Source organism: Streptomyces sp. SID13031, from assembly GCF_010548305.1.
GTDB lineage: Bacteria > Actinomycetota > Actinomycetes > Propionibacteriales > Kribbellaceae > Kribbella.
Window position 1 is genome coordinate 227,122 of sequence record NZ_JAAGLV010000006.1, and the last position, 56,289, is coordinate 283,410.

Below are 56,289 nucleotides of genomic sequence, written 5' to 3' on the forward strand. Positions count from 1 at the left end.
CCAGTCGCGCTCCGGGTCGGGCACCAGCACCAGCCGGTCGAGGTCGACGCCGAGACTGCGCGCCGCCTCCGCCCCGAACGACGGCATCCCGACCACTCCGCACCAGGCACCCTCGGCGGACGGTCCGGCCATCATCGCCATCACCAGTGACGTCGACCCGCGCACCGAGTACACCGAGCCACCTCGCAGTACGGCTCCGGACAGAAGGCCGGAGATGGCCGGCAGAGTGGGCAGCTCCCGGTCGACGGTGGCCGTGTCCAGCGCTTGCTGGACCCGCGTCTCGGTCGTCCGCGGCGCCAGCACGGTCGGCATCACCGTCTCGTCCGTCGCCTGCCGGAGCCGGGCGGCCTTCTGCTCCTGGGCGCGGGCTAGTAGCGTTCGCGCCTGATCGAGCGCGGTCACCCGGCTCCGCTCAGCCGGACGCGCAGGCAGCTCAGTCGCAGAAGTCCCCGTCACCCCTCCATGTTCGAACACCTGTTCGACTTCTGTCAATCGACCCACCGCGAGCTGTGGACAACCCGTCCGGAACCCGGGCTCCTCCCTGGACTCAGGACCTGCGCGCTGATCACGGTGGCGGATCTCCAGTGAAAGGACCGGGTGTGGAGGATCTTCTGGCCGAGGTCGAGCAGCATCATCAGGACTTCGCCCGCTGGCTGGGCAGCGCGGCCGAGCCAGGTTTGCTCGACACGCTCCGGCACGCCCATCGACCCGAGTTCACCCTGGTCGCGATCGACGGCAGCAAGCTCGCGCTGCCGGCCTTGATGGAGGCGCTGGCCGGCTCGCGGAACGCAGTACCGGGCCTGAAGATCGGGATCGAGGATTTCGAGCTGCTGATCCGGACCGCCGAGGTCACCGTCTGCCGCTTCCTCGAGGTGCACTCGATCGGCTCGAGCCGGCGCACCACCGCAGTACTGGTCGCCGACCCGTCAGCCCGGCACGGCGCCCGCTGGCTCAGCGTCCAGGAAACAGCGGTGCTCCAGGAAACAGCCGTGCTCTGAGGCCTCGCCATGTCGGTGGGATCTGAGAAGGTAGAGGCATGCCGAGATCGATTGCCACCAATACCCAGGTCGACACCGACGCGCTGCTCGAGTTCGTCCGCCCGCGCCATCACATGCTCCTGCTCACCCGCCGCACGGACGGTTCGCCGCAGGCTTCGCCGGTGTCCGGTGGCGTCGACGGCGAGGGCCGGATCGTCATCTCGTCGTACCCGGAACGGGCCAAGAGCAACAACGTCAAGCGGGACGCGCAGACCAGCGTGCTGGTGCTGTCCGACGACTGGAACGGCCCGTGGGTGCAGATCGACGGCACCGGCGAGGTGATCGACCTGCCGGACGCGGTGGAGCCTCTGGTCGACTACTACCGCGCGATCTCCGGCGAGCATCCCGACTGGGACGAGTACCGCGAGGCGATGCGCAAGCAGGGCAAGTGCCTGATCCGGATCACCCCCGAGCGCTGGGGCCCGGTCGCCACCGGCGGCTTCCCAGCGCACCTCGCCTGAACCAAGACCAAAGAACCCAAGGCCAAGGCCAAGGCCAAAGCCAAAGCCAGCTAATCCTTGCTGTACCGGCGGGCCATCGTCTCCGTGATGCGCTGCATGGCGCCTTCCAGATGCTGCCGCAGAGCCGCCTCGGCACCGGGCTCGTCATGAGCCAAGCAGGCGTCCAGGATCGCCTGGTGCTCGCGCCGCGTCTGCTCGATCCGAGCCTTCGTCTGCCGCGAGCCGAACCGGTACCGCTCGCTGTTCTGCCACACCGGCTCGATCGCCCGCGGCAGCCACCGGGACCCGCCGGCGCGATAGATCGCGAAATGAAACTCCGTATGGGCCTGCCGCGAAGCGATGATGTCGCCCGCCTTCGACAGCCGCACGTGCTCGGCCAGCGCCGCCCGGGCCAGCGCCGCGTCGGTATCGCTGAAGCGCGTCGCCGCGGCCCGGACCGCGAGGGTCTCCAGCGAGATCCGCGTCTCGTGGGTGTCGCGCAGGTCCTCCATCGACAGCTCGCGGACCCAGGCACCCTTGTGCGGCACGATCTCGACCAGCCCGAGCGCCTGCATCCGGCGCAACCCCTCGCGGATCGGCATCTGGCTCATGTCGAGTCGCTTGGCCAGCTCCTCCAGCCGCAACGCCGTACCGCTCGGGAGCTCACCGGACAAGATGAGCTCGTGCAACTCGGCGGCGGCTTCCTCCGCGAGTGTGCGCCGGCCGCTCGGTCCCCCGGGCGTGAGCTCGAGTCGTCGGGTCATGGGGTGTGGGCTGCCTCTCTCCATCACTGCACGCGCATCTGGGAGGTAACCGTAGCTGGCCGTCGGCGATCTGCGGCACATCTTGCGCGGATTGCCCCTGGCCACTTCACAAGAACATCCCCAGGTCGAGCAGCACCCGTCGGTCGGCCGGTCCACTGGCCAGCAGATCCAGGGCGTCCTCCACCAGCGGCGCCGCGACGATCTCGAGCTCAGGCCATACCTTCGACGGCGCGATGTCGGTCAGCACCTGGGTGACGGTCCCGGGCTCGATCGTCGTCCGCTGCATGTTCACCGGCAGCACCCGCAGGTCCCGGCCGATCAGCTGATGCAGGTCGAGCGTGGCGAACTCGCCGGCCGTGTACCCGAGCGCCACGAGCCGTCCGCCCGGGGTGATGTGGCTCATCACCCCACTGGTGACCGGCCCGCCGACGGTGTCGATCGCCGCGTTGCACCAGGGCAGCTCGCGGCCGACCTGCCCCAGCTCATCGACGCGCACGATCTGGTCCACCAGCCCGGCCAGCCGCTCGACCGACTCATCGTTGCGAGCCAGCCCGATCACCTTCATCGCCCCGGCAGCCCGTGCGACGGCGGCGCACAGCCGGCCGACCAACCCGGTCGCTCCCGTGACGACGACAGTCTCGTTCTCCATGATCTGGCCGACCCGCCGTACTGCGGTGTGCGCGGTCAGCGCAGGAGCCAGCATCGCCACAGCAGCAGCCGGGTCCAGCCCAGCAGGCAACAGGTGCACCGACGCATTCGGCACTACGGCCAGCTGGCCCCAGGTGCCCGGCCGGGAGACCCCGACTCCTCCACCACGGATCACCACCGGAGTACCGGCCTGGTAGAGGTCGGAGCTGACAACCACCCCAGCGCCTTCACACCCCGGTACGTACGGCGGCTCCTGTTGCTGGGCCAGCTTGCCGGCGAGCACTGTCCGGTCGAGCTGCGTGACAGAGGCGTACTGCATCTCCACCAGCGTCTCGCCCTCCCCGGCGACCAGCTCCACCTCCTCGACCTTCAGCTGCTGGCCGGGTCCGTAGCTGCGCAGCACGAAAGCTTTTCGCGCACTCATCCGGCCACCCCCCTCGTCCGCATATCCGCCCCTTGGATTTGATATCTGATCACAGCTAGGTCCTGACGAAAAGGCCTTCTCACGCTGAAACGGCCCCCTTCTTCAACGGCCGGGTGAGCTGTTCGCACACCGTTGATCGAGCTGCTGCCCGGCCTCGGTCCACCTGATCGCCCATCGGGAAAGGCCAGTCACTGCCGGCCAGCACCCGATCGGCCCCGAAGGTCGCCCCCAGCAACACCCGTACCGCGTCGTCGTGCACCAGGTCGTCCACATAGAACCGCTGCAGGGCCTCGGCCACCGACAGCGAGAGTGGTTCGATTCCTGGCCGTGCCGTGTCGATCCCGCGCTGCCAACGGCCGGCCAGAGCCGCCGTGACACCGCCGCCGTGGCACAGGCAGAACCTGATACCAGGGAATCGGCCGACAACATCCCCGAACACCAGCTCGGCCACGGCGAGCCCTGTTTCATAAGGGTTCCCCAGCAGGTTCGACAGGTAGTACCTGCCGAGCCGCTCGTCGTGGCTGTGGCTCGGGTGAATCAAGGTGAAGGCCTCCAGCGAGTGGAGCACCTCCCAGACATCGTCCAGCCCGGCATAGCCCGCAGTACCGAGAGCGAAGCCGCTGAAGACGCCCTCAGCCGCCAGCGCGGAAGCAACCGAAGCGGCTGAAGGATCCCCCAAGGGCAACTGCCCCAGCACGCGCAGCTGCGGCGTCGCCAGCTCACGGAGCCCCTGGTTGACCAGTGCTGCCCACTCGGCGCCCTGGTCGTAGCGGAACAGCGCAGGCGGTACGGAGACCACAGCACCGTCCAGCTCCTGCTCGTCGATCCACCTCAGCAGTGCTGCCGGGTCTGCAAGGCGCTTCAGCGGTAGCCGCTCGCCGTCGACCAGCAGGAAGCCGTCTTCAACCGCCAGCCCAAAGGCACGCCGAGAAGCCGCCGTGAGCACAGTCGGCGGTATCAGATGAGTGTGGACGTCCCAGCCGGCCATCAGCGAGCGTCCTCGTCGTTGTCGTAGAAGGACGGCCGCACCGGATAGTGCGGACCGTCGTACACCTCGAGGAGGACAGAGGTCTCCTCTGCCATCGTCGGGCCGTGTGAGACGCCCTTGGGGTTCCAGTAGAAGCTGCCCTTGGTCAGCGTCGTCCCGGTCGGCAGGTACACGTACCGGCCGGACAGGCAGAACATGAACTGGTTCGACGCGTGCTGATGCGGCTCGGGGATCCCGGAGCCCTGCTCGAAGCGAACCAGCGCGATGGAGGCTTCAGAGACCTCATCCCGCCAGAGCATCTTGTGCGACAGCCCGGCCAGCGACTTCTCGACCCACTCCAGGTCATCCGTCTGCAGCAGCACCTCACTCAACTGCTCGTCGAAGGAACTCATCAGAGACCCTCCCGCGGCACAGGCCGGCCGGTGATCCCGGTGTAGAGCTCCTCGGCCACACCATCCGCCATCGGAGCCACTGCAGCGATATGCCCATCAGGACGAACCAGTACGACCGTCTCAGCCGGTACGCCGTACCGGTTGGTCGCGATGCTGCCCGGATCGAACAGCGAGCGGTCCCGCAGCCCAGAGTCCAGCGGCGCATCCCACCGGGACACCGCGTAGTGCTTCAACGCAGGCGAGTCGTTCAAAGGCACAGAAGGCCGACGCCGTACGTCGGTGAAGTACAGCGCGACGAACGACTCCCGGCACAACCCGTGGATCGTCTCCCGACCGCGTGGACCCTGCAGCGCAAGGTCAGGAGCCCTGTCACCGGCCCGGACGGCAGGCGGCTCAGCACTGGTCATCACCATCGACCAGTCGCCTTCACCATCAACATCGAGCCGTACTCCGAGCAGTGTGCGCGTGTACGCCGTCGCCCAGTCGCTCCCGGCGGCGGTGACAGCCCCACGCTGGTGGGACATGTACTTGCGAGCCGCCTCGGCCATCTCACCCGAGCCGTTGATCGCAACGGGCCGCTGCTCCTGCTCGTACCCGTCCAGGAGCGACGGTTCGGCCCAGCCGCGTAGTACCCAGGCAAGTCGCCAGGGCAGGTTCGATGCGTCCAGGGCACCCGTGTTGAGGCCCAGTGCCCACATCGGCGTGATCAGGTGCGCCGCGTCGCCCATCAGGAACACCTTGCGCTCCGCGGACCAGTGGTCGGCGACCCGGTGGTGCACGTTGTAGACGACCGAGCCGAGCAGCTCGATCCGGTCCACCTCGCCGATGAACTGCTTGACCTTCACCAGCATGTCTTCCTCGCCGGGCTGGTCCGCACCCTCGGCCAGCGGGAAGAGGAAGCGCCAGCAGTTGGGCTGACGGATCAGCACCATCCACTCGGACCGGTCCGAGAAGTAGGCGAGGTACGGGTAGTCGCGGGCGTTCGAGACGTCCAGGTCGACCACCACGTCGATCAGCATGTAGCGCTCGGGCAGGGTCTCCCCCGACACCGTGGCACCCAGCGCGTCCCGCACCTTGCTCCGGCCGCCGTCGCAGGCGAGCAGGTGCGACGCCTCGATCCGCTGCACGCCGTCCGGGGTGTCGACCGTGAGTACCACCCGGTCGTCGAGCATCTCGAAGGACTCCAACCGGTGCTGGGTCAGCACCGACCCGCCCGCACGCTCCAAAGCCTTGGCGAGGATCGGCTCCATCGTCTGCTGCGGCAGGTTGATCACGAACGGGAACTGGGTGTCGTTGACCAGCTCGGCCAGCTGCACCGAGGCGCGCGGCGTGTTGGTGGCCCGGTCGATGTCGCCGATCTCGTCGATCCGCAATGCGGCGCCCAGGATGGGCTCGACGGCGCCGTACCGGTCCCAGATCTCCAGCGTCCGGGTCAGCGTCGTACCGGCCTTGGTGTCCGAGGAGAGCACCGCGTCCTCCTCGAGCAGCACGAACGGCACGCCGTAGTGCGCCAGGCCGAGGGCCGTCGTCAGGCCGATCGGCCCGGCGCCGACGACGGCCACGGGCAACTGTTGGTCAGCGGACCACTCTGGGGACACTCAGGACTCCTTGAAGGTGTCGAGCCGGGCGAAGGCGCGCTCGCGGGTCAGCTGCGAGCCGGTCATCGCGGCCGCGTCGGACAACAGGAAGAGCAACGGGCCGACCACATCCTCGGCATCGCCGATCCCAGTCGTGTCACGCCAGTGCTCCAGATCCGCACCGATGTTCGCAGAGCGGAACTGCTCGGTGTCGATCACCCCCGGCGCGACCACGTTCACCCGGACCCTGTACTCGGCGACCTCAGCGGCCAGCGTCCGGGCGAAGGCACCCAGCGCCGCTTTGCTCGACGCGTACGCCGCCGCGCCCGCGAACCCCGTCGACGCCATCCCCGAGGTGAAGACGATGACCGACCCGGTACGCCGCTCGACCATGTGCGGGACGACCGCCTGGCAGACCCAGACGACGCCGTCCAGATTGACCTGGAGCGTCCGGGTCCACTGCTCTGGCTCCGTGTCCAGTACAACAGCGCGCGGCTGTACTGCGGCGCCGGCGACCAGCCCGTCGATCCGGCCGTGCCGCTCGAGCACTCCATCCACTGCCTTCACCACTGCTGACCGGTCCGACACGTCCACCTCGACGTACTCGATCCCAGCCACGCTCAGGCCTGGCGATACGTCGAAGACGACCGCAGTACCGCCGCAGCCGGCCACTGCCGCCGCCAGTGCCGCGCCGATGCCGTGCGCACCACCTGTGATGACGACGACCTCGCCGGTCGCGTCGAAGCTCACCTTCATGACGTCACCTCGCGCTGGGGGTTCTGCTTCGAGGTCATCGTCTCGGTGATCCGCTGTACTGCGCCAGCCAGGTGGTTGCGCAGAGCCTGCTCGGCAGCGTCGGCGTCACGGGCGACACACGCGTCCAGGATCGCCTGGTGCTCCTGCCGGTTCTGCTCGATCTGGAACGCCGTCTGCCGGCTACCGAACCGGTAGCGCTCACTGTTCTGCCACACCGGCTCGATAGCCCGTGCGAGCCACTGCGACCCGCCCGCCCGGTACAGCGCGAAGTGGAAGTCAGCATGCGCCTGGCGGGCTCCAATGGAGTCCTCGGACCGAGACAGCTGCAGTAGCTCGGCCAACGCGATACGAGCCTTCTCTGCGTCCTCTTCGCCGAAGTGCTCAGCAGCAGCCCGTACTGCGAGGCTCTCCAGCGCTAGCCGGGTCTCGTGGGTGTCATGCAGATCCTCCAGCGACAACTCCCGGACCCAGGCGCCCTTGTGCGGGATGATGTCGACCAGTCCGAGCGCCTCCAACCGACGCAGGCCCTCGCGGACAGGCATCTGGCTCATGTCCAGACGGTTGGCCAGCTCGACCAACCGGAGCGGAGTACCGCTGGGAAGCTCGCCGGACAGGATGAGCTGGTGCAACTCAGCCGCGGCCGTCTCGGCCAGCGTGCGGCGACCACCACGGCCGCCACCGGGCAACAACTCCAGCCGGCTGCTCATGCGAGGTCCCGGTAGACCAGCGTGTTGCGGAGCTCACCGATCTTGTCCGAACGGGTCACCACTACATCGCCCTCGGCCAGGAACACCTGCGGCTCCCGCGCGTTGCCGATCCCAGCGGGCGTCCCGGTCAGCAGCAGGTCGCCAGGGCGCAACGTCATTCCGAACGACAGCTCGCTGACCAGCGTCGCCACGTCGTACGCCATCTGCTTGGTCGAGGCGTCCTGCATCACTTCACCGTTCAGCAGGCACTGCAGGTGTACGTCCTGCGGGTCGCCGAACTCGTCGGCCGTCACGATCCACGGACCGAGCGGCATGGTCTGGTCGATGCTCTTGCCCTTGAGCCACTGACCGCCATGCCGGCGCTGCAGGTCGCGCTGCGAGACGTCGTTGGCCAGCGTGTAGCCCCAGACGTGGTCGAGTGCCTCGGCGACCGGGATGCTGCGCCCGGTCCTGCCGATCACAAGCGCGAGCTCCGCCTCGTAGTCCCACTTGGCCGAGATCGCCGGGTCGTACGCGATCTCGTCGTACGGGCCGATCACGACATCGGGACCCTTGGTGAAGAAGGTCGGGTGCTCGGGCCGGTCGATGTCCTGCCCCTCGCGCTTGCCCCTGCTCTCCTCGAAGTGGTCCCAGTAGTTCCAGCCGGTGCAAAGCACGTCGCGACGGAACCGCCGCAACGGCGCGCGCAACGTCACCGATGCCAGGGGCAACCTTTCGCCCGTGGCCAGCTCGTTGCGCGCGGCAACCAATGCGTCCGGACCCGCCTCGATCACCGAGACCAGGTCGGCCGCCTTCAACAGGACGACTTCCTCGCCGTCCAGTAGGCCGGGCCACTCACGCCCGGCATGTTCGATCGTCACGAACCGCATCTCAGGTCCACTCAACGCCGCGCATTTGAATCACCCCTCCCTGGCTGCGTGTGCCACTCACGGGATCACCGCGATCGCGCTGATCTCGATCAGGTAGTCAGGGTGGGCCAGCTTGCTGACCTCGACCATCGTCGAGGCGGGCAGCGGCTCGTGGAAGTACTGCGCGCGGATCTCGTGGATCTTGCCGAAGTCCTCCATGTTGCGGACATAGACATCCACCCGGCAGACGTCGGCCAGCGTGCCGCCGGCCTCGACGACCGCGGCCTGGACGTTCTCGCAGACCTGCCGGGTCTGCTCCCGCACATCGCCGACGCCGACGATGGTGCCGTCCGGCGTCCGCGCGGTCATCCCGGACACGAACACCAGCCGTCCGGTCGCTTCGATCGTGGTCGCCTGCGAGAACACCCCGTTCGGGCTCCGCAGTGCCGCGCTGGTCAGTTGCGTCTTCGCCATCAGCTCAGCACCCCTCCCGTCGGGACGACGGCGCCGACCGCTCGCGCGGCCTCCAGCAGCCCGTCAAGACCCGACCTCTCGATCAGTACGCCGCTCCGCCGCTGCTGCGCGGCGCGTTCGGCCTCGATCTCGCCCGGCAGATAGAGCCGGTCCACCCCGGGTGCCGTCGCACTGTCGCGCACCCGCGAGGCCAGCGCGGACGACCGTGCACGGAACCCGTCGACGCCACCGAGCAGCTCCGGGTCGATCGCGATGAACAGGTGCGCACAGTCGTTCGGCCGATCCGGCTCGCGGTACAGCGGCCGCACCTGGTCACCCCAACCACCACCACTCAGTACTCCGGTCAGCACGTCGATCATCAACGCCAGCCCGAACCCCTTGTGCCCGGCAGCAGGCAGCAACATTCCTAGTACCGCAGCCTCAGGATCCGTCGTCGGTACGCCGGACTGGTCCGTGGCCCAACTGTCGGGGATCGGCCGGCCTGCCGAAGCAGCCAGTCGAATCTTGCCCAGGGCAACGGCCGACAACGCCATGTCCAGCACGATCCCCGGGCCGGCCCCGGTCGGTACCGCGATCGCCAGCGGGTTGTTGCCGACGAGCCGCTCGGCCCCACCGGGAGCCGGCATCAGCGGTGTCGTGTTCGACATCGCGATGCCCACGCAACCGGCCTGCGCCGCCTGCATCGCCCAGCGGCTGGCAGCACCGAAGTGGTGCGCGTTGCGGACCGAGACCAGGCCGATCCCGTACCGGCCGGCGCGCTCGATCGCGTGCCCCATCGCCTGCGGGCTGGACAGCTGCCCCATCCCACCGCGCGCGTCGACGACGAGCGCCGCGCCGGCGTCGTGCAGGACGTCGAGCTCGCGTTCCCGGGTGACACCGCCGGCGTTCAGGCGTTCGACGTACATCGGGACGAGCATCACGCCGTGCGAGCTGACTCCGCGCAGGTCGGCCTCGACCAGTGCGGTCGCGATCCGGGTCGCGTCAGTCGGCTCGAAACCGAGGGCGCTGAAGACGGCGGAGACGGTCGCTTCCAGCCAGGCGGGCCGGACGAGCACGCGGCGATCGGCGTCGGAGGCCTGGGTGGTCACTGGGCGCTCACCGGGTCTCCCGGGCCCACGGCAACAACAGGTGCTCCAGCGCCACGAGCACGTAGAACAAGACGATGGCGACGATGCTGAGCAGCGTCATCGCGGCGAAGGCGAGCGCGGTGTCGGCATTGGCGCCCGAGCTGGTGATCACATACCCCAGACCGGAGGTGGCGCCGACGAACTCGGCGATCACCGAGCCGATCACGGCCAGCGAGATCGCCACCTTCAGCCCGGTGAAGATCTGTGGCATCGCGTAGCGCAGCCGCAGCTTGAAGAACTCCTGCGTCTTGCTCGCGTTCAGCGACCGGAGCAGCTCGACGAACTCGGCCGGCGTGGACTTCATCCCGGTGGCGGTCGAGATCACCACCGGGAAGAAGCAGACCAGGACCACCATCATCACCTTCGGCCCCTGACCGAACCCGAACCAGACCACCAGCAGCGGCGCGATGGCGATCTTCGGGATCGCGTTCACGGCCAGCAGCAACGGGTAGAGCAGCCGCTCGACGATCACCGACCGGACGATCAGCAGCGCGACCGGAACGCCGATGACGATCGACAGCAGGAAGCCCTCGACGGTCTCCACCAGCGAGATCCAGGTGTGCTCCAGCAGGTAGCCGGGCTGGTCGAGGAACGAGGCGATCACGTCACCCGGGTCCGGCAGCAGGTACGACTGGACGTCGAAGACGATGGTCGCCAGCCACCACAGCGCCAGCGCCAGGATCAGCCCGACGAGCGGCAGGAGCACTGCCGCAGTACGGGATTGCGTCAGCCAGGAGCGTTTCGTCATCGCCTGGCCTCGGGCAGGTCGACGGGTCGCTCCTGCTCGGACAGCAGGCTGTGCAGGTGCGCGCTGATCTCGGCCACCTCGGTCAGGTGGGCGTTCTGGCCCAGACTGCGGGGCCGCGGGATCTCGATCTCGACGATCTCGCGCAGCCGTCCGGGCCGGGGGGTCAGCACGACCACCCGGTCGGCCAGCACCACGGCCTCCTCGATCGAGTGGGTGACGAAGACGATCGTGGTCGCCAGGTCCATCTGGATCCGCTGCAGCTCTGCCGACAGCTCGGTCCGGGTGAGCGCGTCGAGCGCCGAGAACGGCTCGTCCATCAGCATCACCTTGGGGCTGCGGATCAGCGACCGGCACAGCGACACGCGCTGCTGCATCCCGCCGGACAGCTCGTGCGGGAGCCGGCTCTCGAACCCCTTGAGCCCGACCAGCTCCAGCAACTCGTGCGCACGATCGCGGTACTGCGCCTTGCCCCGCTCGGCATCGCCGCCGGAGATCTCCACCGGCAGCATCACGTTCGAGACGACCGACCGCCACGGCAGCAGGGCTGGTCGCTGGAACATGAAGGAGACGTCGCGGCGTGGCCCGGTGACGGCCTCACCGGCCACCTGGACCCCACCGGACGTCGGCGGCAAGAGTCCCGCGATCAGCCGGAGCAGCGTGGACTTGCCACAACCGGACCGGCCGATCAACGTGACGAACTCGTTCTCCTGGACGTGCAGGTCGATCTCCTCGAGCGCCCGGACCTCTCCCCCGCGGCCTTCGAAAACCTGCCCAACACCGTCCAGCCGGATCATGTCAGCCCTTGGGAGCCAGGTCGGTGTTGACCACGTCTGCCGGCGTGATCGACCCCTTCGGGATCACCTTGTACTTGACCAGATCGGTGATGATGCGGTTGACCCGATCGGTCTCGACCCCACCGGGCATCCCGGCATAGCCGTCCGGCTTCACGTAGGGCTTCATCAGTTCCAGTTCCTTCGTCGCCACCTCGACGTTGGTGTCCGGAACGTACTTCTTCAGGATCTGGGCTGCCGCCGCCGGGTCGGCCAGCGCGTCGTCCATGCCCTTGAGCAGCGCCGTGGTGAACTTCTGCACCTGGGCGGAGTGGTCCTTGACCAGATCGTCGCGAGCGATGATCGCGTTCCCGTAGAGGTCCTGCACCTTCTCGCCGTACGGCAGGACGACGGCCTTGCGCTTCTTCTCCTTGTCGGCCGCCTCGACCAGCGGTACGCCGACCACGAACTGGCCGATCCCATCGACCTTGTCGGCGGCGAGCAGCTTCGGCAGGCCCGGCGGCGGCGAGGGAACGAACTCGACGGACTTCGGGTCGATACCGACCTGCTGGGCGTACAGCGGGAAGGTCACCCAGTTGGTCGAACCGGGCTGGTCGCCGATCCGGGTCTTCTCGCCGTTGGCCTTGACCAGCGACTTCGGATCGCCGTTCTTGATCTGGCCGCCGTCGAGCGCGACGATCGCCGCCATCGAACGCTGCTGGATCATCCCGACCGTGGTGACCGGCAGCTTCTGGTTGGCCAGCGTGATCATCAGCGCGGTGAAGTCGCCGATGCCGTAGTCGGCCTGACCACCGGCGACGATCTTCATCACGTCGACGGTGCCCTTGCCCGGCGTGATCTTCACGTCCAGACCGGCGTCCTTGAAGTAGCCCTTCTCCAGGGCGACATAGGCATAGGCCTCGCGGCCGAAGGTGCCGAAAGAGGTCAGATAGCTGACCTTCTCCAGTTTCACGTCCCCGTTCGTGCCGGTCTTGCTGTCGTCGTTGCACGCGCTCATCCCGGTGGTCAGTGCGAGCACTGCGACCAGGGCGACGGCCGGACGTCTGAACCTCATGCTGGACTTCTCCTCTCCGATATTTGATCAAACATCAAATATGGAAGGGTGGTCAATCGGCCCTCGGGGACTTCACAGTGTCTTTACGTGCTCTGACCAACACTGTCCGGATCCCCTCAGAACCCGACTGCCGCCCGTCCAGGAGCCGATTCCCCATGCCGCTCCGTCACCGGACCAGCACCCCGCCCCGACCACAGACCGTACCTGTCCGGACAGCAGATCGCGACGTCCGTCCGGTCCCAACCTGCCCACTCCAGAACAAATTTGTGTAAACCCGGCCGGACTGTGATCTCCATCATGCAAGCGCTCTCTCAGGGCGGGAACCGAGTCCGGTCCGTGAACGTATCGCCCGTCGTTCCAGGGAGGGACGGCCATCACCCGGTAGAGGGAGCCGCCCGGCTTGGCCGCCTGCGAGGATGAGTGGGTGGCGAACGTCCTGGTCCGCGGGTCGACCTATCTGCGCTGGGTCTACCTGTTGCTCGGCGCTGCCCTGGTGCTCGCCTTCATCCTGGTCGACAGCGGTCTCGCCTCGCTGCTCGACGGCCTGCACTTGCCGAAGGTGCTGTACGCCGTCCTCGTCATCCTGATCGGGGTCGTCCCGCCACTCGTGCTGGGCACGCTGCCCGCCGTTCGCGAGGTGGAGGGCATCGCGGCCGAGTCGCTGCTCGGGGTCCGCTTCGAGGAACGGCCGCTCGGCCCGTCCCGCACCTGGCCACAACGCCGCCGGACGACCATCTGGTTTTGCCTGCACCTGGCTGCCGGTGGGTTCGTCGGTGTGCTGTCCACGATCGTCTTCGGCCTCGGCGCCGTGCTGATCGCGGCCCCGTTCCGCTCCCCCGGCTCGCACCAGCTCATTCCCGGCGTGACATACCGGATCACCGGCCGGTGGACCGACTTCTGGATGCCGTTGGCAACCATCGCGGCGATCGTCGCGCTGATCCTGCTGTCCGCGGGGATCGGGGCACTGCTCGCGTACGCCGCCCCGCGGCTGCTCGGGCCGACGCCGGCCGAGCGGATCGAGCTGCTCGAACGCCGGACTGCGACCCTTGCCGAGCGCAACAGATTGGCCCGCGAACTGCACGACAGCGTCGGCCACACGCTCAGCCTGGTCACCATCCAGGCCGCCGCCGCCCGCCGGGTGCTCGCCACCGATCCCGCCTTCGCCGAGAAGGCGCTGGCCGCGATGGAGACCTCGGCCCGGGCGGCCCTCGCGGATCTCGACCACGTTCTCGGTCTGCTCCGCGATGATCGGCGGACCGGCTCGCAGACCGCTCCGCAGGCGACCCTCGGCAACCTCACCCGGCTCGTCGAGGCAACCAGGGCCGGCGGCATCACGGTCGGCGTACGGCGTACCGGAGATCTCGAGCAGTTGCCCGCGGCGGTCTCGCGGGAGGCGTACCGGATCGTCCAGGAAGGCCTCACGAACGCGATCCGGCACGCGGGCCGCCCGGCCGGCGAGCTCAGCGTCGATCTGCTGATCAGCCTCGACAAGTCCGGTCTGCTGCTGGAGCTGACCAACCCGGTCAGTGCGGGCGCGGCCGACCACTCGGGCGGCGGCCGGGGGCTGGCCGGTATCCGTGAAAGGGTCGCCGTACTGCGCGGCACTGTCGAGGCCGGCCTGGTCGCGGATCGCTGGCGACTCGCGGTGAGGCTGCCGGTGGCCGTCACAACGAAGGCCTGACCGGGCGGCGGGTGGCGCAGAGATGGAGGATGACAGTGGAGATTTCGGTAGTGGTGGTGGACGACGAGCCGCTGATCCGGAGCGGACTGCGCGCGATCATCAACGCGGAGCCCGACCTGACCGTCGTAGGCGAGGCCGGTGACGGCGCCGAGGTGCTCGGGGTGGTCCGCCGGACGCGGCCCGACGTCGTCCTGATGGACGTCCGGATGCCCGCTGTCGACGGCATCCAGGCGACCCGCCTACTGCTCGACGGCCTCGACCCCGCACCACGGGTGCTGGTCGTGACGACCTTCGAGAACGACGACTACGTGTACGACGCGCTGCGCGCCGGGGCATCCGGTTTCCTGCTGAAGCGCACTCCCCCGGACGACATCATCGCGGCGATCCGGACGGTCGCCGGGAGCGAGTCGCTGCTGTTCCCGGAGGCGATCCGGGCGCTGGCGCTCGCTCATGTCGCCGACCAGGATCAGCCGACCGGGCTGCACGAGTTCCAGCTGACCGACCGCGAGCAGGAGGTACTGCGGCTGATGGCGCGCGGCCTGTCGAACGCTGAGATCGCCACCGAGCTCATCCTCGGCGTGCAGACGATCAAGACGCACGTCGCGAACCTGCTGGCCAAGCTGGGCGCCCGGGACCGGACCCAAGCCGTGATCCAGGCGTACGAGTCGGGATTCGTCCCGCTTCGCTGAGTGCTTACGTGTCGGCGGGGTCGACGTTCTCGTCGGCGAGCACGCAGGCATTGTGCAGTGGGTCGATCTGGTCGGCCTGGACCGCGATCCGCTGGAGCAGCATCCGGAAGATCATCCGCTCGCCGTCGTCCAGGCTGCCCATCACGCTGTCCTCACGCTCGGCCAGCCGGCGCTCCAGGTCGCAGAGCGTCTTCTTGCCCAGGTCGGTCGGGACGATCAGCCGGGCCCGCCGGTCGGTCGGATCGGCCTGGCGCTGCACCAGACCGGTCTTCTCCAGGTCGTCCAGCAGGTAGGTCATCACCGTCCGGTCGACACCCAGCTGGGCCGCCAGGTCGAGCTGGCGCTTCGGGCCCTCGCTGACCGTGGTGGCGAGCACCTGGTAACCCCGCGGGCCGCCCGGGACGTCATTCAGCGCATCGGCGGCCGCCTTCGCGTACCGCCGGAACACGACGCCCAGAGCCCAGCCGAGGTCTGCCTCGACCGAGGTCCCGCGGGCTACCCGGGCATTCACCTCGGGCGACGAACTGGTCATGAAAGCCATCGTACGTGGTCTGCGCCACTCAGAATACGATCTGACTTGAATATGTTCTGCTTGGAAGACTATCTTGGGAGCAGCTCAGATTGAGCGCCCCACCAGTTTTTCGAGAGGAACGACATGACCACCCTCCTTCGCGTCGATGCCAGCATCCGGGTCGACGGATCTGTCAGCCGTGCGCTCGCCGACAGCGCCGAGGCGGCCTGGCAGGCGGAGCACCCGGACGGCGTCGTGGTCCGGCGCGACCTCGGTCGGCACCCGATCCCGTCGAACGTCTGGCCGGCCGTGATCAGCGCCAAGATGGGTTTGGACAGCCCCTCCGATGCAGACCGCGCCGACACCGCGGACGCGCTCGCGCTGGCCGCCGACGTCGTGGCCGAGCTGAAGAACGCCGACGCGGTGCTGCTCGCGGTACCGCTCTACAACTTCGGGATCTCCCAGCACGTGAAGACCTGGATCGACCTGCTGCTCTCCGAGCGCGACCTGGCAACCGGACCGGGTCCGGTCCAGGGCCGGCCGATCATCTTCACCCTGGCCCGCGGCGGCGGCTACGGCGCCGGCGCTCCGCGCGAGGGCTGGGACCACGCCACGCCGTACCTGGAGCGCATCTTCGGCGACGTCTTCGGCATGAACATCCGCAAGGCCGTCGCGGAACTCACCCTGGCATCGGTCACTCCGGCGATGGCCGAGCTGATCCCCGCTGCCAAGGTCTCCGAGGAAGAGGCCCATGTGAGCGCCAAGGAGCACGGCGTCACCGTCGCCAAGGAGCTCTTGGGCGCCGCTGCTGCCTGAGCTCTCGGCACTAGGGCGTGTCTCTCTAGTCGCTGTCTTCTGCAGGTGCCGTGCTCGAGCCGGCGCTCTGCCAGACAGACAGAGTCACTGAAAGCGTCACCGGTGTGGGGTCGGCCAGTACTGCGATCCGCTCCGCCAGCTCAACCTTGTCCGTATGCCGCGCGCTCGGCGTCATCGCCACCAGCAGCTCGACCGCCGGGTGATCGAGCCGCATCGCGACCTCGACGACTTCGCTGCCGAGCTTCTCGAACGAACCACCGAGCGACTCGCTCAGCCGCCGCTCCTTCTCCTCATCCACCCGAACAAGGCCCAGTACGCCGACCAGCTCGGCCAAGTGCGCCTGGTTGGGGGTCACCACGAGCAGTGATCCGCCGGGGGCAAGGATCCGGGCCATCTCGGTGGCATTGCGCGGCGCGAACACATTGAGCACCAGGTGCGCGGCCTGATCCCGCACCGGCAACTCCTGCCACGCATCGCAGACCACTGCGCCGATCCGCTCCGGATCCACCTTGGCTGCCCGGCGGGCGGCGTACCGAGAGACGTCCAGTGCCAGCCCGCGCCGCCCGGCCTGCGCCTCAACCACACCGGCCAGGTAGTACCCGGTACCTGCCCCGACCTCGACCACGAGCTTCCCGTCGGCCGCTGCGCCTCTGGCGCGCCCTTCGACCGCTGCGCCCGTGGCCGCCGTACTGGTCCGCGCGCCACTGGGCTCCAGCTCCGCGGCGGCGGCAATCAGCGCTTGGCGGACCGGCGCGTAGAAGGTTCCGGCAAGGAACTGGTCGCGGGCGTCGACCATCTCCGCGGAATCGCCTTCGATACCGGTCGAGGCCGAGGGCAACAAGTTGAGGTAGCCCTGTTTGGCGAGGTCGAAGGCGTGCCGTTGCGGGCAGTACGCAGTACGGCCGGTCAGGGTCAGCGCGTCGCCGCAGACCGGGCAGCGCAGTACGGAGACCAGGTCGGGATGCACACCCGGGAGACTAGGCCATGACCTGCAGCTGACTCTTAGGCCGAGGCGGCCGACCAGCCCAGTACGGGGGTGCTAGCCGTTGATGTCGCGGCTGGTGAAGCGGGCCCAGGCGGCTGCGTAGAAGACGCCCAGGTAGGCGGCTTGCAGCAGGAGGTTGCGGATGATCGCGTCCCAGTACGGTGGATCCCGGAGCAGGTCGGCGAACGAGGGCCAGCCGTACATCAGCAGCCACGGGTGGATCTCGTCGATCTGCGGGATCGCGCCGAGGATGCCGAACACGATGAACGCGCCGAACGTCGCCGCCATCGCGGCGAGCGGGGTCGAGGTCAGCGACGACACGAACAGTCCGACCCCGGCGAGCCCGAGCAGCGACAACGCGACCAGGATCGCAATCCCGAACGCCCGCAACAGCCCGTCGGCCAGCGACACCGTCGTCCCCGACAGCAGAACGACATCGCCGACCGGGAACAGCACCACGCCGGCGATCAGCCCGGCCAGCCAGATCGTCATCGTCGCGGTCAGGCAGAACACCACCAGCGCGACCATCTTCGCCGCGAGCAGCCGCGATCGCCCGGCCGGCGCCGTCAGCATGTTGCGCAGGGTGCCGAGACTCGCCTCGCCCGCGAGCGACTCTCCTGCCACGACCGTCACAGCGGTAGGCAGGAAGAACGGCAGCGACAATCCGAGACTCGCGACCACCAGGAAGAACCCGTTGCCGGCGATCTGACCGATGAACCCCTCGCCGCCCTCGGTCCCGGACAGCTTGATCGCGACCCCCACCAGCACCGGTACGCCGGCCAGCACGGCAAGCGTCACCCACGTGCGCGCGCGCCCGAAGACCAAGTGCAACTCGGAGGCGAACAGCGCAATCGTGTGCCGCCCGGCGGTCGGTCGCCGGGCGTTCTGGTTGTTCACCTTGGCCAGGTCGCGGCGGTCCGCGGTTTCACTCAGCGACATCGAATCCCTCCCCGGTCAACGCGACGAAGGCATCCTCGAGGCTGGGGTGCTCGAGTCCGAATCCATGGATCCGGACGTCCGCGGCAACCAGCGCAGCGGCGAGCTTGTCGATCGGCAGCTCCCCCGGATCGCCATCGACGGTCACATCCAGCCGCCGTACGTCGGTGAGCCCGAGGCCGGTCAACGTCGTCGCGGCTTGCTCGAGGTCCGGCGTACGGACGACCAACCGCGGTCGAAGCTCGGAACGCAGCTCGGCCATCGTCGACTGGCGCACGATCCGGCCCCGGCTCATCACCGCGGCGTGCGTGCACACCTGCTCGACCTCGGCGAGCAGGTGGGTGGAGGTGAAGATCGTCGTACCGTCGTCAGCCAGCTCGCGGATCAGCGAACGCACCTCGCGGGTGCCCTGCGGATCGAGCCCGTTGGTCGGCTCGTCGAGCACCAGGAGATCGCGGCGTTGCATGAGTGCGACGGCGATCGCCAGGCGCTGGCGCATCCCGAGCGAGTACGCGCGGACCTTCTTGCCTGCGGCGTTCGACAGCCCGACCCGCTCGAGCGCCTGCCCGGCGCGCAGCTTGCGCGTCCGCGGGTCGGCGGTGCGGTCGGCGGCGTCGAAGCGGAGGAGATTCGCCAGCCCGGTCCAGAACGGGTAGAAGGCCGGCCCTTCGACCAGCGCACCCACCCGGGGCAACACGGAGAGCTGAGCCTTGGGCATCGGCTCCCCCAACAACTCCACCGACCCAGAAGTCGGCGCGATCAGCCCCAGCAGCATCCGGATGGTCGTCGTCTTGCCCGACCCGTTCGGCCCGAGAAACCCGAAGACGCTCCCCGCCGGCACCACCAGATCAATCGCATCCACCGCCACCTGCCCACCCCGGAACCGCTTGGTGAGCCCCTGCGTGACAATCGGCGCCCCAGCCAACCGTCCATCAGCCACGGCCGACGAGCTCACCTGCCCAGCCCCCGCCGCCGCCGACTGAGGCGTTGGTGAGGACGGTGCAGTGGTCGCCGGTTTGGCAGCTGCTGCAGGTGCGGCTGACTCGCCGGTGGGGTGGGGAGCAGCCTCGGGGGGTGAGGTCTGCTCCCCGGAGGGTGGCGTCGGGGTCATCGGGGTGGCGGCGGCGTGGGTCAGCGGGGAGCCTTGGCGGCGGCTGCTTGGAGGGCGTCTGGGGTTACCAGACCGGCGAAGATCCGGCCGTCGGTGGTGATCAGGGCGTTGACCATCTTGGTGGACAGGATCTTGCCGCTGCCCCACGTGCCCTGGACGGTCGGCGCCTTGGCCAACAGCTGGTCGAGAGTGGCGTTGCCCGTCTGCGCCTTGCCGCGCACCATGACGACGCTGTTCCAACCCTCACCGATGACGGTCGGCTGGTCCCCGGACGGTTGCGACGGCTTGGTCGGCGTCCCCGGCTTCGGCGTGATCGGCGGGGTCTTCTTGCCGGGTGCCTTCGACGGGAGCTTCTCCTCCGTCACCTTCACACCCTTCGGCGGTGTGAACGCGAACGTGCTCGCCGACGGTACGTCGAACGACACTGCCGAGAAGCCGAGCTGCACCGCCGGGTCCTTGCCGGTGCGCGGCATCACCGTCACCTGCAGCGGCACCCAGGTCTTCGAGTCGACCGCCAGCGTCACCGAGCCGACCGTGGTCTGGTCTGCCTTCGGCACCAACCGCAGCTTGTACGTATCGCGGCCGGCCACCTTCTCCGTACCGCTGACCTCGACCTTGGTCGACGGGTCGATCGCGGCGAGGAACTTCTTCGCGGCGGCCTGCGGATCGTACGCCTGCTTCTCCGGCGCGACCTGCGGCTTGCCCGATTGCGCCGGCAGCGCCAGCTTGGTCGCCTCGCGCTTGGCCGAGTCGTAGGCCCACGCGGTCTTGCCGTCCGTGGTCAGCACCCGCTCGGCCATGTCGTCGAGCACCGAGACGCGCGCCTTGTCAGGCCCGGCGAAGGCGACCCGCGCGGTGTGGTCACCGGTCAGCAGGTCGAGGAACTGAGTGGCCTTCTCGCCGCCCATCCCGGGCAGCGACGGCAGACCGAGGTCGGTGGACGACGTGACCGTGCCCGACAGCCCGTCGACCTTGGCGGTCTGAACGCGGGCGAGTAGCTCCTGCGCGGTGATCGTCGGCAGGTCCGGAGACGCGTCCGCGACCATCGGCCCGAACGCCCCCACACCTGCGACCACTGCGACTGCCGTGACCGGCACCAACCACCGTCGACTGCGCTTCGCTGCACCCATGTCTACAAGACTCGCACCGCGCACCCGTCGAACCAAGTGCCTCAGGGTCCGTTCACCCAAAAGAGTGAGCGCCACGCACCTCGCCCGCAGTACGCCCACTCAGGGACGTACTGCGGGCGCAGGAGACTACAGACCGTCAGCGGCTCTGCAACGCGTCCAGGGCGACCGTCATCGCGGCGGCCACCCGGAAGTCGAGCCGGGAGTCCTGCACGCTCACCCGGTACCGGTCGCGCACGGAGACCTTGCGCTCCACCGACAGCACCGGCTGACCAGACGCCCGGTCCTTGAAGTCGAAGTGGAAGATGAACGGCAGCGGGATTTCGCCGACGACCGGGATGAACTGCCAGATCCGCCGGACGATCGCGACGGTCTGGTTCCGCTCGCTCCCGTCCGTCTCCAGCCCGGGGGCGGTCAGCTGCCAGCTCGACCGCAGCAGGCTCTTGCCGAACTCCTTCTTGAACCAGCCGATCGACTGGCCGTTCGCGTCGAAAACGTCGTACCCCGAGCCGAGGTCGAGCCGCTTGCGGGCCTTGAAGGAGAAGACCGCCTGGGCCTTCGACTCGTCGGCGTAGAAAGTGACCTCTTCCTTGAAGGCCATCCGCTTCTGCTGCGCGAACGCGAGCAGCGGCCCGTCGGTGCCATCCGGGTTGGTGGTGAGCAGTTCGTACCTGTTCACCATCAGGGTGATCCGCTGCTTCATCGAGAAGGCGGGAACGTACATAGGCGCAGGGCCTTGAGATGGGACCGTCATGCGGAGGAGTGTGTCACCTCGGCAGGCTCATCCGGCGCCCTGTCACGCCACAGTGACGCCACAGTGACCGCCACTCCACAAGCCAGCGCCCCCAACCGCACACCGCGCGCCATCCCGGCCGCCTCTGCCGAGTCCGACGCCAGCTCGAGCTGGATCGTCCCGACTCCCTGCAGTACGAGGTCCCGCGCTACTTCCACGCCATGCTCGACAGCCTCGTCCACTGTCCGCGCAGGACGCCACAGCACTCCATAGTCGGCCTCAGGCCTCTCAGCACCCACCTGTACTACGAGCGCCTCAGCCTGCTCAAGCTGCGCCGCAGCCGCGACCTCGGCCACGATCAGCCGGACCGTCTGGGCCCCACCAGCCTGTACTTCCCCCGTGGCCGCGGTTGCATCGCCACTGATGACCGCGCCCGGCTCTACTCCCGGCAACCCCCGCTGCCCCCACGCCTCTTGGTGCACAGCCCATGACAGCGGCCGCCGGGCAGCCCAGCCGCTCCTGACCAGCTCCGGCGCTGCAGCGAACTGCTCCACATGGCCCACGCACAGGTAGCCCACCAGCTCCACGTGCGCGGGAAGATCTAGTACCCCCGCCACTTCGCCGGGCTCGAAGAAGGACACCCAGCCGACGCCGAGCCCCTCGGCGCGCGCCGCCAGCCACAGGTTCTGGACAGCGATCGCTGCTGAGAACCAGGTGGTCCGGGGATCCGCATGCCGGCCCAGCACGTGCCGTCCGCCCCGCCCTGGGTCACAGGTGACTGCGATGTTCAGCGGCGTCTCCAGGATGGCCTCGATCTTCAGGCCGTCGAAGGCACTGCGCCGATCAGCGGGCAGTGAAGCCGCGAAGGCATCCCGCTGCGCAGTGGCGAGGTCGTGGATCTTGCGGCGAGTGGCGACATCCCTGATCAGCACGAAGTCCCACGGCTGGCTCAGGCCCACGCTGGGCGCCCGATGCGCCGACTCCAGCACCCTGGTCAGTACGTCGTCGGCAATGGGTCGGTCAAGGAACCCCCGTCGCACATCACGCCGCTCGGCCAACACTCGGTGTACTACGTCCCGCTCCCCCACCGGATACCCCGGAGCAGCCGTCGCCTCGTTTACGGGGGACTCCGCTGCCGCGTCTTCCGGTAGCCGTCCTATGGCCACAGTCGCTCGCGCTGATGCCTGCTTCAGTACAAGGAGCTCGGCGCCGGTGAGGACCACAGCTGCCTCAGCGACACTCGCAGTACCGGCTAGGCGGTCGACCTGGGCGCTCGGGGTCGGTACTGGTTGCTGGGAGAGCTCCAGCTTGGTTGCAGTGAACAGTGGGGCTCCCAGGGAGGCCGCTAGCCGCTGCAAGCCGGGTTCTGTCTCTTTGCCATCGACAGTGACGATCAAGGTAACGCCCGCTGGCTCTAGACCTGCCAGGGCCGAGTCGACCAGATCCCGCAGCTCCCGGTACGACGTACCGGAGCGCAGGCCGATGCCCAGGACGAGGCTCACTTCTCCAACCCCGCGTGGACCCGTGCTGCTGCCACGAACCTGGCCGGTACGTCGGGAGTCGCCGTCCAGTGCAGGTGGAGGTAGGAGGCATGGATCTGGGAGTGGGCGAAGCCCTCCTGCCGGCCACCCGGCAGGTACCAGGCAGCCGGGACGTCCTCGTCGAACTCCACCGTCGTGCGGTGGAACTCGTGCCCGTGGACGCGGCGGCCTTCGTCGAAGAGCGCCGTCGTCGAGGCGGCGATGGCGGTGCGGTAGCCAAGCGTCAGGCGGCTCGTCATCTGCCCCTTGGCCGGCAGGACGCCGGTCAGCTGGTGGCCGTCCAGTTCGCGGCACAGGTAGAGCAGGCCGGCGCACTCGGCGACGACCGGCAGACCGGCGGCGACCTCTGCGGCGACCTGGTCGCGCAACGCGACGTTGCCGGAGAGCGCTTCCGCGTGCAGCTCCGGGAAACCGCCGCCGAGGTAGAGCGCTGATGTTGCTTCTGGCAACGATTCGTGCAGCGGGTCGAAGGTGACGACGTCCGCACCGGCCGCGGTCAGCAGCTCGGCCGTCTCGGTGTAGCGGAACGAGAAGACGGGGCCGCCGGCCATCGCGATCACCGGGCGGCCCTCTTCGGCCGGGGTCACTTCAGCTGCCGGGTCCCAGGCCGTCACATCGAGCGGAGCGGCTGCTCGGGCGGCGGCGATGAAAGCTTCGAGATCGACGCCTTGCTTCACGAGCTCGGCCGCCGCATCCACTGCCGTCGCGGCTTGCTCACGTTGCTCGTCGGCCGGGATGAGGCCGAGGTGGCGGCTGGGGACGGTCAACCTGGTGTCGCGACGTAGTACGCCGAGGACAGGTATGCCTGTTGGCGCGACGCCGGCACGTACCTCGGCCTCGTGCCGATCCGAGCCGACCTTGTTGAGGATCACGCCGACGATGCGGACACCGGTGTCGTAGGCAACGAACCCCTGGACGACGGCGCCGACGCTGCGTCCTGCCGCGGAGGCATCCACCACGAGTACGACCGGGGCCTGCAGCAACTTCGAGACGTGCGCGGTCGAGGAGTACCCCTCGGTGCCGAGCGCCCCGTCGTACAGGCCCATCACGCCTTCGATCACGGCGATGTCGGCGTCGGCGCAACCGTGCGCGAACAGCGGCGCGACCCGCTCCTCACCGGACAGCATCGGATCGAGGTTGCGCCCCGGCCGCCCGGTCGCCACGGCGTGAAAGCCAGGGTCGATGTAGTCGGGCCCGACCTTGAACCCGGCAACTCTGTGCCCAGCCCGCCGCAAGGCAGCCATCAACCCGACCGCCACGGTCGTCTTCCCCGCTCCCGAGGAAGGCGCGGCCACTACCACGCGGGGAATCACCACTCGATGCCTTTCTGGCCTTTCTGGCCGGCGTCCATCGGGTGTTTCACCTTTGTCATCTCGGTGACCAGGTCGGCTGCGTCAAGCAGGCGCTGGTCGGCGTTGCGGCCGGTGATGACGACGTACTGGTGGCCGGGGCGGGAGGTCAGGGTGTCCACTACCTCGTCGACGTCTACCCAGCCCCACTTCATCGGGTAGGTGAACTCGTCGAGGACATACAGGTCGTGTGTCTCGGCGGCGATCCGGCGCTGGATCTCGCGCCAGCCCTCGAGTGCGTCGGCGGCGTGGTCCTCCTCGCTACCGGCCTTGCGGGACCAGCTCCAGCCCTCGCCCATCTTGTGCCACTCGACCGGGCCGCCCTCACCCGTTGCCTCATGCAACTTCCCGAGGGCCCGGAAAGCGCCCTCTTCGCCGACCTTCCACTTCGCGCTCTTGACGAACTGGAAGACGCCGATGTTCCAGCCCTGGTTCCAGCCGCGCAGCGCCATTCCGAACGCCGCGGTCGACTTGCCCTTCATCTCACCGGTGTGCACCATCAGCAGCGGCCGGTTCCGGCGCTGCCGGGTGGTCAGTCCGTCCTGCGGTACGACGTTCGGCTGTCCCTGCGGCATCAGGCGGCGCTCCGTTCGGTGACCGCGCGAACAAGCTTGCCCGCGGCAACTTCTCCCAGATCCAGGTACTCCGCGCCGAGGTCGGCGGCGAGCTCGGCCGCCAGGCCCAGCCGCACTCCGCGATGCGGCTCGCAGTCCAGTACCACCGACGCGATCCCCTGCTGAGCGAGCCAGCCGGCCGCTTGCTTCGCCTTGGCGAATGCCTTGTCGCCGGCGGTCGCGCGGCCGTCGGTCACGAGTACGAGCAGGGGACGCCTGCGCGGATCGCGGATGGCGGCGATTCGCAGTACGTCGGAAGCTTTCAGCAAACCCTCGGCGAGCGGGGTACGGCCACCGGTGGGCAACGATTCAAGCCGCCGTACTGCGGTCTCGACGCTGCCGGTCGGAGGTAGAGCTACGGTCGCGTCGGCGCCGGCGAAGGTGACGAGGCCGACGGTGTCGCGGCGCTGGTAGGCGTCGAGCAGGAGCGAGACGATCGCGGTCTTGACCTCGGTCATCCGCTTCTTCGTGCCCATCGAGCCGGATGCGTCGACACAGAACAGGACGAGGTTGCCCTCGCGACCTTCCCGGACTGCGAGCCGTACGTCGGAGGTGCGGACGGCGAGGCCCCGACCCGAACGACCGCGCGCGTGCTGGTGCGGCGCGGCGGTGCGGATGGTCGCCAGGAGATGCGGACGGCCGGACTCGCGACCGACGCGAGCCCGGTCGCCGACTACCCGGCCGACCTCGGTGAGCGCTCTCGAACGCCGGCCGGCGACGCCAGCGCCCGCCGATTGCACGCTCAGGAGGCGGGCCTTGTACGGCTCTGAACTGGCGGCGACCTGGCCTGTCGGCGCGGGTCCGGGGAGAGCGCTCCCCGCATTGTCGGACTTGTCCGGGTCAGCGGCGTCCGCCGGAGGCTGCGTGGCGTCGGGATGGTCCGCGTCGGTGTTCGGCGCGCGATCGGTGTCCGTCGGCGAGGTGCCGTCGGGGCCGTCGGGGTTCCCGCCGTCCGGCCCACCATCTGGAGCTCCGTCGGGACCGCCGTCCGGGTCGTCTTCAGGGTCGTCTTCGGGGTCGGGGTCTGGTGGGGTGCTGTTCTGGATCGCCTGCTCGAGTTGCTCGTCGTCCAGGCCGGGAGCGTCGAAGGGGTTGCGGCGCTTGCGGTGCGGGAGGGCGAGCTTGGCGGCGGCGCGGACGTCCTCCACCTCGACGACGGTCCGGCCCGACCAGGCGGCGTGCGCTACCGCAGTACGGGCCGTGACGAGGTCGGCGCGCATGCCGTCGACGTCGAAGGAGGCGCAGATCTCGGCGATCTGGCGGAGGGCCGCGTCGGTGAGGATGACATCGGCCAGGCGGGACTGGGCCTTGACGATGCGCTCGGACAGCTCGGCCTGCACACCGGCGTACTTGCCGATGAAAGCGGTCGGATCGGCCTCGTACGTGAGTCGCGCACGCATCACCTCGACCCGTACTGCGGGGTCGCGGCTGGCCACGACGTCGACGGTGAGGCCGAAGCGGTCGAGCAGTTGCGGGCGGAGCTCGCCTTCTTCGGGGTTCATCGTGCCGACCAGGACGAAGCGCGCTGGGTGGGTGATCGAGACGCCGTCGCGCTCGACGGTCGCGCGGCCCATCGCGGCGGCGTCGAGCAGTACGTCGACCAGGTGGTCGTGGAGGAGGTTGACCTCGTCCACGTACAGCAACCCGCGATGGGCTGCGGCCAGCAGACCGGGCTCGTAGACGGTGACGCCTTCGGAGAGCGCTCGCTCGAGATGCAGCGACCCGAGCACGCGATCCTCGGTCGCCCCCACCGGCAACTCGACCAAGCGGGCCGGTCGGGAGATCGCCGCGGGAAGAGATCCTTCGCCGGAGGTGTCGGGGGCGGGGACGGTGTGAGAGCCGGGGGTGGTGCGGAGGGCAACGCCAGCACCTGAGTCGTTGGCGGCCGCGGCATGGGGGCCGTCGGGGCAGATCGGGTCGGGGTTGGCGGGGTCGCAGGAGAAGCGGCAGCCTTCGATCACCTCGACGGTGGGGAGGATCTCGGTCAGCGCGCGGACGGCGGTGGACTTCGCCGTACCCTTCTCGCCACGGATCAGCACGCCCCCGATCGCCGGCGACACCGCGGCGAGGATCAACGCCAGCTGCAGATCACCCATCCCGACGACAGCGGTGAACGGAAAGCCACCCGGCAGGCGCCGACCGTTGGACGGGACGGAGCCCGAGCCGCCCGGCAACCGCTGGTCGCCCGAGATCGCGGAGCCCTCGGGTCCACGATCGCCGACTGCAGAGGTACTGCCCGCCTGGCCGGTGGAGGCGGTACTGGCCAACTGGTCGGCCGCGGAGGTACTGGCCGGCTGGTCGGTGGAGGCGGTCGACGGTGGCTCACCTGTCGGGGAGGTGGAGTTGGTCGGAGTTGACCGCATCGGCGGTGGTTTCCCTTCGTCCCGCGGGTGTCCACGCCCGCCTCGGCACTTGGCACGCCGGACGCGCGGAGAGCGCTTCCTGGCGGACGGCAGCAGATGTCCTGGCTTCCGGGATGACCCCGGTCACAGTGGCGGGACCGCCCCGGAATCCAGCCATCACAGGCCGTCACCGGTGTTCCTCCACTACCGTCCCGGCGATCATTCCACACCCCCACCCAGCCCCCCAGCCACCCTCCGCACCAACCGCCCGCCCGCTCCGCGCGACGTTTCAGGGGTTAACCCCTGAGAGTGTGGGTTGCCTAGCGAGATTCTGGCTGGGCAACCCACCGTCTGAGGGGTTAACCCCTGAAACGTCGCGCGATAGGTAGACGGGGGTGGTTAGTTGGTGAAGGCTTTTGTCAGGTGGGTGGCGGCTGAGCCGCCGGGGAGTTCGCCTACGCCGGTGATGGGGGTGACGGTGATGTAGCCGGCCGCCAGCAGGACCTCGTCGGTGTTGGTGTCGGTAGCCGGCGGGAGGGTTTGCAGGCCTACTACCGGCTCGCCGGTCGGTGCCGTCTCCAGTACCAGCCGGGAGCGGTCGTACCCGACCAGGCGGGCCCAGCGGGCGCCCTTCAGTTCGGACACCGGTACGTCGGGGACGTTGACGTTGATGACCGTGCCGGCCGGCTGGCCGCGGAGCCAGGAGAGCGCTTCCGCAGCGACGACGCCGGCCGTCTCGATGTACTTCGGATGCTCGGAGTCGACGCTGATCGCGAGGCCCGACAGCCCCTGGGTCGCGGCAGTCAGGGCGGCGGCGACCGTGCCGGAGTGCAGGATCGGTCCGATGTTGTGGCCGTGGTTGATCCCGGACACAACGATGTCCGGCGACGGGCCGAAGGCGCCCAGCCGGGCCAGCGTCACCGCCAGCGCGGGCGTCCCGTCGATCCCGATGAAGCCGTTCTCGCCGACCTTCGACGCGATCGCCTTGCCGATCATCCCGGCCCGCGAACTGCCGACGCCGCTCTGGTCATCCCAGGGCGCCACCACCTGTACTGCGTGGCCGGCCTCCTCGAGGGCCGCGGCGACCGCCTGGATGCCCAGGGACTCGTAGCCGTCATCGTTGGTGACCAGGACTCTCAGCTGTTCGGGCGCCATGCGCCCACCCAATCACACCCTGGCCGCCGCCGCGGCCCGACGTCTCAGCCGCGATCCTCGATGTCACCTTCTGTTTCCAGAACGGCAGTGCGCAGGGTTTCCAGTGCTTCCGCGCTCGGCTCGGACCACAGTCCGCGCTGGGCCGCCTCGAGCAGCCGTTCGGCGATCCCGTGCCGCGCCCAGGGATTCGACTTGCGGAAGAACTCGGCGATCTCCGGGTTTGCGACGTACTCCGTGGTGAGCGTCTCGTACATCCAGTCGTCGACCACCCCGGCCGTGGCGTCGTACCCGAACAGGTAGTCCACCGTCGCCGCCATCTCGAAGGCGCCCTTGTACCCGTGCCGCTGCATCGCCGCCATCCAGCGCGGGTTCACCACGCGGGCCCGGAAGACGCGCTTGGTCTCCTCCTCCAGCGTCCTGGTCTTCACCTGCGCCGGTACGGCGGAGTCGCCGATGTACGCCTTCGGGTTCGAGCCGGTCAGATGCCTGACCATCGCGACCATGCCGCCGTGGTACTGGAAGTAGTCGTCGGAGTCCATGATGTCGTGCTCGCGGGTGTCCGCGTTCTTGGCCGCGACCTGGATCCGGGCGTAGGCCCGCTCCATCGACGGGCGAGCCTCCGCGCCGTCGAGGTCCTTGCCGTAGGCGTAGCCGCCCCACACCGCGTAGACCTCGGCGAGCTCGGCGTCGGTGCGCCAGTTCCGGGCGTCGACGAGCGGCAACAGCCCAGCGCCGTACGAGCCGGGCTTGGAGCCGAAGACGCGCGCGGTGGACGAGCGCAGGTCATTGCCCGCAGCAACATCGGCGTCGACGTGTGCCCTGAGATAGTTGCTGTCGGCATCTTCATCCAGCGCGGCGACGGTACGGACCGCCTCGTCGAGCAGCGAGACGACGTGTGGGAAGGCGTCGCGGAAGAAGCCGGAGATCCGGATCGTCACGTCGACGCGCGGCCGGCCGAGCTCCGCCAGCGAGACGATCTCGAAGCCGGTCACGCGGCGGGAGGCCTCGTCCCAGACCGGGCGGCAGCCGAGCAGCCAGAGCACCTCGGCGAGGTCGTCACCCTGGGTGCGCATCGCGGACGTCCCCCAGACGGTCAGGCCGACCGATCGCGGCCACTCCCCCGTCTCGGCCTTGTGCCTGGCCAGCAGCGAGTCCGCCAGCGCGACGCCGACGTCCCAGGCGTTGCGGCTCGGGATCGCCTTCGGGTCGACGGCGTAGAAGTTCCGTCCGGTCGGCAGCACGTTCACCAGGCCACGGGTCGGTGACCCCGACGGGCCGGCCTCGACGAAACGGCCGGCCAGCGCGCGCAGTACGTTCGTCAGCTCGTCGCCGGTGCGCGCCAGCCGCGGTACGACCTCGTCGGCGGCGAACTGCAGTGACGCTCTCACCTGCGGAGCCTCGCGACCGACCACCTCTTCGATGACGACCGGGACCTTGCCCGCGTCCCAGGCCAGCGTCTCCATCCCGACGACCAGCTTGCGGGCGACGGCTTCGAGGATGTCGACGCCGTCGGCGCCACTCACGGCCGGGAGATCAGCCAGCGTCGCCAGGTCGGCCAGCTCCGGTACTGCGACGCCCGGGTTCGCCAGCATCGCGGCTTCGTCGACGCCGAAGGTCTGCCCGAGGGCCGCTCGCAAACCGGGAACCGCGCCCGAGACGCCGCCCCACATTTGCTGCGCCCGCAGTACGGCGAGAACGAGGTTGACCCGGGCCTCCCCGTCCGGCCCGCCGCCGAGGATGTGCAACCCGTCGCGGATCTGCACGTCCTTGATCTCGCAGAGGTAGCCGTCGAGGTGCAGGACGAACTCGTCGAACTCCGCATCCTCCGGCTTCTCCGACGTGTGCAGGTCGTGGTGCAGCTGGGCCGCCTGGATCAGGGTCCAGATCTGCGCCCGCAGGGTCGGCACCTTGTCGGGGTCGAGCGCGGAGACGGTGGCGTACTCGTCGAGCAGGTACTCGAGCTTGGCCATGTCGCCGTAGGTCTCGGCCCGCGCCATCGGTGGTACGAGGTGGTCGACGATCACGGCATGGCCGCGGCGCTTGGCCTGCGTACCTTCGCCCGGGTCGTTGACGATGAACGGGTAGACGAGCGGCAGATTGCCCAGTACTGCGTCGGGCGCACAATCAGCCGCCATGCCGATGCCCTTGCCCGGCAGCCATTCGAGCGTGCCGTGCTTGCCGAGGTGGACAACCGCGTGGGCGCCGAAACCGCCCTCTTCCTCGGGCGCTTCGAGCCAGCGGTACGCCGCGAGGTAGTGGTGCGACGGCGCCATATCCGGGTCGTGGTAGATCGCGACCGGGTTCTCGCCGAACCCGCGGGGCGGCTGGATCATCAGTACTACGTTGCCGAACCGGAGAGCCGCGAGAGCGATCGCGGGCTCGGCGCCCGACTGGTCGACGTACAGGGAACCGGGCGCCTCGCCCCAGGCCTCGATCATTGCCTTCTGCAACGATTCGGGCGTTCTGCCGAACCAGCGTGCGTACGTCGAGAGCGGGATCTTCGCGACCGCGCCGGAGAGCTGGTCGTCGGTGAGCCAGTCGACGTCGTGGCCGCCCGCGGCGATGAGGCGGTGGATCAGGCCGTCGGCGCCGTCCGCGCCCTGGAGCTCGTCGAGGTTGAGGTCGGGGCCGAGGTCGTACCCGGCGTCCTTCAGCTGGCCGAGGATGACGACGGCCGAGGCGGGGGTGTCGAGGCCGACGGCGTTGCCGATGCGGGCGTGCTTGGTCGGGTACGACGAGAGTACGAGCGCGAGCTTCTTGTCCTTGGGCTGAACGTGCCGGAGTCGCGCCTGCGCGACCGCGATGCCGGCGAGCCGGGCGCAGCGCTCTTCGTCAGGGGCGTAGCTCGCGATGCCTTCGGAGTCGTACGCCTTGAAGGAGAACGGGATCGTGATCAAGCGACCGTCGAACTCGGGGATCGCGACCTGGGTGGCGGCGTCCAGCGGGCTGATCGCGGCGTCGCTCTCGAGCCACTGCTCACGGGTCGAGGTCAGCGCGAGGCCTTGGAGCAGCGGGATGTCGAGCGAGGCGAGTGCGCCTGCGTCCCAGGAGTCGTCGCCGCCGGCCGTTGCGTTCGAGGCGACCGTGCCGCCTGCTGCCAGGAGGGTGGTGACCAGCACGTCGCATTCGCGGAGCAGCCCGAACAGCTCGGCGTTGTCCTCGTGGGTGGGGTCGAGGCCGCGCAGCGTTCCGCAGTACAGGGGTAGCGGTTGGGCGCCGGCTTGCTCGATCGCGATCGCGAGGGCGTCGACGAAGGCGGTGTTGCCGGAGATCTCGTGCGCGCGGTAGTACACGATGCCGACGACCGGCCGGGTGTCTTTGGTGAACGTGCGGCCGGCGCGGATCCCGTACGTCGGGAGGGTCTGTGGCGGGTCGAACTCGTCGCCGGTCAGCAGGATGGTGTCTTTGAGGAAGCCGGCCAGGTTGCGAAGGTTGTCGGAACCGCCTTCGCGGAGGTAGCCGAGCGCCTCCGAGACCGCGCCGGCGGGGACAGTGGACATCGACATCAGCTCGGCGTCGGGGGCTGCCTCGCCGCTGAGCACTACCGTCGGGAGACCCGAGGAGATGACGGCGTCGAGGCCCTCCTCCCACGCGCGGCGACCGCCCAGCAGACGGACCACTACGATCTCGACACCCTCGAGCAGGTTGGGGACGTCGGCCAGGTCGACCCGCGCGGGGTTGGCGACCTTCCACCCGGCCTGCGCTTGCGACGCGGCCAGCAGATCGGTATCGGCAGTGGAGAGCAGCAAAAGGTTCGCGGGCACGCGCGGCCGGTCCTTCCTCGGGGTGTCCACGCCCCAGGTGGCAGGTACGACGGCAGCAGTTCCTGACTCCCACGCAAGCGCGGTAACAGTGGCGGGACCGTCCCGGACTCACACCGGGTTCCTGCTGAAAGCCATCGATGACGCGCCCGACTCTAGTCGACCGGTCCGATGGGTACTCGCCCACGGTCGGGCTCCTGCTCGCTCCGACGGCGACGCGATGGGCTGCGATGAGCGATCGATTGGCTATGAGAGCAGGTTGAGGACGCGGTCTGCCTGTAGTTCGGCGGTTTCGGGTGGGTTGCGGTGTGCCGCGGCTCATGGTGATCGAGGGCGGCGCAGGTAGTACAAGACTGATCGGGGTCGGCACCAGGTGAGGCCTCGCGGCGGAGATCGCCCGCAAGGCTGCCCACTCGCGCAGGTGTTCGTTCCGGCTCCAGTCGGTATAGGTCTTCGTGACGACCTCGCCGCTGATCTCGACCTGATGCGTCTGACTCATCACCTCGATCATCCACGACAGAAATGGTCAGTAGCGAGTGGAGTCTTCCAGGAGAAGCGGCAGGGTCGGGTGGGAGGTGCCGTCGACTGTTGTGCCGCTGAACTGGAGGATCGGGGCCAGTTGGGCGTTGTTCTCGGCGGGGAAGTTCAGCTGTGGCGTCGAGGCCTGGGTCAGGTCCGCGTGGATGTCGTCGGGGAGGTCCAGGGCGAGGGAGCGGAGGTTCGAGCGGAGCTGGTCCAGGCGGCGCGCCCCGAGGATCGTCGAGGTGATGCCGGGTTGCTGGCGGACCCAGGCGAGCGCGACCTCCGCGGGGGCGGCTTCCAGTTTGTCCGCCGCCGCGTGGAGGGCCTCGAGCACCGGCCGGGCAGAAGCCGGAGGCTGGCGGTCGCGGCTGCGGGCGGTGTCGATCGGGGCAGTGTTCGACGGGTTGTACTTACCTGAGAGCCAGCCGCCTTTCAGCGGCGACCAGGGCAGGATTCCCATTCCGAGGCTGGCGGCCATCGGGAGCAGCTCGCCTTCCGGGGTCCGTTCGAGCAGGGAATACTCGGCTTGTACGGCGATGATGGGCGCCCAGCCGCGAAGGCGGGCGATGACCGCTGCCTCAGCAGTGGCCCAGGCGGGGATGTCGGAGAAGCCGATGTAGCGGACCTTGCCGGCGGCAACCAGATCGTCGAGGGCGCGCAACGTCTCCTCGCGCGGGGTCAGCGGATCGAAGTTGTGCAACCAGTACACGTCGATGTAGTCGGTCCGCAGCCGGCGCAGCGAGTCGTCCAGCTGGTGCATGATCGCCTTGCGCCCGGGGCCGCCGCCGTTGGGGTCGCCCGGGTGCAGGTTCACGAAGAATTTCGTACCGATGACGAGGCGGTCGCGCAGTCCGGCGCGACCGGCGAGCCAGTCGCCGACGATCGCTTCGGAGTGGCCGTTGGTGTAGATGTTCGCGGTGTCGATCGAGTTGCCGCCGGCATCGACGTACTCGTCCAGCATCTGCCCGGACTCCTCCACGGAGGCGCCCCAGCCGTGGTCTTCGCCGAAGGTCATGGTGCCCAGCGTCGCCGGGCTGATGCGGAGCCCGGAGCCGGGCACGGTCAGATAGGAATCCAAGGTTGTCATGGGACAAGTCTTGGTCGCCCCCGGCCGGCTTCCTAGACGGATCCGGTCGAACCTTTGCCTGATCTGCTCACCGCTGCACGGATCGGGCGCGGGCCTGGTTCACTGGGGTGGTGAGCCGGTTGACTTCGTTACGCGAGCTGGTCGCCTCGATGGCACCCCAGGCCGGTACGCCGGTCTGGATCGACGGCATGTCGCTGTACCGCCAGCCAACCACCACTCAATCGCTCAACGGAACCACCAAGCCGACGCTCGCTCTGGTGCTCCAAGGGACCAAGCAGTCGGTACTGGGCGGGCAGGTCTACGAATACCACGCCGGGCAGTTCCTGGTCGTCACCGTCGACCTGCCGCTCGTCTCGAGGATCACCCAGGCCTCCTCCACCGAGCCGTTCGTCGCTTTCGGGATGCCGCTGCAACCCGCGTTGATCGCCGAACTGCTGCTCGAGGCCGAGGGCGCCAACCGCCGTACTCCCCGCATTGGCACCGAGACCGGCCTCGCACTGGCCATCAGCGATGCCGGCGACGAACTGCTGGCCGCGATCGAACGGCTCCTTCTCCTGCACCGGAATCCGGCCGACTACCGCATCCTTGCTCCCGGCATCATTCGCGAGGTGCATTGGTGGCTGCTCGCCGGACCGCAGGGAAACCTCGTCCGGCAGGTCGGCCTGGCCGACTCCGGCGTCACCCTGGTCGCGACCGCGGTCCGCTGGATCCAGGAACATTTCGACCAGCCACTCAGCATCGAGGACCTGGCGAACAGGACCGGCGCCAGCGTCTCCACGCTGAATCGGCATTTCCGCGCCAGCACCAGCCTGAGCCCCCTCCAGTACCAGAAGACCCTCCGGCTCCAGCATGCCCGGCTCGCGCTGCTAACCACGCCGGACGACATCGGGCGAGTCGGCCACAGCGTCGGCTACCACTCCTTGTCCCAGTTCAGCCGCGAGTACCGCCGCATGTTCGGCGTACCGCCATCAGCCGACACCGGCCATCCGCCCGCAGCGAACGGCTAGTGCGCTAACGCTGCGTCCTCGGGTCCTGGGTGGGGTCGGCGTACATCCGTGGGCAACCACGAGCGATCGCACCGGCGCGTAGTTCGTAGTGCCAGGGCTCGTTCCGGTAGATCTGGCACAACCCGTACTCGGCGCCATGATCGGACAGCCACGCGGTCGCAGTGGAGCGCCCGATGTCGACCGCCTCCCCCGCCACGTGCGGAGACGTGTCCGCCGTGGCCACCCAACGGGCAGCCTCCTCTTTCGAGCCGTACTTCGAGACCGCCGCCCGAAGAAGCTGATTCTGGTACTCCGGGGAACGCCAGCCGCTGTTGACGTAGAACTCGATTCCGTCGTCAGCGGCATCCGTCGCAGCGGTACGCAGGGCCTGGAGTAGCCCGGCGTCGAGGTTCGTCACGCCGGGATACCGGTCATCGAACACCGTCACCCCGTCGGGCAGGCCACCGTCGGCCGCTGCAGTGGTACCACCGTGGTCGCCCCGAAGGCCTTCGCTGACCGATGACACCACCGACCGGAAGAAGAGGATCCCGATGAGCGCGGCGGTGACGGCGATCAGGCCAAGGACGGGGAGCCGGCGGGACGATGTCGGTGCTGGTGCGGTTCGACTCATGCTGCAAGCCAAGGCGCCGCGGTGTTGCCGGCTCGTAGGTGTTTTTTGATACGCCGTCGATAGGTACCGACTCGTAGCATGAAGAGCATGCGTGTGCTGGTGGTCGAGGACGAGCCCCTGATGGCCCAAGCCATCCGCGACGGATTGCGGTTGGAGGCGATCGCGGCTGACATCGCCGGTGACGGCGATACGGCGCTGGAGCTGTTGAGCGTCAACGCCTACGACATCGCCGTTCTCGACCGCGACATTCCCGGGCCCTCCGGCGACGAGATCGCCGAACACATCGTTGCCTCCAGCAGCGGTATGCCGATCTTGATGCTCACCGCCGCCGACCGGCTCAACGACAAGGCCTCCGGGTTCGAGCTCGGCGCCGACGACTACCTGACCAAGCCGTTCGCGCTGCGAGAGCTCGCACTGAGGCTCCGAGCGCTCGACCGCCGGCGCACGCTCAACCGGCCGCCCGTGCGGGAGATCGCAGGTTTGCGGCTGGATCCGTTCCGCCGGGAGGTGTACGCAACGGCAGCTACGTCGCGCTGACCAGAAAGCAGTTCGCCGTGCTCGAGGTTCTCGTCGGCGCCGAGGGTGGCATCATCAGCGCCGAGGAGCTGCTGGAACGAGCCTGGGACGAGAACGCCGACCCCTTCACCAACGCGGTGCGGATCACGGTCTCGGCACTGCGCAAACGCCTCGGCGAACCGTGGATCATCGCCACCGTGCTCGGCGTCGGCTACCGCATCGACACGGCCGGCACCGCGCAGGCCGAAGGCGATCGTGGATAGGGCGCCCGGTACGAGCGTTCGCCTCAAGCTCACCCTCAGCTATGCGGGGGTGGTCATGCTCACCGGAGTCGGCCTGCTCGCAGTCGTGTGGTTCTTCCTGCTGCGGTACGTACCCGACGTGATCGTCGAAACGATGATGATCCCCGACCGCGCCGACCTGCTGGCCGCCTTCGCCCCGAAGGCAGCCCTGATGCTGGCACTCCTGCTGATCTTCGGCCTGCTGGGCGGGTGGATGCTGGCCGGCAGCATGCTCGCGCCGCTGACCCGCATCAGCAATGCCACCCGCCTGGCAACGAACGGCTCACTCTCCCACCGGATCCAGCTGGAAGGACGCCAGGACGAGTTCCGCGATCTCGCCGACGCCTTCGACACCATGCTGGCGCAGCTCGAAGCACACGACGCCGAACAGCAGAGATTCGCAGCCAACGCCTCCCACGAACTGCGCACCCCACTGGCGATCACGCAGACCCTTCTCGACGTCGCCCACCAAGATCCGAAGGTCGACAGCGGTGAGCTCGTCGACCGCCTCCAGTACGTCAACAACCGGGCGATCGACCTCACTGAAGCACTTCTCCTGCTCAGCCGCGCCAACCACCGGTCCTTCACCCGCGAGCAGGTCGACCTTTCCCTGACGGCGGAAGAAGCCGCTGAAACCCTTCTCCCCTCGCCGAGAACAGAACGGCTTCGTCCGGCCCACAGCCATAGACCGTGATACCCGTCGTCGGCCGGGGACGCACTAAAGTGGGCGGGCGCGGTGAGCGCCCGAAGTGGTCCCTGTGGCTCGAAAGGATTTCTGTGGCTCAGCACTCCCCCAGACCGCGGGTGCTCGACGTTCTCGCTGCCGACCGGCCGTGGGAGGTACCGGACGAGTGGCTTGCCGGGGTTCGCGGGCGGCTGCGCGCGTGGGCCGACGATCCGCGGGCGTTGCGGCCGGGCGCCTTTCCGGAGTTCGTCGACGGGACGCCCGCCGCGGTGTGGTTGACCCACCAGGTCGCGCCGTTGCTGACCGGGTGGATTCCGGTGCTTCACGGCGAGTACGCCGATATCGCGGCCGTACTGACCCGGGATTTCCATCGGTCGCCGGTTCGCTTCGGCGGTGGCGGGCATCTGGTCCGGGTCGCGGAGACGGACTGGCCGCTGCAGGCGGTGTCCGGCGCGCGCGGGTTCAACGAAGAAGGCCGTCGGCAAGCGTTGCAGCTGTCTCGCGATGTGGTGAGCCTGTTCGTCGATGCTCCGCCGATGGCGGCTCGCGCGCAGGCGCTGACCACCGCGTTCGACCGGGTGCTGGGTGACCGGGAGGCCACCCGGATGCATGTCGCTGCCGACTACGAGACGATCGCCGAGTTCTGGCGGACCGCGGTACTCAGCGACGCGGAGCGCGCAGTACTGCCGGAGCTGGGTGGTTCGTCGGCGGCGTTGCGGTATTCGCTCGATGCGCTGCGGGATGCGCATGGCGAGCTGTCGGCGGTGGTTGCGGATGGTGATGCTCCCGACTTCGCACGGGTGCTGGCTCGGCTGATTCGGGCTAGTGGGCTTGGCGGTCAGCCTCCCGCGGTGGGGCAGATCCTTGGCGTTGCCGGGTGGGATGTCGAGAACGCGCTGGCTGAGCTCAGGGCCGGCTTCGATGTGCAGGGCTGGCTGGGGCGCAATACCGAGTGGCTTGGGCGGGCCATCGCCGGGGACCAGCGGGTGCTGGCGCGGTCTTGGGTTGCCGCCGCGACTCGGGTGTCGGTCGAGCTGGCCGTAGTACTCGAGAACGGGCCGTGGCCGGAGCCGGAGGTTCCTGACCTGGGGGCTTTCTTCGAGCTCCTCGATGGTGAACGCGCGGCGGTCGCTGTTGATCCGCTGCCAGTTGTCGCGCCTGTGGTTGTCGCTGAGCCTGTGGTTGCCGCTGAACCCACGCCGGTGGTCGACGTACCGGAGGTCGATGGGTCGGCGCTGGTGGTACCGGAGCCGGTGGTCGATCGGAATGACGCGCTAGCCGAGTTGGAGGCGTTGGTCGGGCTGGAGTCGGTCAAGGAGTCGGTCCGGCGGATGGTGGCCGAGATCAAGACCAACCAGCGCCGCAAGGAGTTCGGGCTGCCGACCCAGGAGCGCGCCCGGCACATGGTGTTCGTCGGCAAGCCCGGTACGGCCAAGACCACCATCGCGCGGTTGCTCGCCCGGATCTATCAGCAGCTGGGGGTGCTGAAGAAGGGGCATGTGGTCGAGGTCGACCGGTCCGACCTGGTCGGGTCCGGCGTCGGTACCACCGCGCCGATGACGACCGCCAAGTTCCGCGAGGCGCTCGGCGGGGTGCTGTTCGTCGACGAGGCGTACACGCTGGTACCGGACAGCAACCCGGGCGACTACGGGCTCGAAGCCGTCGCCACGCTGCTGAAGATGATGGAGGACAACCGCGACGAGTGCGTCGTGATCGTCGCCGGGTACCACCGGGAGATGCAGCGGTTCATGGACTCGAACCCGGGGCTCGCTTCACGGTTCCCGAAACTGCTGTCGTTCGCCGAGTACGACACCGACCAACTCGTCGCCATCTTCGAGCTCCAGGCCCGGCAGAAGGGGATGATCTACACCGACGAGGTGCTGGCCATGGTGCACCGGATCATCCCGGCCGCACCCCGCGGCCACAACTTCGGCAACGGCCGGTTCATCCGCAACGTCCTCGAGGAGTCCATCTCCAACCAGGCGAACCGACTCGCTCTGCGCGATCCCGACAGCCTGACGGAGCGCGACCTGCGCGAACTCCTCCCCGAGGACATCAAACCGGCCACCTCCATGCGCGCCGAGGACTACCTCCTCCAGCGGCCCGGCACCTGAGGCCGTCCCGAACGACAGGACATAGTGCTGGTCGGCCCGATCTCCTGAGCGTGAACCAGCCGGCACCAGGGCCGCTTTGCGGACCATGTCCTGTCCTTCGGCACACAACCCCCTTCGCTCAGCCCGCATAGGCCTTCTGATAAAGGTCGCGGAGCTCAGGGCTGTCGGGACCGCTCTCGCCACAGATGCTGACCTGGGCGTTGGTGGCGGTGACGAGGTAGGTGCCGCCGACCTTGAACTCGACGCCGAGGAGGGTGGTGACGGCGTCGGCGTCGGACTGGACCTCGACCGTCGTCGCGGTGCCGCCGCGGTACCAGTGGTCGACCTTCAGGGTGACCAGTTCGCCTTGGATCGCGGTGACGGTGCCTGCGAAGGCGGTCTGCAACCGGCGGAGGTCAGCCACCTCCACAGCCCTGCATTTGCCGGCGGCGCCATCTCCGACGGTCAGCTTGAGTGGCCGGTCGGTCGCCGGGCTCGGGGTCGTACTTGTGCTTGTGGTGGCTGTCGGTGCACCGGCTACCGGGTGGTTGTCGCCTTGGCCGGCGGTGAGGCCCCAGACAAGGCCGCCGGCCGCGAGCAGCACTCCGGCGGCGACAGCAGGCAGCCAACGGCGGCGGCTTCCGCGGGGGCTTCCGTCCGGCGTCTCGGGGGCGGGTCGGGCGTCGGTCTCGGTGCTCATGGTGGCCTCCAGGAGGCGGTCGATGTCGGGCTCGGGAGCGTTCGACAGCGGCGCCGGGTCGGCGGCCCTCAGCTGGGCCAGCAATTCGTCGTCGTTCACAGCTCGCTCCCTTCTTTGCCCAGTTCCTGTCCGGCAGCGGTCTCGTTCTTTCGCCCGAGCAGAACGGCCAGCCGTTTCTTTGCCCGATGCAACCGAATGCTGACGGCGTTCGGCGTCAACCCGGTCACCTCCGCGATCCCCTTCGGCGCCAACCCTTCCCAGGCCCACAACATCACCACTTCGCGATCCAGCTCCCCCAGGCTGCGCAAGGCGTCATACAGCTCGGAGTGGTCAATACTTGCTGCCGGCAACTCAACCGCGGTCCGGGTCAGCCTCTCCACGAGCCGCAGCCGACGCCCATCGGCCCGCCGGGCATTAGCCAGGCACCCCCGCGCAACCCCGTAACACCACGGCAGCACCTCATCCGGATCGACCGCAGTACCGTCTCCCAACCCCGGCACATCATCAATCCGCCGCCACAACACCACCATCGTCTCGGCCAGCACATCCTCAACGGCATCCGCATCAGCCCGCCGCACCAGATACCGCTGCACCGGCCCCGCCACCACCCGGACCAACGCCTCGAAGCGAGCCTCGCGCACCCGCACATCCTCTCGCCCGACCATGAAAGTCACACTCCCACCTGTCCGGCACACCCCGAGTTCTTTCATCCCGCGCGGCGGAATTCCCTAGCGTCGGGTCAGCTGGACGTGGGTGACGGCTGGGGAGCTGAGGTGTTCGGTGATCCGGTACTGCGCCAAGGTGTCGCCCAGGTTGTCGAAGAGGCGGAGGCCGGCGCCGGCCAGGAGGGGGACGATGGCCAGGTTGAGTTCGTCGATCAGGCCGGCGCGCAGGTACCGCTGAACTGTTGTGGGGCCGCCGCCGACGACTATGTCCTGGCCGGCTGCTGCCTCCAAGGCCTGCTGGTGGACCTTTTCGACCGGGTCGTCGGTGAAGTGGAAGGTGGTGCCGCCTTCCATCGGGAGGTCCGGGCGCAGGTGGTGGGTGTGGACGAAGGTGTCGTGGTGGTACGGCGGATTGGGGCCCCACCAGCCCGTCCACGACTCGTCCTCCCACGGGCCGCGCTGCGGGCCGAACATGTTGCGGCCCATGATCGTGGCGCCGATGTTGTCGTTCCAGCGCGCCGCCCGCTCGGCGTCGAGGCCGGTCGCGCCGTCCTCCATCGCGGCGAACATCCAGTCGTGCAGCCCTTCCATCCCGTCGCCGAACGGCGCGTCCAGCCGCTGGTTCAGCCCGGTCGCGAACCCGTCCAGCGTGATCGAGAAGTTGTGAACGCGTACCTTCGCCATGACCTGTCTCCTGCCTCGTGTGATTGCCTTCACCACCCGGTCGGAACCGCCGAACCGGTTTTGACCTCGCCTGCCGAAGTACCGGAAAAGAAGTGGACAGGGGCGGGCCGGTTTCAGCAGGCTATCGGCGATGACCAGTAGCGAAGTGTGGGACGAGGACACTGCGACGCAGTACGACGCGTCGTCCGCCGGGATGTTCAATCCGGAGGTGCTCGACCCGACCGTCGACTTCCTCGCGGGATTCGCCGGGTCGGGTGCGGCGCTGGAGTTCGCGATCGGTACTGGCCGCGTGGCCCTCCCGTTCGCGGCCCGCGGCGTCGCCGTGACCGGCATCGAACTGTCCGAGCCGATGGTGGCTCAACTGCGGCAGAAGGTCGACGAAGCGACGATGCCTGTGGTGGTGGGCGACATGGCCACCACGCGCGTTGCGGGCGAGTTCGACTTGGTCTATCTCGTCTTCAACAGCATCTCCAACCTCCGCACCCAGGCCGAGCAGGTCGAGTGCTTCCGCAACGCGTCCCGGCATCTCAAGCCTGGCGGGCGATTCGTGATCGAGCTGTGGGTCCCAGCCATCCGGCGGATGCCTCCCGGCCAGTCGGCTGTTCCAATGACCCTTGGCGACGACGGACATCTGATCTTCGACACATACGACCTGGCGACGCAGGCGTGCACGTCACACCACTACTCGCACAAGACCGACGGCACCACCCGGTACGGCGCGGGCAACTTCCGCTACATCTGGCCGGCCGAGTGCGACCTGATGGCGCAACTCGCGGGGCTCGAGTTCGAGGCCCGGTACGCCGACTGGAACCGCACCCCGTTCACCTCAGACAGCGAAAGCCACATCTCCGTCTGGCAAAAGCCGACGTAGTACTCAGTGGCCGACGTAGTACTCAATGGCCGGCGTAGTGGGCGGCGAGCATGTCGGTGGCCCAGTCGTTGCGGAGGTCTCGCCAGACTGAGTGGATGTGGTTGGCGTTGTCCTGGGTGTTGTCGTACTCCGCCAGGAAGGTCGGTCCGGCGATCGAGTAGTAGTGTCCGGCGCCCGGCTCGGTCGCGCCCGCCCAGGCGAACGTCAGTCGTTCGATGCCCTGCTCCGTGATGTCCTGCCATGTCTGCAGACCGATCGGCCCCGAGGCGCGGCCGATGTACTGGCCGATCAGCAGGCTGAAGAGTTGCCGCTGCTCAGGGTTGAGTTCGCCGTACGGCAGCCCCCGCAGCAAAACCTTCGGGTCGGCGACAGGATCGAAGCGGGTGAGAATGTCATGCGGCGCCGTGTCGGAGACAACAGCAAGCTCCCGCTGCCCATCCTCCAGCGACTCCAAGAACGAGAACCCCAGATCCTGCTCGGCCGGCAGCGTCCGCAACCCCGCATGCGGCCCGGACAACACCGTCGCCGGCTCCGACCCGAAGAACTGCGGCGTGAACCCGATCGCACCCGACACGAACGTCACATGCAACGCCAGATGATGCCCATTGAGACGCCAAGCCCACGGCTCGAAGCCCGACGGATCGCCGAGCACCCGGAGGAAGTACCGCTGCTCAGAACCGACATCCACCGAAGAGCCCGGCTCGGCCTGCGGCAGCCCCCGCCGAATCGCTTCGGCGAACATCACCGATCGCGCATCCGCCAGCCCACGCTCGCTCAACGCGATCTCCAGCAGCCGCATCGCGAGCCGCCGCTGCTCGACCGACAACTCCCCCAGCGTCAGACCGGGACGGTCACCCGGCAGGTACGTCCATACCTGATGATCGGGCGTATCGAACGGTGCAACGATCTTCGCCCGCAGCTCAGGACTCAGGCTGCCCAGCAGTTCGACCGCCGCAACGCTGGACTGTTCTACAACCATGCCGATCGCTCCCGTTCAGTCGGAGTGTGCGGAGTCCATTGCTCGAACGGACGATCCAGCTTGTACCGGAAGTCCGGCTGCCGCAGCAGGATCCGTGTCTCGGCGTTGCCCGGGTTGCGGAGCGTCTCGAAGAACTTCACCGACCAGTGGAACCAGCGCATGCAGAACAGCCGCATCGTCAGCCCGTGCGACACCAGCAGCACGTTCCGTGGCGAGTCCGGCGTCTCGAAGTCGCGATGCATCGTCTCCAGAAAACTCGACACCCGGTCGTACACGTCAGAACCCGATTCGCCATGCGTGAACCGGTAGAAGAAGTGCCCGTACGAATCCCGCAGCGCCTCCTGCCGGACGATGTCCTCGGTGTCCTGGAAGTTCGCCCAGTCCTGCTCGCGCAGCCGCGGCTCCTCCCGGGCGACCCCGATCAGATCGTCCAGCCCGAGCGAGTCGAGTGTCTGCAAAGCTCGCAGGTACGGCGAGACGTAGACCCGCACCGGCTCGCCCTCGAACAGCTCGCCCAAACTCTTGCCCGCCGCCGCAGCCTGCTCGTGCCCGCGCGCGGTGAGCGGGACTGAGTGGTCGGGCACCGTCTCGTAGATCTGCTTGTCCATGTTCGCCATGGATTCCCCGTGCCGGATCAGCGCGATCCGCATCGGCCGCTGAGTCAGATGCATGTCCGCTCCTTTCCTCCGGGAAACAGCTTCGGACGCAACGCCAGGATTGCCGCGACCGCGGCCGCCGCGTAGGAGACGCGCCGGGCGAGCGACGCCGTACGCCGGATGTCGCCCACCGCCGGCGGAAGCCCATCGCCGAGCGTCCCGCGATCCTCCACCTCGTCGCCATAGGTGTTCGTCCCGCCAAGCCGAACCCCGAGCGCCCCGGCGAAGGCCGCCTCTACCGGCCCCGCATTCGGGCTCGGATGCCGCGGCGCATCCCGCTGCCAGATCCGCCACGACTCAGCGAACCGACCGGACACCACCCCAGTCAGTACTGCGCAAGCGCGCGCCGGCCCCAGGTTGACCAGATCGTCAAGCCGCGCCGAGGCCCACCCGAAGTTCCGGTACCGCGCGGACTGGTACCCGACCATCGCATCGAGTGTGTTCACCGCTCGATACCCGACCAGCCCGGGGATCCCGAGCAGCCCGCCCCAAACCAGCGGCGCCACGGTCGCATCCGACGTGTTCTCCGCCACCGACTCCACCGTTGCGCGAGCCAACTCGTCCGCCGAAAGGTCGGTCGCATCCCGGCTGCACAGATAGCTCAACCGCCCCCGAGCAGCCTCGAGCTCCTTCGCCTCCAGGAACCCGGCCATCACCTCAGCCTCGCGCTCCAGACTCCGCCCGCCCAGTACCGCCCAGGTCGCGGCCGCCGTCAGCACCGTCTGCGCAACCGGCCGGCCGCGCGTCAGCCGCTCGGCGACCACGCCACCCGCCGTCACCGCCCCGACGAGCACCCCCGCGTACGCCGTACCGGCTGCTCGTGAATCGGAGTACAAGCTGGTCTCGAGCCGCCCGGCCACCTGCCCGAACCCGGCGACCGGATGGAACCGGCGTGGGTCGCCCAACCAGCGATCGGCGGCGAAGCCGAGGAGAAGACCTACTGCTCTGGACACTCCGCGAAGTCTGCCAGGCCCGGCAAGTTCTATGTGGAAGGGTGACGATCATGGGAATTGCAGACCAACTGCGCGCGGTCGCCGGGCGCGGCGAGTTCGGTGTCTGGCTGGGGCGGCTCGACGGGATCGCGGTGTTCCGGCACGACGCGGAGCGGACGCACTACGCCGCGAGCACGATGAAACTGCCGGTCGCGATCGCGATGAGGCGGAAGGTCGAGGCCGGCGAGCTCGCGCTCGACCAGCCGGTCACCGTGCACAACGACTTCGCCTCGGCGGCGGGCGGCCGGTTCGGCGTGAACCCGGCCGAGGATGAAGCCCCCGCGACCTGGACCACGATGGGCGAGCAGGTCACGCTCGACTGGCTGGCGACCGAGATGATCACGAACTCGAGCAATCTCGCCACCGACCTCGTCCTGGAACAGACCGGCGTGACCGCGGCGAACGCAGTACTGGCTGAGTACGGGTCCGGCGCCAGCGTGATCCGCCGCGGCATCGACGACGCGGCAGCGCAGGCCGCCGGGATCAGCAACCTGATGAGCCCGGCCGACCTCGCGGCCGTCTTGGTTGCGGTAGGCAACGACAAGAGCAGCGCGGGCGACTACGTCCGCGACCTGCTCGCGGGCAACACCTGGAACGGCGAGATCCCGGCACTGCTGCCCGAGGGCACCCGGGTCGAGCACAAGAACGGCTGGGACATCCGGATCCGGCACGACGGCGGCATCGTCCATCCCGACGACGCCGAGGCGTTCGTACTCGTGGTCTGTACGACCTCCGAGCTGCCCGACGCCGAGGCACAGAAGCTGATCGCCCAGATCGCCGCCGAAGTCTGGACCCATCGACACGATCTGGAGGCGATCCGGTGAAACTCACCACCCACCTGGTCTCCGCACCCCTGCACACCCCCTTCATCACAGCGCTCCGTACTGCGACGAGCGCCGACTCCCTGCTCGTCGAGCTCAGCGACGGCGAGCTGAGCGGATGGGGCGAGGCGCCCCAGGTCTGGAAGGTGACCGGCGAATCGCTCGCCGGCGCCCAGGCCTGTGTCGAAGGCCCCATCGCCACGGCGCTGGACGGCCTGGAGCCCGACGACTTCACCGAGGCGTTGCGCCGGATCCAGGGCGCCGTGCAAGGAAACTTCGGGGCGAAGGCAGCGGTGGATGTCGCGCTGCACGACCTGGTGGCGCGGCGTCGCGGGCAGACCTTGCACGGCTTCCTCGGGTCCACCGTCGACACGGTTCGGACCGACGTGACGTTGTCCGTCGGGAAGCCCGAGGCGCTGGCGGCGTCCGCGATCGACCGGATCGCCGACGGGTTCGACGTGCTGAAGGTGAAGGTCGGCACGGGTGACGCGAAGGCCGACTTCCACCGGGTCCGCCGGGTGCGCGAGGCGATCGGGCCGGATCCGCGCCTGCGCCTCGACGCCAACCAGGGCTGGAGCCGGCGCGACGCGGTGAACGCGATCCGCGCTCTGGAGGACGCCGGGTGCGATATCGAGCTCGTCGAGCAGCCGGTCGTCGCGGCCGATCTCGAGGGGATGGCGTGGATCACGGACCGGGTCAGTACGCCGATTTTGGCCGACGAGTCGGTGTACGGCGTACGGGACCTGGTCGCGGTGATCCGGCTCGGCGCGGCTGATCTGATCAACGTGAAGCTCGCCAAGTGCGGCGGACTCGGACCGGCTCGGACGCTGCTGGAGCTGGCGCGCGAGCACGGGCTCGGCGCGATCGTGGGCTCGATGATGGAGAGCCATGTGGGGATCGGCGCGGCCGCGGCGCTCGTCGCGGCGTACCCGACGACGGCCGTCAACGACCTCGACGCCGCGTGGTGGCTGGCGGAGTCGCCGGTCGTCGGTGGGGTGCGGTACGACGGCCCGGTGATCCACCTGCCGACGGCCGCTGGGCTCGGCGTGGCAGGCTTGACCCCATGAAGTTGGTTTCCAACAAAGTTCCGGTCAGCACCGTTTGGACTTCACCGGATGCACCGCGCGATGTCGACGCTCCGGCGATCGCTGCTCAGCCTGATGTCGCCGCTTGGGCCAAGGCGATGGACATCGAGACCCGGTTGGGGCTGCACGGCCGGATGCTGACCCAGTTGCTGTTCGCCGAGCCGGTGCTCGTGCGCTCCGAGCGGAACGGCTGGTCCGAGATCATCGCGCCGTGGCAGCCGTCCTCGGCCGACGACCTCGGGTATCCGGGTTGGGTGCCGTCGAGCCATCTCGGTGAGCTGCCGGAGGCCGCCACTGCGCCGGTTGCTGTGACTGTGCCGACTGCCGAGCTGTTTGCTGAGCCCGGGTCGGGTCATCTGGCCGACCTGTCGTTCGCGACGGTACTGGCGTCGGTGGATCACGCCGATGGGTTCACCCGCGTGGCGCTGCCCGACGGCGGCTCTGGGTGGCTTGCGGATGACGCATTGCGCCCGGTCGACTCCCCGTCCGTACCGGAAGACCGGATCCGCCTGGGGTCGCTCTTCCTCGGACTCGATTACCTCTGGGGCGGTACGTCGACATACGGGCTGGACTGCTCGGGCCTCGTACACGCCGTCAACCGAGTACTCGGCCAACGGCTCCCCCGCGACGCCCATGACCAATGCGCGGCTCTGGAGCACATCCCCACCGAGGAAGCCCGCCCCGGCGACCTCTACTTCTTCGGCCGCCCGGGCAAGAAGGTCCACCACGTCGGCTTCGTCTCCCCCCAAGGCATGCTCCACGCCTCCGAAACCGGCAAACGCCTCGAGAACGAACCCCTCCTCCCCGAACGCCGCCAAACCCTGGTCGCCACCGCCCGCCTCACCCCACGCCATTTCGGCGGTTAACCGCCGGAAATCGTGGCAGGGGGCGCGCTCTGCGACAACAAGTCGGCGCCCGATCCCCTCGGGGGATCGGGCGCCGGTTGAGTTGGTCAGGACTTCTTGGAGTTCGTCTGCTCGGGCTCCTGGATGTTGTCCAGTTCGGCGCGAGTGGCTTCGTCCAGCTCGCCGCCGCCGGCCTGCGCCGCCTCGGCCTTGGCCGGGGTAGCGGTTTCGGCTCCAGCTTCGGTCGAGTCCGCGGTGTCGACCTCGGCCGGCTGGGACTGCGTGTTGCGGGACTTGTGCAGGCTGAGGATCGTGGTGATGCCCAGCGTCACGATGATGAAGCCGAGCGAGACCAAGATCGGGATCTCCGGGGCCCACTCGATGTGCTTGCCACCGTTGATGAACGGCAACTCGTTCTCGTGCATCGCGTGCAGGACCAGCTTCACGCCGATGAAGGCGAGCACGACCGACAGTCCGAGCGACAGGTACACGAGCCGCCGCAGCAGGTCGCCGAGCAGGAAGTACAGCTGCCGTAGACCCATCAGCGCGAACACGTTGGCGGTGAAGACCAGGAACGGCTCCTGCGTCAGACCGTAGATCGCCGGGATCGAGTCCAGCGCGAACAGCAGGTCCGTAGTACCGAGCGCGATGATGACGATCGCCATCGGGGTGACTAGGCGCTTGCCGTTCTTGCGCACCGTCAGCTTGACGCCGTTGTACTCGTCGGTCGCGTTCAGCCGCTTCTTGGCGAACCGGATGACCGCGTTCTCCTTGTAGTCCTCGTCGTCGTTCTCACCCTGCTTGGCCAGGTGGATCGCGGTGTAGACGAGGAACGCGCCGAACAGGTAGAAGACCCAGGAGAACTCGTTGATCGCGGCCGCGCCGACGGCGATGAAGATGCCGCGGAAGAACAGCGCCAGGATGATGCCGACGAGCAGCGCCGTCTGCTGGTACTTCCTGGGCACCTGGAACCTGGCCATGATGATCAGGAAGATGAACAGGTTGTCCACGCTGAGGCTGTACTCGGTCAGCCAGCCGGCGAAGAACTGGCCGGCGTACTCGCCGCCGGAGAAGACCCAGACGCCGAGCCCGAAGACGACGGCGAGCGAGACGTAGAAGGTGATCGCCCGCGCCGATTCCTTGGTGGTCGGTTCGTGCGGGCGACGGCCGATGATGAAGACATCGAAGGCCAGGAGTGCTAGCAGCACCCCGACAGTGATGTACCAGACGTAGTCGGCAATATGCACAGGAAACCTCCGGAGCTCAGACGAATATCGGACTCCGAAGGTCTCTTCCGCCTGGCTCGATCAGTCGGGCCTGGCCGGCGGCACCGGGCGCGGGGACGAACCCTTGACCGTGATGACGATACCGCCGCGAAAGGAATACTCCCCTTCAATGGCCCTATTCTCGCCGGTCGATGTCCAAGTTTCCAAATCGAGCGCGCCGATCCCGCCTGTCGGAATGATCACGTCGAGCGACGGGAATATCTTGCCTGAGTAGTCAGGTTGATCACGGGTAGAGCTACGGCCGCTTCGATTTCGGCAGCTTCGCGACGATCGTCTCGTACGAGGCGTCGACGAGTTCGAGGATCTCCTGATCGGGCACCGACCCGCCGAGCCGCACGGTGTTCCAGCCGGATCGCCCGATGTACGCCGACTTGCTGACGTCGTCCGGATAGGTGCCGACGAGCTCATCGGCCTCCTCGCGATTGCTCCCGCACTTGACCCCGACCGCACCGCCAGAGCCGAGAAACGCGAAGATCTTGTCCCCCACCTTCGCGACCACGTCGCCCTCCCAAGGCTCGTCCTGCCAAGCCCCTGCCTTGCCCAGGCAGTGCTCCAGCACGTCAGCTCCGGTCAATCTCATCTGTCTCCTCCAGACTTGATCGTCCAAGTAGAGCAGGGGCCGGGCGAAACCTGTTTGATGAACTCCGCAGGAGCGGACAGTATGGCTGGTTGTGCCCGGACCGGAGGTGCCTCAAGGTCGGGATCACGAACCATCGCGGACCGATGGACTGCCGGCATCCAGCACAGGCGACTCGCCCGGGCGGCCGCTTCGTTCTCCTGCTTTCCGGTGGTTCTTCGCCGGCTGGTCGATCTCCATGGCCGGCAGCGCGATGGCGCCCGTCGCGCTGGCGTTCGGTGTTCTCGAGGCCACTGACAGCGCCGGCGTCAGTCAGGCCGGGGTGGCGATCGTCCTCCTGACCCACCAGGACCCTGGCCACCGTGGCGATGGTGAAGCTGACCGTACGGCGACCGATGGTGCGGGCGCTGTCCTTGATGACCCTCGCCGCCGTACCGCTGATCCTCCTCGGCACCGGCGCGAATGTCTTCTGGCTGGCCGCGGCGGCGTTCGCCGCGGGGATGGCCGCCGAGTTCTTCACCGTCGTCTGGTCGACGGTCTGTCACCTCCACATCCCCGAACGACTGCTCTCCCGAGTCGGCGCCTACGACGAGTTCGGGTCGTTCGCGTCGATTCCGCTCGGGCAGCTGTCAGTCCCGTTCCTGGCGGCGGCTTTCGGCACCGCAACTGTCGCAGTCGCGGGCGGAGCGCTGCTGGCGGTAGCCATGCTGCTACCCCTGCTCCTGCCATCGCTGCGGAGAATCGAAGTGACCCCGGCTCCTCGGGCAGCCGCAGATGGTGGCTGACTTTTTGTCACCTACATCTCCCGGCTGAGCACGCGGCCGCCGCGTACGCTCCGGGGCATGGCTTCAGTTGTCGTTGCTGCTGTTCAGGCTGGGTCGGTTCTTTTCGATACGCCCGCGACGCTTGCGAAGGGTGAGCACTTCATCCGCGAGGCCGCCGCCGGTGGCGCCCGGTTGGTGGTACTGCCGGAGGCGTTCGTCGGCGGGTACCCGAAGGGAGTCGACTTCGGGGTGACCGTCGGGTCGCGGACTGCGGAAGGCCGGGAGCTCTTCCGCCGCTATCGCGAGGCTGCAATCGCCGTACCGGGCCCTGAGACCGCACAGCTGGCAGAGCTGTCCGGTCAGCTCGGCGTCGACCTGGTCATCGGCGTGATCGAACGCGACGGCGGCACCCTGTACTGCACCGCACTGTTCTTCACCTCAGCCGCCGGGCTGGTCGCCAAACACCGCAAGCTCCTGCCGACCGCGGCCGAACGTTATCTCTGGGGCCAGGGCGACGGTTCGACGATGCCGGCCGTCCGCAGCGAGTACGGCGTACTCGGCGCGGCCATCTGCTGGGAGAACTACCTGCCGTTGTTCCGACAGGCCATGTACGCCAAGGGCATCGACATCTGGTGCGCGCCCACCGTCGACGACCGCGACCAGTGGCAGGCCACGATGCGCCACATCGCCCTCGAAGGCCGGTGTTTCGTGATCAGCGCCAACCAGTACCTGACCCGCGCCGACCTCCCGGCGGATGTCCACCCCCTCCAGGGCGACTCCCCCGACACCGTCCTCATCAACGGCGGCAGCACGATCATCTCCCCCTTGGGCGAGATCCTCACCGGCCCCGCCCGCGCCGGCGAGACCGTCCTGCTGGCCGAACTCGACCTGACCGACCGCGACCGCTCATTCCTCGACTTCGACCCAGTCGGCCACTACAGCCGCCCCGACATCTTCACCCTCACCGTCAACGAATCCCCCCAACACACAGTCACCCGCACCGACTGATCCCCGGGGCAGCACGTGGTCGAGCGCGACCCCCACCAACTCGATCGGCGCCTCCCCACCGCCCGACGACGAAACCCGCGAGCCCGCGGCGATGCCCGGTACGCCGCCCCCGCTGCCGCCAACCTCGCCGTCAGCTACAGATAGCTTCCACCCGCAGCCGCACATTCCAGGCAAACCCACCCGACCAGCGGGTGAAAGCAGCTGGGTCAGGTCTGTGCGGGCTGCGCCGCTCCGGCAGCGGGGTGGGGTCTACTTGGCGCCGGCGTTGACCATTTGGCGGAGTTCCTTTTTGAGTTCTGAGATTTCGTCTCGGTAGCGGGCGGCTACTTCGAACTGGAGTTCGGCGGCTGCGTTGTGCATCTGGTCGGTGAGTTGCTGGATCAGGTCGGCCAGGTCTGAGGATGGCAGGCCGCCGGCCAGTTCTCTTGCCTTTTCGCCGGCCTTGAGTTTGCCGCCGCCGGGGACCGGGGCCTTGCCGCGGGATTGGGTGCGGCCGTTGCCGAGGAGTTCGGCGGTGTCGGCGTCCTCGCGGGCGAGCATGTCGGTGATGTCGGCGATCCGCTTGCGCAGCGGTTGTGGGTCGACGCCGTGCGCGGTGTTGTACTCGACCTGGATGGCGCGGCGGCGATTGGTCTCGTCGATCGCCAATTCCATCGACGGGGTGATCTTGTCGGCGTACATGAAGACCGCACCGGACACGTTCCGGGCGGCGCGGCCGATCGTCTGGATCAGCGAGCGGCCCGAGCGCAGGAAGCCTTCCTTGTCCGCGTCCAGGATCGCGACCAGCGACACCTCCGGCAGGTCGAGGCCCTCCCGCAGCAGGTTGATGCCGACCAGTACGTCGTACTCGCCCATCCGCAGCTCGCGGAGCAACTCGACCCGGCGCAGCGTGTCCACCTCGCTGTGCAGATACCTGGTCCGGATGCCCATCTCGAGCAGATAGTCGGTCAGGTCCTCCGACATCTTCTTCGTCAGCGTGGTGACCAGGACCCGCTCGTTGCGCTCGGTCCGCAGCCGGATCTCGTGGATCAGGTCATCGATCTGGCCCTTGGTCGGCTTCACGATCACCTCGGGGTCGATCAGACCCGTCGGCCGGATGATCTGCTCGACGTGGCCGTCCGACTTGTCCTGCTCGTACTGCCCCGGGGTCGCCGACAGGTAGACCGTCTGGCCGATCCGCTCCAGGAACTCCTCCCAGCGCAGCGGCCGGTTGTCCATCGCCGACGGCAGCCGGAACCCGTGCTCGACCAGCGTCCGCTTGCGGGACATGTCGCCCTCGTACATCCCGCCGATCTGCGGCACGGTGACGTGCGACTCGTCGATCACCAGCAGGAAGTCCTCGGGGAAGTAGTCCAGCAGGCAGTGTGGCGCCGTCCCGGTCTCTCGTCCGTCGGTGTGGCGGGAGTAGTTCTCGATGCCGGAGCAGGTGCCGATCTGCCGCATCATCTCGATGTCGTAGGTCGTCCGCATCCGCAGCCGCTGGGCCTCCAGCAGTTGCCCGCCACGCTCCAGCTCCGCCAGCCGCTCCGCGAGCTCGGCCTCGATGCTGGTGATCGCGCGCTCCATCTTCTCGGGCGCGGTCACGTAGTGCGTCGCGGCACCGATGTAGAGCTCGGTCTCCTCGCTGAGGATCTCGCCGGTCAGCGGGTGCAGCGTCATCACCCGCTCGATCTCGTCACCGAAGAACTCCACCCGGACGGCCAGCTCCTGGTAGACCGGGAAGACCTCGAGCGTGTCGCCGCGGACCCGGAAGGTGCCACGGGTGCCGGCCAGGTCGTTGCGCGCGTACTGCACGCCGACCAGCTTGCGGAGCAGACCGTCGCGGTCCATCTCGTCGCCGACCTTCACGTGGATCATCCGGTTCAAGTACTCGTCGGCTGAACCCAGGCCGTAGATGCACGAGACGGTCGCGACCACGACCACGTCGCGCCGGGTCAGCAGGGACCAGGTCGCGGAGTGCCGCAGCCGCTCGACCTCCTCGTTGATCGAGGAGTCCTTCTCGATGTAGGTGTCCGTCTGCGGGACATACGCCTCGGGCTGGTAGTAGTCGTAGTACGAGACGAAGTACTCGACCGCGTTCTCCGGGAAGAAGTGCCGCAGCTCGGTCGCGAACTGGGCGGCCAGCGTCTTGTTCGGCTGGAGGATCAGCATCGGCCGCTGGATCTTCTCGGCCAGCCATGCCATCGTCGCCGTCTTACCGGTACCCGTGGCGCCCAGCAGCACCACGTCTTGCTCGCCCGCGTTGATCCGCCGTTCGAGCTCGGCGATCGCGGCCGGCTGGTCGCCGGCCGGATCGAAGTCGGACACGACCTTGAGGGGCGCGACCATACGCTGGAGATCGGTGACCTGTCTCATGACAACCACCGTACGGCGCACCGCCGACAGTTTCCGAAAATCCGCCAACAGCGGACGGCCGGACCCCGCCAACGGGCGACAAAACGGCCTAGGAGTAGCTCTTCACCACAGAGTTGTTCATCGCGATCAGCTCGTTGACCCGCCGGTCGTAGACCCGCGACTCCAGCCCCGCGTCCGTCGCCGTGACCTGCCCGAACTGGTCCTGGTACGCCGTCACGAACCCGCGGAACGGCAGCAGTTTCCCCTTCGTCGAGGGCACGTCGGCGGTGTAGCCGATCGAGTAGCAGGCCTTCAGCGCGGGAATCGCGCACTCCACCACGACGCCCTTACCGATCCGGACGTTCTCGAACCCGTTCGACTCGATGTCCACCAGGTGCTCGGCGAACGACTTGGCGTCGTACAACTGCGTCTGCCGGACCCAGAAGTAACCGTCGATGAGCCCACGGTGATTGAACTCCTGCAGCATCCAGTACTTCCCGGAGATCGTCTTGTCCGGCCCCTGCAGCCAGCCCTTCGCCGGCGTGAACCAGACGCCCTTGCCGACCTCGATCCCGACGTCGTTCGGTCCCTTGGTGTTGGGCGCCTTGGTCGGCTCCGGCGTGAACAGTGTGCCGACGGGATCCGGCGTGATGGAGTCGTCGGCCACCGGCGTCCCGCCCTCGTCCTTGCCGCCGCCGCTGACCAGGAGCACCACGCCGACCGCGATCAGCAGCACCGCGAGTACGGCACCGCCCATCACGATCCACGACGTCTTCGACGACTTGGCCTTCGTCCGGAGCTGTGGCCCAGCCGGACCCGGACCCCAGCCGCCCTGGGCCGGCGGCTGCTGCGGAGTTCCGTACGGCTGACTCATGATCGCCCCTCGCGGTGTGCCATGGGATTAGGCAGTGTTTGTTCGGACGTCAAAGGCTGGCGATGACGGACTGCTTCATCGTCGCCACAGCGGCATCGGCGGTCGCTGCGAAGTCCGGCGTGACCTGGTAGTCCAGCGCGGTGACCACGCCGTCCTTGCGCCGGTACACCTCGACATCGCCCTTGATCGTGGCCCCCGGCGACGGGGTGAGGGTGTAGGAGAGCGCAACGCACTCCACCAAGACGTCCTTGGGGCACTCCAGGTTCCGCATGTTGCCGAGCTGCGCGATCCGGTCCTTGGTCGCGCCCTCGACGATGCCAAGCGCGAAGGCGTTCGCGGTGACGTTCTGCTTCTGCCGGACCCAGTAGTACGCCCGGGGCGCGCCGTTCGCTCCGTAGTTGATCACCTGCTTGCCGTTGGTCTCCTTCGCGAGGAGGGTCCAGCCCGGCGCCGGTACCAGCGAGACGCCGAACTGGACGGGCAGCGCGTTCGCGGGTGGCGTGTACGACGGTGTCGGCGTAAGCGACTGCACCGGGCCGGGGTCGGCCTTGTCGTCTCCCCCGGTGAGCAGGGTCAAGGCCACAGCGACCAGCACCACGACAGCCAGACCGGCGACGATCGGGATCACCACCGGAGGGAGCTTGAACCCCTTCTTCTTGACCGGCTCAGGCCGCCGCAGAGACGGTGGCCCCACTCGCTCACCCCAGGGCGCACCGGCCTCACCAGCACCCTGTACTCCGGCGCCGCCCGCCGCGGGTCCACCTGCAGCCGCGCCGGCACTACCCCAAGTGGATGGCGCCGAGCCCGCAGTACCGGGAGCGGGGTCAGCCTTGTCGCCCGGGCTACCCGCGCCAGGCGTAGTACCGGCGTCTGGTGTGTCCCAGGGGGACGGTGGCCGGGCCGGCACCTCAAGGGACCACGGGGACGGCGGAAGGTCCGGCTCCGGGGTGGGGTTGTCTGCTTCCTCCTCGGCGTCGGTCTTGCGGACCCAGGGGTTGCGTGGACCTTGGTTTTTGTCGCGCTTTCCGTTCACTGGCTCTTGATCACCGAATCCAGCATCGCGGCGACGGCTTTCTGGACAGCGTCTGCCTTGTCCTTGCGGCCGTACACCTGGATGACAGTCAGTACGCCGTCCTTGCGCTCGACGACACCGACCAGGCCGATTACGTTCAGGGTGCCGTTCTGTGTCGTCGACACCGCGCTGTAGCTCTGCGAGGTCATGTACTTGACGTTGCCGCCGGTGGGGGTGACCTCCACCGGCTCGTTCTTCTTGAGCTGGCCCAGACTCTTCGTCTCGGCCGCGAGCAGCTCCTGCAGCTCCGTCGCCGAGGTCTCGCCCGGGCCCGGCTTGAACGCGTTCACCATGAAGTACGCCTCGCCACCCTTGAGCAGGTAGACGCCGGTGTACTTGTCGAGCGGCTTGCGCAGGTAGCCCGGAGCCGGCGTCACCCGGACACCCTGGGCTACGTCGATGCCCTTGTCCTCAACCGGCGTACTGGGCTCGTTGCTCGGCTGTGTGCTGGTCGGTGTGACGGGCACAGGTGGCTCGACCTTCTTGTCGTCACCACCGCTGAACAGGAGCGCCAGCACGACACCGATGACAGCTACTGCGGCGAGACCTCCACCAGCGAGCAGCAGGATCGCGTTCGGGCCTTTGCCACTGCTACCACCGCTGTACTGCGGACCCCACTGCTGTTGGCCGGGGTACTGCTGCCCCGGGTAGCCCTGCTGCTGCGGGTACCCCTGCGGCGGCTGCTGTCCCTGGTACTGCGGCTGCTGCTGGCCGGGGTACTGCGGAGGCGGACCCTGGTACGGCGGCTGCCCAGGCTGCCCCGGCTGCCCATAGCCAGGTGGCGGCCCCTGTGGCGGTCGACCGTAGCTCGGCTGGTCTTGCGGCCACTGCTGACCCGGCTGGCCTCCGTACGGCGGCTGACCTGGCCGGCCGCCTTGGCCGCCCTGTCCACCTTGGCCGTACGGCGGTTGCTGGTTGCTCATGCCTGCGTCTCCCCGGTCGTCCCATCGAACCCGGCGGCCGGCGCACTCCCCTGCGCTGCCACTCCGCGCTCGGACTTCGGCACGGACCGGACCGAGTTGCCACAGGCGGAGCAGAAGTCCGAGTGCGGCAGCAGGGGCATCTCACAGCGCGAGCAGAACGCCAGCTCGCCCGAGGCGTGGTTCGAGCCACCGCGAGCGGCGGACTCGAGGGCCGCCTCCAGCAGAC

The 56,289-nt window shown here is 68.3% G+C and carries 54 protein-coding genes, 2 pseudogenes and 2 riboswitches (2 of these 58 cut by a window edge); of the genes and pseudogenes, 15 read left to right on the forward strand and 41 right to left on the reverse strand.

Annotated elements, in window-relative coordinates; genetic code table 11:
* Positions 1–456, reverse strand: the 5' portion of a protein-coding gene (locus G3I17_RS14835) for a hypothetical protein (RefSeq protein WP_203590200.1). 363 nt of this gene lie to the left of the window's left edge; the window shows 456 of its 819 coding nt (coding positions 1–456); the start codon lies at positions 454–456; the stop codon falls past the left edge of the window.
* Between the two features lie 143 nt (positions 457–599).
* Here G3I17_RS14835 and G3I17_RS14840 point away from each other — a divergent pair, with 143 nt between their 5' ends.
* Together G3I17_RS14840 and G3I17_RS14845 are read left to right on the forward strand one after the other, a co-directional pair.
* On the forward strand, positions 600–998 hold the full coding sequence (locus G3I17_RS14840; protein WP_164596594.1) for a hypothetical protein: 399 nt from the start codon (positions 600–602) through the stop codon (positions 996–998).
* Between the two features lie 38 nt (positions 999–1,036).
* Complete coding sequence (locus G3I17_RS14845; protein ID WP_164596595.1) at positions 1,037–1,498, forward strand: PPOX class F420-dependent oxidoreductase; 462 nt, start codon at positions 1,037–1,039, stop codon at positions 1,496–1,498.
* Positions 1,499–1,548: 50 nt separating this feature from the next.
* On the opposite strand, the gene G3I17_RS14850 is transcribed toward G3I17_RS14845, so the two are convergent.
* The 13 genes from G3I17_RS14850 to G3I17_RS14910 all read right to left on the reverse strand — a co-directional run bounded on the left by G3I17_RS14850 (position 1,549) and on the right by G3I17_RS14910 (position 12,775).
* The gene (locus G3I17_RS14850; protein WP_164596596.1) at positions 1,549–2,241 is read right to left on the reverse strand and encodes a GntR family transcriptional regulator; all 693 of its coding nucleotides are present in this window, start codon (positions 2,239–2,241) and stop codon (positions 1,549–1,551) included.
* A 106-nt stretch (positions 2,242–2,347) separates the two neighbouring features.
* Positions 2,348–3,313 (reverse strand): zinc-binding alcohol dehydrogenase family protein, encoded by a 966-nt coding sequence (locus tag G3I17_RS14855; protein ID WP_203590201.1) that lies wholly within the window; start codon positions 3,311–3,313, stop codon positions 2,348–2,350.
* 79 nt (positions 3,314–3,392) lie between these two features.
* A complete protein-coding gene (locus G3I17_RS14860; RefSeq protein ID WP_164596597.1) occupies positions 3,393–4,301 on the reverse strand; it encodes an amidohydrolase family protein in 909 nt (302 codons plus the stop codon).
* On the reverse strand, positions 4,301–4,693 hold the full coding sequence (locus G3I17_RS14865) for a cupin domain-containing protein (RefSeq protein ID WP_164596598.1): 393 nt from the start codon (positions 4,691–4,693) through the stop codon (positions 4,301–4,303). The genes G3I17_RS14860 and G3I17_RS14865 overlap by 1 nt, the downstream gene beginning before the upstream one ends.
* Entirely contained in the window at positions 4,693–6,291 is a 1,599-nt protein-coding gene (locus G3I17_RS14870; RefSeq protein ID WP_343238309.1) for an FAD-dependent monooxygenase, read from the reverse strand. Before G3I17_RS14870 ends, G3I17_RS14865 begins: the two co-directional genes overlap by 1 nt.
* Positions 6,292–7,026: an SDR family NAD(P)-dependent oxidoreductase gene (locus tag G3I17_RS14875; RefSeq protein ID WP_164596599.1), complete on the reverse strand. Its 735-nt coding sequence runs from the start codon at positions 7,024–7,026 to the stop codon at positions 6,292–6,294.
* Complete coding sequence (locus tag G3I17_RS14880) at positions 7,023–7,733, reverse strand: GntR family transcriptional regulator (protein WP_164596600.1); 711 nt, start codon at positions 7,731–7,733, stop codon at positions 7,023–7,025. Before G3I17_RS14880 ends, G3I17_RS14875 begins: the two co-directional genes overlap by 4 nt.
* Positions 7,730–8,593 (reverse strand): fumarylacetoacetate hydrolase family protein, encoded by an 864-nt coding sequence (locus tag G3I17_RS14885; protein ID WP_203590202.1) that lies wholly within the window; start codon positions 8,591–8,593, stop codon positions 7,730–7,732. The genes G3I17_RS14880 and G3I17_RS14885 overlap by 4 nt, the downstream gene beginning before the upstream one ends.
* 66 nt (positions 8,594–8,659) lie before the next feature.
* The gene (locus G3I17_RS14890) at positions 8,660–9,055 is read right to left on the reverse strand and encodes a RidA family protein (protein ID WP_164596602.1); all 396 of its coding nucleotides are present in this window, start codon (positions 9,053–9,055) and stop codon (positions 8,660–8,662) included.
* Positions 9,055–10,143 (reverse strand): Ldh family oxidoreductase, encoded by a 1,089-nt coding sequence (locus G3I17_RS14895; RefSeq protein ID WP_164596603.1) that lies wholly within the window; start codon positions 10,141–10,143, stop codon positions 9,055–9,057. The genes G3I17_RS14890 and G3I17_RS14895 overlap by 1 nt, the downstream gene beginning before the upstream one ends.
* 7 nt (positions 10,144–10,150) lie before the next feature.
* Positions 10,151–10,930: an ABC transporter permease gene (locus G3I17_RS14900; RefSeq protein WP_164596604.1), complete on the reverse strand. Its 780-nt coding sequence runs from the start codon at positions 10,928–10,930 to the stop codon at positions 10,151–10,153.
* Positions 10,927–11,724, reverse strand: a complete 798-nt coding sequence (locus G3I17_RS14905; protein WP_164596605.1) for an ABC transporter ATP-binding protein — start codon at positions 11,722–11,724, stop codon at positions 10,927–10,929. The genes G3I17_RS14900 and G3I17_RS14905 overlap by 4 nt, the downstream gene beginning before the upstream one ends.
* Position 11,725: 1 nt before the next feature.
* Positions 11,726–12,775: an ABC transporter substrate-binding protein gene (locus G3I17_RS14910; protein WP_164596606.1), complete on the reverse strand. Its 1,050-nt coding sequence runs from the start codon at positions 12,773–12,775 to the stop codon at positions 11,726–11,728.
* A 424-nt stretch (positions 12,776–13,199) separates the two neighbouring features.
* Here G3I17_RS14910 and G3I17_RS42095 point away from each other — a divergent pair, with 424 nt between their 5' ends.
* Complete coding sequence (locus G3I17_RS42095) at positions 13,200–14,456, forward strand: histidine kinase (protein WP_164596607.1); 1,257 nt, start codon at positions 13,200–13,202, stop codon at positions 14,454–14,456.
* A 35-nt stretch (positions 14,457–14,491) separates the two neighbouring features.
* Entirely contained in the window at positions 14,492–15,145 is a 654-nt protein-coding gene (locus G3I17_RS14920) for a response regulator transcription factor (protein WP_343238310.1), read from the forward strand.
* 4 nt (positions 15,146–15,149) lie between these two features.
* Here the strand turns inward: G3I17_RS14920 and G3I17_RS14925 are convergent, their stop codons facing one another.
* Positions 15,150–15,677, reverse strand: coding sequence for a MarR family transcriptional regulator (locus G3I17_RS14925; RefSeq protein ID WP_164596609.1), 528 nt, complete (start codon positions 15,675–15,677; stop codon positions 15,150–15,152).
* Positions 15,678–15,800: 123 nt separating this feature from the next.
* On the opposite strand from G3I17_RS14925, the gene G3I17_RS14930 reads away from it, so the two are divergent.
* Positions 15,801–16,472, forward strand: a complete 672-nt coding sequence (locus G3I17_RS14930; RefSeq protein WP_164596610.1) for an NAD(P)H-dependent oxidoreductase — start codon at positions 15,801–15,803, stop codon at positions 16,470–16,472.
* A 25-nt stretch (positions 16,473–16,497) separates the two neighbouring features.
* Here the strand turns inward: G3I17_RS14930 and G3I17_RS14935 are convergent, their stop codons facing one another.
* The 12 genes from G3I17_RS14935 to G3I17_RS14990 form a co-directional block, all read right to left on the reverse strand.
* Complete coding sequence (locus tag G3I17_RS14935; protein ID WP_164596611.1) at positions 16,498–17,439, reverse strand: putative RNA methyltransferase; 942 nt, start codon at positions 17,437–17,439, stop codon at positions 16,498–16,500.
* A 72-nt stretch (positions 17,440–17,511) separates the two neighbouring features.
* On the reverse strand, positions 17,512–18,396 hold the full coding sequence (locus tag G3I17_RS14940; RefSeq protein WP_164596612.1) for an ABC transporter permease: 885 nt from the start codon (positions 18,394–18,396) through the stop codon (positions 17,512–17,514).
* Entirely contained in the window at positions 18,383–19,504 is a 1,122-nt protein-coding gene (locus G3I17_RS14945; RefSeq protein WP_203590203.1) for an ABC transporter ATP-binding protein, read from the reverse strand. The genes G3I17_RS14940 and G3I17_RS14945 overlap by 14 nt, the downstream gene beginning before the upstream one ends.
* A gap of 20 nt (positions 19,505–19,524) precedes the next feature.
* A complete protein-coding gene (locus G3I17_RS14950; protein WP_203590204.1) occupies positions 19,525–20,634 on the reverse strand; it encodes a DUF2092 domain-containing protein in 1,110 nt (369 codons plus the stop codon).
* 136 nt (positions 20,635–20,770) lie between these two features.
* Positions 20,771–21,385 carry a hypothetical protein gene (locus G3I17_RS14955; protein WP_239062537.1) on the reverse strand — a complete coding sequence of 205 codons (615 nt, stop codon included), beginning with the start codon at positions 21,383–21,385 and terminating at the stop codon, positions 20,771–20,773.
* A complete protein-coding gene (gene bluB, locus G3I17_RS42100; protein WP_164596613.1) occupies positions 21,382–22,866 on the reverse strand; it encodes a 5,6-dimethylbenzimidazole synthase in 1,485 nt (494 codons plus the stop codon). Before bluB ends, G3I17_RS14955 begins: the two co-directional genes overlap by 4 nt.
* Positions 22,863–24,218: a cobyrinate a,c-diamide synthase gene (locus G3I17_RS14965; RefSeq protein ID WP_164596614.1), complete on the reverse strand. Its 1,356-nt coding sequence runs from the start codon at positions 24,216–24,218 to the stop codon at positions 22,863–22,865. The genes bluB and G3I17_RS14965 overlap by 4 nt, the downstream gene beginning before the upstream one ends.
* Positions 24,215–24,829 (reverse strand): cob(I)yrinic acid a,c-diamide adenosyltransferase, encoded by a 615-nt coding sequence (cobO, locus tag G3I17_RS14970; RefSeq protein WP_164596615.1) that lies wholly within the window; start codon positions 24,827–24,829, stop codon positions 24,215–24,217. The genes G3I17_RS14965 and cobO overlap by 4 nt, the downstream gene beginning before the upstream one ends.
* The gene (locus G3I17_RS14975) at positions 24,829–26,964 is read right to left on the reverse strand and encodes a magnesium chelatase subunit D family protein (protein ID WP_164596725.1); all 2,136 of its coding nucleotides are present in this window, start codon (positions 26,962–26,964) and stop codon (positions 24,829–24,831) included. Before G3I17_RS14975 ends, cobO begins: the two co-directional genes overlap by 1 nt.
* A gap of 340 nt (positions 26,965–27,304) precedes the next feature.
* Positions 27,305–27,434, reverse strand: a riboswitch (cobalamin riboswitch).
* A gap of 175 nt (positions 27,435–27,609) precedes the next feature.
* Complete coding sequence (locus G3I17_RS14980; protein ID WP_164596616.1) at positions 27,610–28,365, reverse strand: 5'/3'-nucleotidase SurE; 756 nt, start codon at positions 28,363–28,365, stop codon at positions 27,610–27,612.
* Positions 28,366–28,409: 44 nt separating this feature from the next.
* Positions 28,410–32,129: a cobaltochelatase subunit CobN gene (gene cobN, locus G3I17_RS14985; protein WP_343238311.1), complete on the reverse strand. Its 3,720-nt coding sequence runs from the start codon at positions 32,127–32,129 to the stop codon at positions 28,410–28,412.
* Between the two features lie 36 nt (positions 32,130–32,165).
* Positions 32,166–32,295, reverse strand: a riboswitch (cobalamin riboswitch).
* 357 nt (positions 32,296–32,652) lie between these two features.
* On the reverse strand, positions 32,653–33,735 hold the full coding sequence (locus tag G3I17_RS14990) for an aldo/keto reductase (RefSeq protein WP_164596617.1): 1,083 nt from the start codon (positions 33,733–33,735) through the stop codon (positions 32,653–32,655).
* Positions 33,736–33,845: 110 nt separating this feature from the next.
* Here G3I17_RS14990 and G3I17_RS14995 point away from each other — a divergent pair, with 110 nt between their 5' ends.
* On the forward strand, positions 33,846–34,742 hold the full coding sequence (locus tag G3I17_RS14995; RefSeq protein WP_343238312.1) for an AraC family transcriptional regulator: 897 nt from the start codon (positions 33,846–33,848) through the stop codon (positions 34,740–34,742).
* A gap of 4 nt (positions 34,743–34,746) precedes the next feature.
* Here G3I17_RS14995 and G3I17_RS15000 read toward each other — a convergent pair whose 3' ends face one another.
* Positions 34,747–35,352: a M15 family metallopeptidase gene (locus G3I17_RS15000; RefSeq protein WP_164596618.1), complete on the reverse strand. Its 606-nt coding sequence runs from the start codon at positions 35,350–35,352 to the stop codon at positions 34,747–34,749.
* 87 nt (positions 35,353–35,439) lie between these two features.
* Here G3I17_RS15000 and G3I17_RS15005 point away from each other — a divergent pair.
* The 3 genes and pseudogenes from G3I17_RS15005 (at position 35,440) to G3I17_RS42105 (ending at position 38,948) form a co-directional block, all read left to right on the forward strand.
* A pseudogene (locus G3I17_RS15005) lies at positions 35,440–36,131 on the forward strand (response regulator transcription factor).
* A pseudogene (locus G3I17_RS15010) lies at positions 36,124–36,795 on the forward strand (histidine kinase dimerization/phospho-acceptor domain-containing protein); the annotation flags it as partial. The pseudogenes G3I17_RS15005 and G3I17_RS15010, both read left to right, overlap by 8 nt.
* Positions 36,796–36,926: 131 nt before the next feature.
* A complete protein-coding gene (locus G3I17_RS42105; protein WP_203590205.1) occupies positions 36,927–38,948 on the forward strand; it encodes an AAA family ATPase in 2,022 nt (673 codons plus the stop codon).
* A gap of 118 nt (positions 38,949–39,066) precedes the next feature.
* Here G3I17_RS42105 and G3I17_RS15020 read toward each other — a convergent pair whose 3' ends face one another.
* The 3 genes from G3I17_RS15020 to G3I17_RS15030 form a co-directional block, all read right to left on the reverse strand.
* Positions 39,067–39,726 (reverse strand): hypothetical protein, encoded by a 660-nt coding sequence (locus G3I17_RS15020; protein WP_164596619.1) that lies wholly within the window; start codon positions 39,724–39,726, stop codon positions 39,067–39,069.
* Positions 39,723–40,292: a sigma-70 family RNA polymerase sigma factor gene (locus G3I17_RS15025; RefSeq protein WP_164596729.1), complete on the reverse strand. Its 570-nt coding sequence runs from the start codon at positions 40,290–40,292 to the stop codon at positions 39,723–39,725. Before G3I17_RS15025 ends, G3I17_RS15020 begins: the two co-directional genes overlap by 4 nt.
* Positions 40,293–40,355: 63 nt before the next feature.
* Positions 40,356–40,976 carry a dihydrofolate reductase family protein gene (locus tag G3I17_RS15030; protein ID WP_164596620.1) on the reverse strand — a complete coding sequence of 207 codons (621 nt, stop codon included), beginning with the start codon at positions 40,974–40,976 and terminating at the stop codon, positions 40,356–40,358.
* A gap of 130 nt (positions 40,977–41,106) precedes the next feature.
* Here G3I17_RS15030 and G3I17_RS15035 point away from each other — a divergent pair, with 130 nt between their 5' ends.
* Entirely contained in the window at positions 41,107–41,847 is a 741-nt protein-coding gene (locus G3I17_RS15035) for a class I SAM-dependent methyltransferase (RefSeq protein WP_164596621.1), read from the forward strand.
* A 22-nt stretch (positions 41,848–41,869) separates the two neighbouring features.
* Here G3I17_RS15035 and G3I17_RS15040 read toward each other — a convergent pair whose 3' ends face one another.
* The 3 genes from G3I17_RS15040 to G3I17_RS15050 are packed head-to-tail and all read right to left on the reverse strand — an operon-like array spanning position 41,870 to position 44,435.
* Positions 41,870–42,826, reverse strand: coding sequence for a DUF3500 domain-containing protein (locus tag G3I17_RS15040; RefSeq protein WP_164596622.1), 957 nt, complete (start codon positions 42,824–42,826; stop codon positions 41,870–41,872).
* Positions 42,817–43,497 (reverse strand): phosphoglycerate mutase family protein, encoded by a 681-nt coding sequence (locus G3I17_RS15045; protein ID WP_164596623.1) that lies wholly within the window; start codon positions 43,495–43,497, stop codon positions 42,817–42,819. The genes G3I17_RS15040 and G3I17_RS15045 overlap by 10 nt, the downstream gene beginning before the upstream one ends.
* Positions 43,488–44,435: a cobalamin biosynthesis protein gene (locus G3I17_RS15050; protein ID WP_164596624.1), complete on the reverse strand. Its 948-nt coding sequence runs from the start codon at positions 44,433–44,435 to the stop codon at positions 43,488–43,490. The genes G3I17_RS15045 and G3I17_RS15050 overlap by 10 nt, the downstream gene beginning before the upstream one ends.
* Positions 44,436–44,485: 50 nt before the next feature.
* On the opposite strand from G3I17_RS15050, the gene G3I17_RS15055 reads away from it, so the two are divergent.
* The 3 genes from G3I17_RS15055 to G3I17_RS15065 are packed head-to-tail and all read left to right on the forward strand — an operon-like array spanning position 44,486 to position 47,246.
* Positions 44,486–45,298, forward strand: a complete 813-nt coding sequence (locus G3I17_RS15055) for a serine hydrolase (protein ID WP_203590206.1) — start codon at positions 44,486–44,488, stop codon at positions 45,296–45,298.
* Positions 45,295–46,362 carry a dipeptide epimerase gene (locus tag G3I17_RS15060; RefSeq protein WP_164596626.1) on the forward strand — a complete coding sequence of 356 codons (1,068 nt, stop codon included), beginning with the start codon at positions 45,295–45,297 and terminating at the stop codon, positions 46,360–46,362. The genes G3I17_RS15055 and G3I17_RS15060 overlap by 4 nt, the downstream gene beginning before the upstream one ends.
* A complete protein-coding gene (locus G3I17_RS15065; protein ID WP_164596627.1) occupies positions 46,359–47,246 on the forward strand; it encodes an NlpC/P60 family protein in 888 nt (295 codons plus the stop codon). Before G3I17_RS15060 ends, G3I17_RS15065 begins: the two co-directional genes overlap by 4 nt.
* A gap of 86 nt (positions 47,247–47,332) precedes the next feature.
* Here the strand turns inward: G3I17_RS15065 and G3I17_RS15070 are convergent, their stop codons facing one another.
* Positions 47,333–48,472 carry a TerC family protein gene (locus G3I17_RS15070; RefSeq protein WP_164596628.1) on the reverse strand — a complete coding sequence of 380 codons (1,140 nt, stop codon included), beginning with the start codon at positions 48,470–48,472 and terminating at the stop codon, positions 47,333–47,335.
* A gap of 274 nt (positions 48,473–48,746) precedes the next feature.
* Entirely contained in the window at positions 48,747–49,091 is a 345-nt protein-coding gene (locus tag G3I17_RS15075) for an MmcQ/YjbR family DNA-binding protein (RefSeq protein WP_203590207.1), read from the reverse strand.
* Between the two features lie 359 nt (positions 49,092–49,450).
* Here G3I17_RS15075 and G3I17_RS15080 point away from each other — a divergent pair, with 359 nt between their 5' ends.
* Together G3I17_RS15080 and G3I17_RS15085 are read left to right on the forward strand one after the other, a co-directional pair.
* Positions 49,451–49,873 (forward strand): MFS transporter, encoded by a 423-nt coding sequence (locus G3I17_RS15080; RefSeq protein ID WP_164596629.1) that lies wholly within the window; start codon positions 49,451–49,453, stop codon positions 49,871–49,873.
* Positions 49,874–49,930: 57 nt separating this feature from the next.
* Positions 49,931–50,860: a nitrilase-related carbon-nitrogen hydrolase gene (locus G3I17_RS15085; RefSeq protein WP_164596630.1), complete on the forward strand. Its 930-nt coding sequence runs from the start codon at positions 49,931–49,933 to the stop codon at positions 50,858–50,860.
* A 249-nt stretch (positions 50,861–51,109) separates the two neighbouring features.
* Here G3I17_RS15085 and uvrB read toward each other — a convergent pair whose 3' ends face one another.
* From uvrB to G3I17_RS15110, 5 genes are all read right to left on the reverse strand, one after another.
* Positions 51,110–53,215: an excinuclease ABC subunit UvrB gene (gene uvrB / locus G3I17_RS15090; RefSeq protein WP_164596631.1), complete on the reverse strand. Its 2,106-nt coding sequence runs from the start codon at positions 53,213–53,215 to the stop codon at positions 51,110–51,112.
* Positions 53,216–53,303: 88 nt separating this feature from the next.
* Positions 53,304–54,068, reverse strand: coding sequence for a hypothetical protein (locus G3I17_RS15095; protein WP_164596632.1), 765 nt, complete (start codon positions 54,066–54,068; stop codon positions 53,304–53,306).
* A 49-nt stretch (positions 54,069–54,117) separates the two neighbouring features.
* Entirely contained in the window at positions 54,118–55,101 is a 984-nt protein-coding gene (locus G3I17_RS15100; RefSeq protein WP_164596633.1) for a hypothetical protein, read from the reverse strand.
* Positions 55,098–56,063: a hypothetical protein gene (locus tag G3I17_RS15105; RefSeq protein ID WP_164596634.1), complete on the reverse strand. Its 966-nt coding sequence runs from the start codon at positions 56,061–56,063 to the stop codon at positions 55,098–55,100. Before G3I17_RS15105 ends, G3I17_RS15100 begins: the two co-directional genes overlap by 4 nt.
* A protein-coding gene (locus tag G3I17_RS15110) for a PrsW family glutamic-type intramembrane protease (RefSeq protein WP_164596635.1) crosses the window boundary here: on the reverse strand, positions 56,060–56,289 show its 3' end. Its footprint extends 982 nt past the window's final position; the window shows 230 of its 1,212 coding nt (coding positions 983–1,212); its start codon lies off the right edge, out of view; it ends in the stop codon at positions 56,060–56,062. The genes G3I17_RS15105 and G3I17_RS15110 overlap by 4 nt, the downstream gene beginning before the upstream one ends.

Coding starts and splice junctions, on each gene's coding strand:
- G3I17_RS14845 (WP_164596595.1), top strand. CDS start 1,037: ATGCCGAGATCGATTGCCACCAATACCCAGGTCGACACCGACGCGCTG.
- G3I17_RS14850 (WP_164596596.1), bottom strand. CDS start 2,241: ATGACCCGACGACTCGAGCTCACGCCCGGGGGACCGAGCGGCCGGCGC.
- G3I17_RS14855 (WP_203590201.1), bottom strand. CDS start 3,313: ATGAGTGCGCGAAAAGCTTTCGTGCTGCGCAGCTACGGACCCGGCCAG.
- G3I17_RS14860 (WP_164596597.1), bottom strand. CDS start 4,301: ATGGCCGGCTGGGACGTCCACACTCATCTGATACCGCCGACTGTGCTC.
- G3I17_RS14865 (WP_164596598.1), bottom strand. CDS start 4,693: ATGAGTTCCTTCGACGAGCAGTTGAGTGAGGTGCTGCTGCAGACGGAT.
- G3I17_RS14875 (WP_164596599.1), bottom strand. CDS start 7,026: ATGAAGGTGAGCTTCGACGCGACCGGCGAGGTCGTCGTCATCACAGGT.
- G3I17_RS14880 (WP_164596600.1), bottom strand. CDS start 7,733: ATGAGCAGCCGGCTGGAGTTGTTGCCCGGTGGCGGCCGTGGTGGTCGC.
- G3I17_RS14890 (WP_164596602.1), bottom strand. CDS start 9,055: ATGGCGAAGACGCAACTGACCAGCGCGGCACTGCGGAGCCCGAACGGG.
- G3I17_RS14900 (WP_164596604.1), bottom strand. CDS start 10,930: ATGACGAAACGCTCCTGGCTGACGCAATCCCGTACTGCGGCAGTGCTC.
- G3I17_RS14905 (WP_164596605.1), bottom strand. CDS start 11,724: ATGATCCGGCTGGACGGTGTTGGGCAGGTTTTCGAAGGCCGCGGGGGA.
- G3I17_RS14910 (WP_164596606.1), bottom strand. CDS start 12,775: ATGAGGTTCAGACGTCCGGCCGTCGCCCTGGTCGCAGTGCTCGCACTG.
- G3I17_RS14925 (WP_164596609.1), bottom strand. CDS start 15,677: ATGACCAGTTCGTCGCCCGAGGTGAATGCCCGGGTAGCCCGCGGGACC.
- G3I17_RS14930 (WP_164596610.1), top strand. CDS start 15,801: ATGACCACCCTCCTTCGCGTCGATGCCAGCATCCGGGTCGACGGATCT.
- G3I17_RS14940 (WP_164596612.1), bottom strand. CDS start 18,396: ATGTCGCTGAGTGAAACCGCGGACCGCCGCGACCTGGCCAAGGTGAAC.
- G3I17_RS14945 (WP_203590203.1), bottom strand. CDS start 19,504: ATGACCCCGACGCCACCCTCCGGGGAGCAGACCTCACCCCCCGAGGCT.
- G3I17_RS14950 (WP_203590204.1), bottom strand. CDS start 20,634: ATGGGTGCAGCGAAGCGCAGTCGACGGTGGTTGGTGCCGGTCACGGCA.
- G3I17_RS14955 (WP_239062537.1), bottom strand. CDS start 21,385: ATGACGGTCCCATCTCAAGGCCCTGCGCCTATGTACGTTCCCGCCTTC.
- cobO (WP_164596615.1), bottom strand. CDS start 24,829: ATGCCGCAGGGACAGCCGAACGTCGTACCGCAGGACGGACTGACCACC.
- G3I17_RS14975 (WP_164596725.1), bottom strand. CDS start 26,964: ATGGGTGATCTGCAGCTGGCGTTGATCCTCGCCGCGGTGTCGCCGGCG.
- G3I17_RS14980 (WP_164596616.1), bottom strand. CDS start 28,365: ATGGCGCCCGAACAGCTGAGAGTCCTGGTCACCAACGATGACGGCTAC.
- G3I17_RS14990 (WP_164596617.1), bottom strand. CDS start 33,735: ATGACAACCTTGGATTCCTATCTGACCGTGCCCGGCTCCGGGCTCCGC.
- G3I17_RS15000 (WP_164596618.1), bottom strand. CDS start 35,352: ATGAGTCGAACCGCACCAGCACCGACATCGTCCCGCCGGCTCCCCGTC.
- G3I17_RS15025 (WP_164596729.1), bottom strand. CDS start 40,292: ATGGTCGGGCGAGAGGATGTGCGGGTGCGCGAGGCTCGCTTCGAGGCG.
- G3I17_RS15030 (WP_164596620.1), bottom strand. CDS start 40,976: ATGGCGAAGGTACGCGTTCACAACTTCTCGATCACGCTGGACGGGTTC.
- G3I17_RS15035 (WP_164596621.1), top strand. CDS start 41,107: ATGACCAGTAGCGAAGTGTGGGACGAGGACACTGCGACGCAGTACGAC.
- G3I17_RS15040 (WP_164596622.1), bottom strand. CDS start 42,826: ATGGTTGTAGAACAGTCCAGCGTTGCGGCGGTCGAACTGCTGGGCAGC.
- G3I17_RS15045 (WP_164596623.1), bottom strand. CDS start 43,497: ATGCATCTGACTCAGCGGCCGATGCGGATCGCGCTGATCCGGCACGGG.
- G3I17_RS15055 (WP_203590206.1), top strand. CDS start 44,486: ATGGGAATTGCAGACCAACTGCGCGCGGTCGCCGGGCGCGGCGAGTTC.
- G3I17_RS15065 (WP_164596627.1), top strand. CDS start 46,359: ATGAAGTTGGTTTCCAACAAAGTTCCGGTCAGCACCGTTTGGACTTCA.
- G3I17_RS15075 (WP_203590207.1), bottom strand. CDS start 49,091: ATGAGATTGACCGGAGCTGACGTGCTGGAGCACTGCCTGGGCAAGGCA.
- G3I17_RS15085 (WP_164596630.1), top strand. CDS start 49,931: ATGGCTTCAGTTGTCGTTGCTGCTGTTCAGGCTGGGTCGGTTCTTTTC.
- uvrB (WP_164596631.1), bottom strand. CDS start 53,215: ATGAGACAGGTCACCGATCTCCAGCGTATGGTCGCGCCCCTCAAGGTC.
- G3I17_RS15095 (WP_164596632.1), bottom strand. CDS start 54,068: ATGAGTCAGCCGTACGGAACTCCGCAGCAGCCGCCGGCCCAGGGCGGC.
- G3I17_RS15105 (WP_164596634.1), bottom strand. CDS start 56,063: ATGAGCAACCAGCAACCGCCGTACGGCCAAGGTGGACAGGGCGGCCAA.